The organism is Rheinheimera maricola (assembly GCF_016918075.2).
Lineage (GTDB): Bacteria > Pseudomonadota > Gammaproteobacteria > Enterobacterales > Alteromonadaceae > Alishewanella > Alishewanella maricola_A.
In genome coordinates, this window is sequence record NZ_JAERPS020000007.1 from 1 (window position 1) to 57,193 (window position 57,193).

Annotated in this window: 56 protein-coding genes (1 of these 56 cut by a window edge); 23 read left to right on the forward strand and 33 right to left on the reverse strand. The window is 49.6% G+C overall.

What is annotated here, in order from left to right:
* Nucleotides 1-162 precede the first annotated feature (162 nt).
* Nucleotides 163-2,070 carry a methyl-accepting chemotaxis protein gene (locus I4W93_RS17115; protein ID WP_205312243.1) on the forward strand — a complete coding sequence of 636 codons (1,908 nt, stop codon included), beginning with the start codon at nt 163-165 and terminating at the stop codon, nt 2,068-2,070.
* Between the two features lie 4 nt (nt 2,071-2,074).
* On the opposite strand, the gene greB is transcribed toward I4W93_RS17115, so the two are convergent.
* Complete coding sequence (gene greB / locus I4W93_RS17120; RefSeq protein ID WP_205312242.1) at nt 2,075-2,557, reverse strand: transcription elongation factor GreB; 483 nt, start codon at nt 2,555-2,557, stop codon at nt 2,075-2,077.
* A gap of 257 nt (nt 2,558-2,814) precedes the next feature.
* Between greB and I4W93_RS17125 the strand changes: the two genes are divergently transcribed.
* The 3 genes from I4W93_RS17125 (at nt 2,815) to envZ (ending at nt 5,145) form a co-directional block, all read left to right on the forward strand.
* Complete coding sequence (locus I4W93_RS17125) at nt 2,815-3,021, forward strand: hypothetical protein (RefSeq protein ID WP_205312241.1); 207 nt, start codon at nt 2,815-2,817, stop codon at nt 3,019-3,021.
* 93 nt (nt 3,022-3,114) lie between these two features.
* On the forward strand, nt 3,115-3,840 hold the full coding sequence (ompR, locus tag I4W93_RS17130; RefSeq protein ID WP_205312240.1) for an osmolarity response regulator transcription factor OmpR: 726 nt from the start codon (nt 3,115-3,117) through the stop codon (nt 3,838-3,840).
* On the forward strand, nt 3,841-5,145 hold the full coding sequence (envZ, locus tag I4W93_RS17135; protein ID WP_205312239.1) for a two-component system sensor histidine kinase EnvZ: 1,305 nt from the start codon (nt 3,841-3,843) through the stop codon (nt 5,143-5,145).
* Nucleotides 5,146-5,186: 41 nt separating this feature from the next.
* Here envZ and I4W93_RS17140 read toward each other — a convergent pair whose 3' ends face one another.
* The 8 genes from I4W93_RS17140 to I4W93_RS17175 all read right to left on the reverse strand — a co-directional run bounded on the left by I4W93_RS17140 (nt 5,187) and on the right by I4W93_RS17175 (nt 13,703).
* Nucleotides 5,187-5,753 carry a serine protease external chaperone gene (locus tag I4W93_RS17140; RefSeq protein ID WP_224673524.1) on the reverse strand — a complete coding sequence of 189 codons (567 nt, stop codon included), beginning with the start codon at nt 5,751-5,753 and terminating at the stop codon, nt 5,187-5,189.
* A gap of 18 nt (nt 5,754-5,771) precedes the next feature.
* Nucleotides 5,772-8,027, reverse strand: a complete 2,256-nt coding sequence (locus I4W93_RS17145; protein ID WP_224673525.1) for a S8 family serine peptidase — start codon at nt 8,025-8,027, stop codon at nt 5,772-5,774.
* 235 nt (nt 8,028-8,262) lie between these two features.
* Nucleotides 8,263-9,126: a hypothetical protein gene (locus tag I4W93_RS17150; RefSeq protein WP_205312238.1), complete on the reverse strand. Its 864-nt coding sequence runs from the start codon at nt 9,124-9,126 to the stop codon at nt 8,263-8,265.
* 3 nt (nt 9,127-9,129) lie between these two features.
* Complete coding sequence (locus I4W93_RS17155; RefSeq protein WP_205312237.1) at nt 9,130-9,978, reverse strand: DUF6999 family protein; 849 nt, start codon at nt 9,976-9,978, stop codon at nt 9,130-9,132.
* On the reverse strand, nt 9,971-10,654 hold the full coding sequence (locus I4W93_RS17160) for an iron-containing redox enzyme family protein (protein ID WP_205312236.1): 684 nt from the start codon (nt 10,652-10,654) through the stop codon (nt 9,971-9,973). Before I4W93_RS17160 ends, I4W93_RS17155 begins: the two co-directional genes overlap by 8 nt.
* Nucleotides 10,651-11,757 carry a beta-ketoacyl-ACP synthase III gene (locus I4W93_RS17165; RefSeq protein WP_205312235.1) on the reverse strand — a complete coding sequence of 369 codons (1,107 nt, stop codon included), beginning with the start codon at nt 11,755-11,757 and terminating at the stop codon, nt 10,651-10,653. The genes I4W93_RS17160 and I4W93_RS17165 overlap by 4 nt, the downstream gene beginning before the upstream one ends.
* Nucleotides 11,754-12,326 (reverse strand): diguanylate cyclase, encoded by a 573-nt coding sequence (locus I4W93_RS17170; RefSeq protein ID WP_205312234.1) that lies wholly within the window; start codon nt 12,324-12,326, stop codon nt 11,754-11,756. The genes I4W93_RS17165 and I4W93_RS17170 overlap by 4 nt, the downstream gene beginning before the upstream one ends.
* A 60-nt stretch (nt 12,327-12,386) precedes the next feature.
* Nucleotides 12,387-13,703, reverse strand: coding sequence for an APC family permease (locus tag I4W93_RS17175; RefSeq protein WP_205312233.1), 1,317 nt, complete (start codon nt 13,701-13,703; stop codon nt 12,387-12,389).
* A 157-nt stretch (nt 13,704-13,860) separates the two neighbouring features.
* Here I4W93_RS17175 and I4W93_RS17180 point away from each other — a divergent pair, with 157 nt between their 5' ends.
* From I4W93_RS17180 to I4W93_RS17210, 7 genes are all read left to right on the forward strand, one after another.
* Nucleotides 13,861-14,208, forward strand: a complete 348-nt coding sequence (locus I4W93_RS17180; RefSeq protein ID WP_224673526.1) for a CsbD family protein — start codon at nt 13,861-13,863, stop codon at nt 14,206-14,208.
* A gap of 74 nt (nt 14,209-14,282) precedes the next feature.
* Nucleotides 14,283-15,122 (forward strand): BON domain-containing protein, encoded by an 840-nt coding sequence (locus I4W93_RS17185; protein ID WP_205312232.1) that lies wholly within the window; start codon nt 14,283-14,285, stop codon nt 15,120-15,122.
* A gap of 90 nt (nt 15,123-15,212) precedes the next feature.
* Nucleotides 15,213-15,935 carry a GGDEF domain-containing protein gene (locus tag I4W93_RS17190; protein ID WP_205312231.1) on the forward strand — a complete coding sequence of 241 codons (723 nt, stop codon included), beginning with the start codon at nt 15,213-15,215 and terminating at the stop codon, nt 15,933-15,935.
* A gap of 106 nt (nt 15,936-16,041) precedes the next feature.
* Nucleotides 16,042-16,470, forward strand: coding sequence for a DUF4398 domain-containing protein (locus I4W93_RS17195; RefSeq protein WP_205312230.1), 429 nt, complete (start codon nt 16,042-16,044; stop codon nt 16,468-16,470).
* The gene (locus I4W93_RS17200) at nt 16,467-17,429 is read left to right on the forward strand and encodes an OmpA family protein (protein WP_205312229.1); all 963 of its coding nucleotides are present in this window, start codon (nt 16,467-16,469) and stop codon (nt 17,427-17,429) included. The genes I4W93_RS17195 and I4W93_RS17200 overlap by 4 nt, the downstream gene beginning before the upstream one ends.
* Nucleotides 17,430-17,535: 106 nt before the next feature.
* Complete coding sequence (locus I4W93_RS17205) at nt 17,536-18,288, forward strand: hypothetical protein (protein ID WP_205312228.1); 753 nt, start codon at nt 17,536-17,538, stop codon at nt 18,286-18,288.
* Nucleotide 18,289: 1 nt separating this feature from the next.
* Complete coding sequence (locus I4W93_RS17210; RefSeq protein WP_205312227.1) at nt 18,290-18,610, forward strand: hypothetical protein; 321 nt, start codon at nt 18,290-18,292, stop codon at nt 18,608-18,610.
* Here I4W93_RS17210 and I4W93_RS17215 read toward each other — a convergent pair.
* The 4 genes from I4W93_RS17215 to I4W93_RS17230 form a co-directional block, all read right to left on the reverse strand.
* A complete protein-coding gene (locus tag I4W93_RS17215; RefSeq protein ID WP_369408128.1) occupies nt 18,579-18,947 on the reverse strand; it encodes a Crp/Fnr family transcriptional regulator in 369 nt (122 codons plus the stop codon). The two genes, I4W93_RS17210 and I4W93_RS17215, sit on opposite strands and share 32 nt — an antisense overlap.
* The gene (locus I4W93_RS17220) at nt 18,948-19,346 is read right to left on the reverse strand and encodes a Crp/Fnr family transcriptional regulator (RefSeq protein ID WP_205312225.1); all 399 of its coding nucleotides are present in this window, start codon (nt 19,344-19,346) and stop codon (nt 18,948-18,950) included.
* 114 nt (nt 19,347-19,460) lie between these two features.
* The gene (locus I4W93_RS17225; protein ID WP_224673527.1) at nt 19,461-20,213 is read right to left on the reverse strand and encodes a Crp/Fnr family transcriptional regulator; all 753 of its coding nucleotides are present in this window, start codon (nt 20,211-20,213) and stop codon (nt 19,461-19,463) included.
* Nucleotides 20,214-20,304: 91 nt separating this feature from the next.
* The gene (locus I4W93_RS17230; protein ID WP_205312224.1) at nt 20,305-20,616 is read right to left on the reverse strand and encodes a BON domain-containing protein; all 312 of its coding nucleotides are present in this window, start codon (nt 20,614-20,616) and stop codon (nt 20,305-20,307) included.
* Between the two features lie 319 nt (nt 20,617-20,935).
* On the opposite strand from I4W93_RS17230, the gene I4W93_RS17235 reads away from it, so the two are divergent.
* Both I4W93_RS17235 and I4W93_RS17240 read left to right on the forward strand, forming a co-directional pair.
* Nucleotides 20,936-21,082: a lmo0937 family membrane protein gene (locus tag I4W93_RS17235; protein ID WP_205312223.1), complete on the forward strand. Its 147-nt coding sequence runs from the start codon at nt 20,936-20,938 to the stop codon at nt 21,080-21,082.
* Nucleotides 21,083-21,096: 14 nt separating this feature from the next.
* Nucleotides 21,097-21,756: a diguanylate cyclase domain-containing protein gene (locus tag I4W93_RS17240; RefSeq protein WP_205312222.1), complete on the forward strand. Its 660-nt coding sequence runs from the start codon at nt 21,097-21,099 to the stop codon at nt 21,754-21,756.
* On the opposite strand, the gene I4W93_RS17245 is transcribed toward I4W93_RS17240, so the two are convergent.
* The gene (locus I4W93_RS17245) at nt 21,753-22,001 is read right to left on the reverse strand and encodes a GNAT family N-acetyltransferase (protein WP_205312221.1); all 249 of its coding nucleotides are present in this window, start codon (nt 21,999-22,001) and stop codon (nt 21,753-21,755) included. The genes I4W93_RS17240 and I4W93_RS17245 overlap by 4 nt on opposite strands.
* Complete coding sequence (locus I4W93_RS17250; RefSeq protein ID WP_205312220.1) at nt 21,998-22,264, reverse strand: hypothetical protein; 267 nt, start codon at nt 22,262-22,264, stop codon at nt 21,998-22,000. The genes I4W93_RS17245 and I4W93_RS17250 overlap by 4 nt, the downstream gene beginning before the upstream one ends.
* A gap of 150 nt (nt 22,265-22,414) precedes the next feature.
* On the opposite strand from I4W93_RS17250, the gene I4W93_RS17255 reads away from it, so the two are divergent.
* Nucleotides 22,415-23,644 (forward strand): NRAMP family divalent metal transporter, encoded by a 1,230-nt coding sequence (locus tag I4W93_RS17255; protein ID WP_205312219.1) that lies wholly within the window; start codon nt 22,415-22,417, stop codon nt 23,642-23,644.
* Nucleotides 23,645-23,647: 3 nt separating this feature from the next.
* Here I4W93_RS17255 and I4W93_RS17260 read toward each other — a convergent pair whose 3' ends face one another.
* The 4 genes from I4W93_RS17260 to I4W93_RS17275 form a co-directional block, all read right to left on the reverse strand.
* Entirely contained in the window at nt 23,648-24,424 is a 777-nt protein-coding gene (locus tag I4W93_RS17260; protein WP_205312218.1) for a substrate-binding periplasmic protein, read from the reverse strand.
* 295 nt (nt 24,425-24,719) lie between these two features.
* Nucleotides 24,720-26,108: a hypothetical protein gene (locus I4W93_RS17265; RefSeq protein ID WP_205312217.1), complete on the reverse strand. Its 1,389-nt coding sequence runs from the start codon at nt 26,106-26,108 to the stop codon at nt 24,720-24,722.
* Between the two features lie 126 nt (nt 26,109-26,234).
* Nucleotides 26,235-26,726, reverse strand: a complete 492-nt coding sequence (gene ilvN, locus I4W93_RS17270) for an acetolactate synthase small subunit (protein WP_205312216.1) — start codon at nt 26,724-26,726, stop codon at nt 26,235-26,237.
* A gap of 1 nt (nt 26,727) precedes the next feature.
* Nucleotides 26,728-28,485 (reverse strand): acetolactate synthase 3 large subunit, encoded by a 1,758-nt coding sequence (locus I4W93_RS17275; RefSeq protein ID WP_205312215.1) that lies wholly within the window; start codon nt 28,483-28,485, stop codon nt 26,728-26,730.
* A 363-nt stretch (nt 28,486-28,848) separates the two neighbouring features.
* Here I4W93_RS17275 and I4W93_RS17280 point away from each other — a divergent pair, with 363 nt between their 5' ends.
* The gene (locus I4W93_RS17280; protein WP_205312214.1) at nt 28,849-29,694 is read left to right on the forward strand and encodes a tetratricopeptide repeat protein; all 846 of its coding nucleotides are present in this window, start codon (nt 28,849-28,851) and stop codon (nt 29,692-29,694) included.
* 16 nt (nt 29,695-29,710) lie between these two features.
* Here the strand turns inward: I4W93_RS17280 and I4W93_RS17285 are convergent, their stop codons facing one another.
* Complete coding sequence (locus tag I4W93_RS17285; RefSeq protein ID WP_205312213.1) at nt 29,711-30,097, reverse strand: response regulator; 387 nt, start codon at nt 30,095-30,097, stop codon at nt 29,711-29,713.
* A complete protein-coding gene (locus I4W93_RS17290; RefSeq protein ID WP_205312212.1) occupies nt 30,094-31,953 on the reverse strand; it encodes an ATP-binding protein in 1,860 nt (619 codons plus the stop codon). The genes I4W93_RS17285 and I4W93_RS17290 overlap by 4 nt, the downstream gene beginning before the upstream one ends.
* Before the next feature lie 74 nt (nt 31,954-32,027).
* On the opposite strand from I4W93_RS17290, the gene I4W93_RS17295 reads away from it, so the two are divergent.
* Nucleotides 32,028-33,230, forward strand: a complete 1,203-nt coding sequence (locus I4W93_RS17295) for a methyltransferase (RefSeq protein WP_205312211.1) — start codon at nt 32,028-32,030, stop codon at nt 33,228-33,230.
* Here I4W93_RS17295 and I4W93_RS17300 read toward each other — a convergent pair.
* The 4 genes from I4W93_RS17300 to speA form a co-directional block, all read right to left on the reverse strand.
* On the reverse strand, nt 33,213-34,427 hold the full coding sequence (locus I4W93_RS17300) for a mechanosensitive ion channel family protein (RefSeq protein WP_224673528.1): 1,215 nt from the start codon (nt 34,425-34,427) through the stop codon (nt 33,213-33,215). The two genes, I4W93_RS17295 and I4W93_RS17300, sit on opposite strands and share 18 nt — an antisense overlap.
* Nucleotides 34,421-35,350, reverse strand: a complete 930-nt coding sequence (yihG, locus tag I4W93_RS17305; RefSeq protein WP_205312210.1) for a 1-acylglycerol-3-phosphate O-acyltransferase, YihG family — start codon at nt 35,348-35,350, stop codon at nt 34,421-34,423. The genes I4W93_RS17300 and yihG (I4W93_RS17305) overlap by 7 nt, the downstream gene beginning before the upstream one ends.
* Complete coding sequence (gene yihG, locus I4W93_RS17310) at nt 35,350-36,243, reverse strand: 1-acylglycerol-3-phosphate O-acyltransferase, YihG family (RefSeq protein ID WP_205312209.1); 894 nt, start codon at nt 36,241-36,243, stop codon at nt 35,350-35,352. The genes yihG (I4W93_RS17305) and yihG (I4W93_RS17310) overlap by 1 nt, the downstream gene beginning before the upstream one ends.
* A 102-nt stretch (nt 36,244-36,345) precedes the next feature.
* Nucleotides 36,346-38,232 (reverse strand): biosynthetic arginine decarboxylase, encoded by a 1,887-nt coding sequence (speA, locus tag I4W93_RS17315; RefSeq protein WP_205312208.1) that lies wholly within the window; start codon nt 38,230-38,232, stop codon nt 36,346-36,348.
* 135 nt (nt 38,233-38,367) lie between these two features.
* Between speA and speE the strand changes: the two genes are divergently transcribed.
* The 3 genes from speE (at nt 38,368) to I4W93_RS17330 (ending at nt 42,565) form a co-directional block, all read left to right on the forward strand.
* A complete protein-coding gene (gene speE / locus I4W93_RS17320) occupies nt 38,368-39,222 on the forward strand; it encodes a polyamine aminopropyltransferase (RefSeq protein WP_205312207.1) in 855 nt (284 codons plus the stop codon).
* Nucleotides 39,223-39,347: 125 nt separating this feature from the next.
* Entirely contained in the window at nt 39,348-39,794 is a 447-nt protein-coding gene (locus I4W93_RS17325; protein WP_205312206.1) for a DUF4124 domain-containing protein, read from the forward strand.
* 191 nt (nt 39,795-39,985) lie between these two features.
* Complete coding sequence (locus I4W93_RS17330; protein ID WP_205312205.1) at nt 39,986-42,565, forward strand: TonB-dependent receptor; 2,580 nt, start codon at nt 39,986-39,988, stop codon at nt 42,563-42,565.
* 102 nt (nt 42,566-42,667) lie between these two features.
* On the opposite strand, the gene I4W93_RS17335 is transcribed toward I4W93_RS17330, so the two are convergent.
* The gene (locus tag I4W93_RS17335) at nt 42,668-43,306 is read right to left on the reverse strand and encodes a YiaD family glycine zipper/OmpA-like lipoprotein (protein ID WP_205312204.1); all 639 of its coding nucleotides are present in this window, start codon (nt 43,304-43,306) and stop codon (nt 42,668-42,670) included.
* Nucleotides 43,307-43,507: 201 nt separating this feature from the next.
* Between I4W93_RS17335 and I4W93_RS17340 the strand changes: the two genes are divergently transcribed.
* The 3 genes from I4W93_RS17340 to I4W93_RS17350 all read left to right on the forward strand — a co-directional run bounded on the left by I4W93_RS17340 (nt 43,508) and on the right by I4W93_RS17350 (nt 46,287).
* A complete protein-coding gene (locus I4W93_RS17340) occupies nt 43,508-44,026 on the forward strand; it encodes a DUF4124 domain-containing protein (RefSeq protein WP_205312203.1) in 519 nt (172 codons plus the stop codon).
* A 61-nt stretch (nt 44,027-44,087) separates the two neighbouring features.
* Nucleotides 44,088-45,194 carry a glutamate 5-kinase gene (gene proB / locus I4W93_RS17345; RefSeq protein ID WP_205312202.1) on the forward strand — a complete coding sequence of 369 codons (1,107 nt, stop codon included), beginning with the start codon at nt 44,088-44,090 and terminating at the stop codon, nt 45,192-45,194.
* 13 nt (nt 45,195-45,207) lie between these two features.
* Nucleotides 45,208-46,287, forward strand: a complete 1,080-nt coding sequence (locus I4W93_RS17350; RefSeq protein WP_205312201.1) for a glycerol-3-phosphate dehydrogenase/oxidase — start codon at nt 45,208-45,210, stop codon at nt 46,285-46,287.
* A 36-nt stretch (nt 46,288-46,323) separates the two neighbouring features.
* Here the strand turns inward: I4W93_RS17350 and argA are convergent, their stop codons facing one another.
* The 5 genes from argA to I4W93_RS17375 all read right to left on the reverse strand — a co-directional run bounded on the left by argA (nt 46,324) and on the right by I4W93_RS17375 (nt 52,306).
* Nucleotides 46,324-47,643, reverse strand: a complete 1,320-nt coding sequence (gene argA, locus I4W93_RS17355) for an amino-acid N-acetyltransferase (protein WP_205312200.1) — start codon at nt 47,641-47,643, stop codon at nt 46,324-46,326.
* A gap of 612 nt (nt 47,644-48,255) precedes the next feature.
* On the reverse strand, nt 48,256-49,716 hold the full coding sequence (locus I4W93_RS17360; protein ID WP_224673529.1) for a glycosyl hydrolase family 18 protein: 1,461 nt from the start codon (nt 49,714-49,716) through the stop codon (nt 48,256-48,258).
* Nucleotides 49,717-50,079: 363 nt separating this feature from the next.
* Nucleotides 50,080-51,228, reverse strand: a complete 1,149-nt coding sequence (locus I4W93_RS17365; protein ID WP_205312199.1) for a glutathionylspermidine synthase family protein — start codon at nt 51,226-51,228, stop codon at nt 50,080-50,082.
* Nucleotides 51,229-51,234: 6 nt separating this feature from the next.
* Complete coding sequence (locus I4W93_RS17370) at nt 51,235-51,882, reverse strand: DUF1190 domain-containing protein (protein ID WP_205312198.1); 648 nt, start codon at nt 51,880-51,882, stop codon at nt 51,235-51,237.
* Between the two features lie 10 nt (nt 51,883-51,892).
* Nucleotides 51,893-52,306: a DUF350 domain-containing protein gene (locus tag I4W93_RS17375; RefSeq protein ID WP_205312197.1), complete on the reverse strand. Its 414-nt coding sequence runs from the start codon at nt 52,304-52,306 to the stop codon at nt 51,893-51,895.
* Nucleotides 52,307-52,527: 221 nt separating this feature from the next.
* On the opposite strand from I4W93_RS17375, the gene I4W93_RS17380 reads away from it, so the two are divergent.
* Entirely contained in the window at nt 52,528-54,606 is a 2,079-nt protein-coding gene (locus I4W93_RS17380) for a M13 family metallopeptidase (protein WP_205312196.1), read from the forward strand.
* A gap of 103 nt (nt 54,607-54,709) precedes the next feature.
* On the opposite strand, the gene I4W93_RS17385 is transcribed toward I4W93_RS17380, so the two are convergent.
* Together I4W93_RS17385 and malQ are read right to left on the reverse strand one after the other, a co-directional pair.
* Entirely contained in the window at nt 54,710-55,567 is an 858-nt protein-coding gene (locus I4W93_RS17385) for a PEP-CTERM sorting domain-containing protein (protein WP_205312195.1), read from the reverse strand.
* 257 nt (nt 55,568-55,824) lie between these two features.
* Nucleotides 55,825-57,193: the 3' portion of a 4-alpha-glucanotransferase gene (malQ, locus tag I4W93_RS17390; protein WP_205312194.1), read on the reverse strand. Its footprint extends 770 nt past the window's final position; the window shows 1,369 of its 2,139 coding nt (coding positions 771-2,139); its start codon lies beyond the right edge, outside the window; the stop codon is at nt 55,825-55,827.

A 57,193-nucleotide genomic window follows, 5' to 3' on the forward strand; every position in this document is an offset into this window, starting at 1 on the left:
ATCTGACCCCAATTATTCTTCTAATTTCGATCTGACCCCAATTATCCTGAGGGATCCCCACGAATTTAGCCCCCTGCATTCAGGGTTGTAGAAAACGTTTTAGCCGTGGCGATATTTTCAGTATGATTGCATGGTTAACTTAGCTGTATGGGTGTACATGTAATGGGTAATTTCAAAAATTTAACGGTAAAGCAGCAGTTTGTATTGGCCTTGGTTGGTCTTATATTGCTTAGCTCGGCCCTTACGGGAGTGTTGGCGTATAACCAGTCCAGGCAGCTTGTGGTAACCCGTATGCTGCAGCATGAAATGCCCTCGGTTGTGCGTCAGGTTAGCTTGACGCTGGAAGGCCAAATTAACCAGATGACGGCGGCAACGCAGCAACTGGCTGAAAACCCCTACATATTGCGCTGGGCAGAGGCGGGTTACCCCGCTGATGAAGAAGCTTTGCTGTTAACGCAAATTCGTAATGTTAAGCAGCAACTTCAGCTTGATGCAGCATCCTGGGCCGACAGGCAAAGCGCCCGCTATTGGAACCAGGATGGTTTTTTACGCACCTTAAATCATGAACAAGACGGCTGGTTTTATGCGTTTCGAGATTCTAACCAGCCCACTAATGTAAGTTTGTTTACGGAACCGAACGGTATTACCCGCATGTTCGTAAACTATCAACAAGTGAATGGTCGGGGTTTGTCGGGTATTGCGTTGTCATTGCAGCAATTGGTAACGTTTTTACGTAATGTGCGTATTGCTGAAACCGGCTTGGTTTATATTGCTGATAGCGCAGGTAATGTCATTATTCACCCAGATGCGAAGCAAATTGGTGGCCAAACCTTACTGCAGCGCTATGGTGCTGACGTGGCGGGTAAGCTTATCAATAGCAAATCTTTGGTTACCGAAACCACCGAGCAGCAATTATTGGTGAGTGTTCCGGTGCAAGGCACCAGCTGGTCGGTGGTGGCTCAAGTGCCGTTACCAGAAGTGCTGGCGCCGGTAGAAACGCTGCGCAATACCTTATTGTTAGCTGGCCTTGCGGCTGTTGTGATTGCTGGCGTACTGGCCTGGATTTTGGCCAGTTCACTTACCCGTCGTTTGCACTCTGTTGCCGAAACATTGGTTAGCATTGGTGAGGGCGAAGGTGATTTACGTCAGCGCTTACCAGCCGACGGTGCGTTGGAAATGCGCCAGATAGGTAGCGGTTTTAATAATTTTGTCGATAAAATTCATCGGTTAGTTACGCAATTACATAACCAAAGCGAAGAGCTGCAAAGCTCAGCATCAAAGGTAGACACCAGCGCGGCCAAAAATAGTGATTTAGCCTCTGAGCAACGAGACCGTCTAAGCGGCATCGCCACGGCCATTGAACAGTTGTCTAATACCATTGGCGCGGTTGCCGCTAATGCCTCGCGTGCTGCAGATACGGCAGAACACACTAACCAAAATGCCAGCCGCGGCCTTGAGGTGATAGGTACTACCAGCGACAGCCTGCAAAAGCTTACTTTGCAGGTAGACAATATTGCCGCTGCAGTTGGTGCTTTAGCTGCTAACTCAGACAAAATTGGCTCTATTCTTAGTGTTATACGGGCTATTTCAGAGCAAACCAATTTGCTGGCACTTAATGCCGCTATTGAAGCTGCGCGCGCAGGAGAGCAAGGCCGGGGGTTTGCGGTGGTAGCTGACGAAGTGCGCCAGCTTGCACAGCGTGCGGCAAGTGCTACCGACGAAATTCAACAAATGATTGATCAACTGCAGTCCGAGTCGCAAAGTGCAGTACTTATTGCGCAGGACGGCAAACAAAAAGCCAGTGACAGTGCAAAATCTATGCAACTTGCTACGGCTGAACTGCAGCACATTGTCGATGGTATTAAGCAGTTAGATCAGTTAAACCGTGAGGTGGCAACCGCCACTGACGAGCAGGCCTCGGTGGTACAGCACCTGGGTGAAAGTGTGCATAGTGTGGCGCATCTTGTAGATGACAGCGCTGAGTCAGCCGCGTCACTGGCCGGGTTTAGCGTGCGTTTGCGTCAACTTTCTACTGAGCTAAATGGGCTGATTGACAAGTTCGTGGTGTAACCGCTTAGACGGTGGTATTTACATAGCTAATGCTATTGATAAACCACAATTTTGGCCCGGTTGGAGTAGGCACCAGCGCTTCGTCATCTACCGCTTTTTTCAGTAGCGCGCGTGCCATGGGTGAGTCGATAGAGATGTAATCTTTGCGGCCGTAAATTTCGTCCGGCCCGACAATGCGGAATTTAAGCTGTTCGCCTTGCTCGTTTTCAATCTCAACCCAGGCGCCAAAAAATACCCGACCGTCTTGTTGCGGTGAGTATTCCACTACTTTTACTGCTTCAATGCGCTTGCGCAGGAACCTTACCCTGGAATCAATTTGCCTGAGAACCCGCTTGTTCTCTTTATAATCAGCGTTTTCACTGCGATCGCCCAGACTGGCTGCCCAGGCTACTTTGGCAGTAATGTCGGGGCGTTTTTCACGCCACAAGTAGCTGAGCTCTTGCTGTAAGGCGGCCAGGCCTTCACGGGTGATTAAGTCTGTGCGCATGAATGGGGTAATTGTCTGATTATTTAATGTAGCGATGGTAACAGTGTTTAACGCTTAACCGCTATCTGCCCGCCATAAAATTGACGAAATTTTGTTTATACATTCTTTTTGTTGCGTTTAATGCACCTATAAAACAACAGCTTACAATTTTGTTTTGTGATTTTTGCATACTGTCATTTAGGTGTCACAAAAATATGCTAGCCAGCTGCAGTGGCCTTGGCTATAGTTGTTTTACGACGTAATAAGAGGCGAAGCGCATGAAAACCAAAGTAATAAGCGTATTAATGGCAGTAGCAGTAATGACGTTAGCAGGCTGTTCTACAGCGCCGGCAAACTATACCTATGTAGTTGACCCAGATTTGTCCGAGCAGGCTGACAATTTAACCCGCACCAGTGCCCATACCGGCCATGTGGTATGGTTGAACCCACCGATGAAGCGCGTGCCGGTAAGCGAACAAAAATAACCAGACAAACTTTGTAACATAAACAACCGCCATGGTTTTTCGCCGTGGCGGTTTTTTCGTTTATAGTGGAGCAAATCTTACGGAGGCTTCATTATGGCCAGTTCAGAAACGCCGAAAATTCTTGTTGTAGATGATGATATGCGCCTGCGCGCCTTGCTGGAACGATACCTGGTAGAGCAAGGCTATCTGGTGCGTGCTGTGGCTAATTATGAACAAATGCAGCGCATGATGGAGCGGGAAAATTTTCATCTGGTGGTGCTGGATTTAATGCTTCCGGGTGAGGATGGTTTATCTATTTGCCGTAAATTACGCCAGCAAGAAAATGAAATTCCTATCATTATGCTCACTGCCAAAGGCGACGAGGTTGACCGTATCATCGGCCTTGAAATGGGCGCCGACGATTACCTGCCAAAGCCATTTAACCCAAGAGAGCTGCTGGCGCGTATTCGCGCGGTAATGCGACGTAAAAGCAAAGAGCTGCCCGGCGCACCCAGCCAATCAGAGGCTACAGTAGAATTTGGTCCGTTTAAATTTAACCTAGCCACCCGTGAGATGCGCAAAGGCGACGAATTGTTACCATTAACCAGCGGCGAATATGCGGTTTTGAAGGTGCTGGTTAGCCACCCGCGTGAGCCGTTGTCACGCGATAAACTGATGAACCAGGCGCGCGGCCGCGATTACTCCGCCATGGAGCGCAGCATCGACGTACAAGTATCACGCTTGCGGCGCATGCTAGAGGATGACGCCGCTAACCCACGATATATCCAAACTGTCTGGGGCTTGGGTTATGTGTTTGTACCGGATGGTAGTGTAACCTAGATGCGTATATTGCCCCGCAGTGCCTTCGGCCAAACGGTGTTCTTGATTGGCTTATTGCTGCTTATTAACCAGCTGGTGTCCTATCTGTCTGTGGCGTTTTATGTGATTAAACCGACAACACAACAAATTAACCACTTAATTGCAAAACAGATCAGGGTTGTGTTTATCGATATTGGTCATGAGCAGCCAGTACTGTCTACTGAACTCACCGCTCGCTTTCATGAAGCTACCGGTATTGAAGTTTATACCGAGCAACAGGCCATGCAGCAAGGATTAGCCGACGCAAGCTACTACGGCTATTTCTCTGACCTAATGTCGCGTGAGCTCGGAGGCCCGGCAGAAGTGCGGGTGGCGCAAGGCGATGCCTATGCTTTTTGGGTTCGGCCACCACAGGCGCCGCAGTATTGGGTTAAGGTACCGCTGTCCGGGTTAGACGAAACCGACTTTTCGCCGTTGACATTTTATTTGCTGATGATTGGCGTATTAAGTGTGGGGGGCGGTTGGTTATTTGCCCGCCAGCTAAACCGGCCATTGAAAAGTTTGCAGCAAGCAGCGTTGCAGGTTGGCCGGGGTGAGTTTCCGCCACCACTGGCCGAGCATAAAGGCTCTACCGAAATTATTGCCGTGACCAAGGCATTTAACTATATGGCGCGCGGTATTCGCCAGCTAGAACAAGACCGAGCCTTGCTCATGGCGGGCGTATCACACGATTTGCGTACGCCCTTAACCCGTATCCGCTTAGCGTCTGAGATGATGCATGAGCAGGACAGTTGGATCCGCGATGGCATTATTAACGACATAGAAGATATGAATGCCATTATCGATCAATTTATTGATTATCTGCGACATCACAAAGAAGAAGCTGGCGAAAAAGAAAATCTTAATATACTGGTGAAAGAGCTGGTACAGGCAGAACATTTACAACAACGCCATATCGCGACCGATTTAGCGCCGAACTTACCCGACATCACTGTACGGCGCATTGCAATTAAGCGCTTACTAAATAATTTATTGGAAAACGCGCTGCGATATAGCGAAGGTGACATTGATATTTCTACCGGCTTCGAGCGCAATCGCAAAAGAGTGTATATACAAATTCGCGATCATGGCCCTGGCATTCCAGAGCATCAGATGAAAGCGATGTTTGAGCCCTTTACGCAGGGCGACATTGCACGCGGCAGTGGTGGTTCAGGCCTTGGCCTGGCAATTATAAAAAAGATTGTTGATATGCACCACGGTGATATTACGCTACACAATCATGCTTTTGGTGGCCTGGTGGTTACGGTTTATTTACCCCTTAAATAAAAAGCCCTGCGTTAGCAGGGCTTTTCACATCACCAACCAAGTTATTGGTTAGTGTATTTTGTTTCCATAATATCCAGTCGAGCTGTGCTAACCATACCTGAAGCCTTAATTTGCTCCAGTAAGGTAACCAACTCTGCATCATTTACCGGTTGTACTATATACACACCAGTACTGCTGGCTGAACGTACAATCTTCAGATCGAACTGTTGCAACAGATTGTTGATGCTGGTTCCAGGCTTAGCTAATACGCTAATATTGCCTGTTACTACGCCCATTTCACCGGTCATGTTGTTACGCACTACCGAATTACGGCGAAACTCCATCATTTTATCAACATCAGTGTTTGCAGCACGGCTGACCAGCGTCATATTGCCAATATCCTTGCGGCTGTTGCTACGGTCTGCTAATGACTGTGGCACAGCAATCAGGTCTGGCTGTAGCTGGTACATGCCGTATTTTCCTGCCTGGTTAGCGTCAACTGCCATACTGGGCTTTTCCATTACACGACTTTGCGTGTTTTGTTGCAGCTCACTTTTCAGATCCTGCGCGCAGGCAGTATTCATCACCAGGCAAAGGGTTGTTGCTAAAATAGATACTTTGTACTTCATAAATAATTCCCTTGACTGTTAATGACCAAATACCCGGATGGCTACGCCTTCCAGCACTGTGTCCTGCACGTTGTTTACATATCCTAGTGGCCAGATTGAGTTTGTCACAGGGTAATCTGAACCGTTGGTATCAACCACCCGAATAGTCCAGGTGCCTTTGGCACTTTCACCATAAAAGGCATTTGACAAAAATACGGAGTCTTTCAGGATATAGCCTTCGTTATAGCCAGTTGCGAAATCGAATGACGGATCTGCGATGGCCTGCTTAGAAGACAGTAATACGCTGGTAGTACCGCTAGGTGATGTTACTTCAATCGCAAGGTCGATACCGGCAGTTGTCTGGCTTGGGAACGAATCAGAGCGCAGTTCGGCGTTAGCCACGTCAAATGCAAATTGTACACCTTCTACAGTGATCTCATCTGCAATTTCAATGGTTTGTACCGCACCGTCTGCGTTGTTATCAGCTACAGTAGCCGTAAGTGGCGCCTCACCAGCCTGGCTACCTACACCGGTCCAATCGCTGAATACCTGCATTGGTAGAGGGTTGCTGTATATTCTGGCTAATGCCACAGCATCGCCTGCATTTACACGGCCAAAGCCATACAGGTTATTGTGCGAATAGCCAGCAGCATTTTCCACCCAACCCGGATGGGCTGTGAACTCGCCGTCACCAACTGGAAGTACAACAGCAGCGTTTTGCGGGTCAACCTTAGTACTGGTTCTTACCAGGATGTCTTTAATTTCACGGTAAGACAGGCTTGGGTTCGCACTATGAACCAAGGCAATAACACCGGCAGCATTAGGCGCAGCTGAAGACGTACCGTTAAAGGTACTGGTGTAGTTACAGCTTGGGTTTTCCGGGTGACCCGGGTAATTAAATGGTGTAAACGCGGCATCATACTCTGGCCAACCGCCAGCATCCACACTCGGGAAGCTACTATAACCGCGTAAGCAGGTCATTTGGTCGGTGGTCACCATTGCGGGTGCTAAGTCACCATATTCACCTGCTGGTGCAGAGAAAAGTACGTTGGCACCTGCTGTAGAGTAACTGGTGTGTTTACCGTTTGAGTTCACTGCCGCTATAGAAAAATAAAACGGCGTATTCTGTGAAGGCTCAAAGTTGCCGTTTAAGCATGTAAGGCCCAATGCTCTGGCAGGGTTACAGATACCGCCCGCCCAGCTGTTATTGCCTGGGCTAAGGAAGCTGTTGCCGCTTGACTTGGTATTTACCGCACCTAAACCTGAGCGCAGTGCCATGGCTGAATAGCTTTGTACTGCTTCTTCGAATAAATCATAAGAAATAACAGCAGGATAGCTGATGCCATAGCTACGGTTAAACACAGTTAAAGGTTCGCTTTCAGTAATACCACTACCCGGAATACCATGACTTAATGCACCGTTAAGATCAGACTGGGCATTCAGGTAGTTCATACCAATTAGCTTGGCATGCGGTGCTACACCGCGGCCGCCCATACCATTCCAGCCTTCAGCAGCAATTAAACCTGCCACACTGGTACCGTGGTCGCCGTAAAGGCTGGTAGAAGTTGGGTCGGTTACATTTAATGCACCAGGAACCATATTCAGTGAGCGATTTGGCAGAACATTTCCAGCCAAGTCTTCATGCGCAAGTTCCATGCCTGAATCGACGACTACGGCGATACTGCCGGTGCCTGTTACGTTTTGTTGGAAGGCGCGGACCACGTTCATGTCCTGGCCAGCAACCAGAATGTTCGGATCAACCCTGGCAGCAATCCAGGCGTCTGCTTGTGCTTCAGTAAAGCCAACATCGTTAATAAGAAACGCTTTAATACCGTCGACATTCAATGAATAAGCTTTTTGGCCGGTATTGTTCAGGTGCCACTGCTGGTAAGCTAATGGGTCTGATGCAGCTGGTGCAATGGATAATGAAGCCGTTGCGGTTGCTGTACCATCACTAACGGTGTAATTGACGTTAGTCGCGCCGTCTTTCAGTGGCAGAAAACTAAAACCGGTGCCCTGAACGCTTAGCAAACCATTTTGCAGGGTATACACGCCCTGGCTTGGTTGAATGGCTGTGCCGTTTTCTGAAATGGCAGTGATAATCAGCGTGTCATTATCTACGTCTGAGACACTAAAATTACCTTGATTATTTTTCCAGCTATAGGTTGTTTCTACTGCGACATTTTGCGCGACCGGGGCTGTGTTACTTTCGCCACTACTACCACCACATGCGGTGACAGATAATGCCACGGCAATCGCGACGCCGCTTAATCTGTACTTATTTGTGTTCAACATGTTCATCCTAATTCCCAGGCTATTATTTTAATACTGCCATCACGTAAATATACAAGTGTAAAAAAAGTGATGGGGTTTTAGAGCATATAGTCAATTGCAAGTCATTTAAAGCAATTTGTATTGCGCTATCGTTGTTTGATTATCAAATTTGTAAAGAAATGACTGCAGTTGCCTTCAACGCTGTATCCAGATTGCCAGTAAATGTTTTACAGATCAATAACGTAGTTTATTGAGTTTATTGTTGTGCTGAAGCCGCTGCCATCAATGTGACTAGTGTTGAAACGATGTTTTTATCTTGCCAGTACTGATTGTGCGATAACGGATTCCAGCTTGCTGCAAGCCAGCCCCAAACGCTGCTATTGGCATTGATCGCAATATCTTTTACCAGTGCAGCATAACCAGTTGATAAATCACCCAATGGCCAGCCTAATACATCGTCTTTGTCGTAGTAGTTATGCCAGATAAAATCGCTGTTGGGTTTGTTAAACGGAATAACCTGCTCCATAGCATGGGCAGCAACAAAAATGGGGATATTGCAGCCGGTAGTCAGTAAGGCTTGCAAACGATCGCCACGCAAAAATGCGATATCCTGCTCGGTTAACGGGCTATCGCCGCTGATGCCGGCCTGGTAGCGTTTTATATCCTGCCAGATACCTGCTGCGGGTTTTACACCAGCTCTGGCTTGCTGGGCATCCCATAAATAGCACGACAGCACATGGCAACCAAGCGAGTGGGCTAACAGTAGCAACTTACCATCGGCGGTTAACTGCTGTTTCGCCAGATACAATGCGCGGGCGATTTTCAGCTGGCTGTAATGATACAAACTGTGGGGCTGCTCTTTACGGTGTTCCAGCGCTGCGGCGTCGGCAAAGCCAAATAGCATAAAGCGGCGCAGTTTACTCCAGCGCAGGCGATGCCCCACCGCTTGCCACACCCGTTGCTCGTTATACAGCAACAAATCTTGATAAAACACCGTACCGCAATAAAGCTGTGTTGCATCTGCTGCCAGGCTTTTTTGCAGCTGAGTAAACAGCTTTTCAGCATAATCTGGTTGGGTTTCGCCCATGCCATGAATGGTAACCAGTGCGACGCTTTTCATAGTTCAAGCCTGCCGCTGTTGGCGATGCTGCTGCAGATAGGCATACAACTGCTCGGTAAAAAAGCCGTGCATTAAAAACCGCTGGCCTAAATTCCATGGCCCAACTAAGTAATGTGGAAACTTGTTATAAGCCATTTCGCGCAGGCTGTTATCGCCCAGCAAATCACCAATACGAATGGCGATGGACTGGTCCAGGTTAAAGCCGTTAATGGCATCGCGGTACTCTTCGCGGGTTAGCAGCAGGCAAAATAAACACATAAACAGCGCATGGGCGCTTTCAAAATCCAGCCATTGGCTGCGCTTTGCAGTTAATTGAAACTGCGCCATATCAATAGACTGCCAGTGTTGCCAGTTAAGCTGAGCAGGATCTATAGGCTGCTTTGGGTGATGCCAGCTGCCAAGCTCGGCAAATAAACGAAACAGCTGTTGGTCATGTTCAACAAAGCTGGCCTGTTGCATATCGGCAATACTTTTAGGGTAAAGCTGTACTGGTGTGAAAGCGCTATTGGGGCTATTGGCCGCCAAAAAATTCAGCACATTAGATTCGGTAGCATAGTGGCGCAAAATCAGTAAGTTGGCCTCTTTGCTCACAAAGTGAGTGCAAAACCAGCAAATCAGCTTTTGTAAAATGCTATGCGCACTAAATTGTGGCAACGGCAGGCGTTTAAACAACCAGGTAATATGCAGCAAAATGGCAAAAATAAACTGCAGCAATGGCCGCACGCCCCAGCGCAGCGGATTTTGTAAGTCTTTTAACCATAAATCCAGTGCCGCCTGTTCTATCGGCAGTGAGTTATCGTTAGCAATAGCTTTTAAGTAGGCGCTTGGGCCAGTACCTGTTTTACTACTCATGATCAACTTCCTCCAGTTGCAGGCAATACAGCCGGGCGGTTACGCGAGCGGTGCGAACTATGGCAGTAAGTTGTGCAGGGCTTTGGCACAAGCGGTCTATCAGCTGATACAGTTTTTGCATATGGTCGTCGTCGTTGGCGCCATGATAACGCATAAAGCGGGTGTAGCTGCCATCGCCGGCCGTCGTTTGGTCTATTTGTGCTGCCCAGTCGTTGGCCATTTTTTGCCCCAGGCCTTCAATGATCCACATGGCGCCAATTAAATCGACAGGGTTAGGCTGGCTGGCGCGGTACATTAAGAATCCGTGCAGTGCCTCGGTACCGATATTGCGCGGTGCCTGCTGAATGTCAGTTAAGTTGCCACCGGCAGCGACATAATCGCGCTCGAGCATTTCATAGTCGCGGTGCTCTTCGCGGGCGTGGCCAATAATAACTGAACGCACATCGCTGTAATCGCGATCAAAGCTTGAGGCACAGCGGCTGATCCAGCGCGAGCCTTCAATCACCTGTTGGCGCCAATTCAGCAGCAGTTGGCAATAATCAGCTTTGCTAAACTGGCCGCGGTCTAAGCGCTGCAACAGCGGCACCCGGCCCAGTTGGCGCTCAAATTCAAACCATACCCGCATTAAAGCTTGTAAACATTGTTGGCCCTGTGGGCTAAGTACGTGTTCTGTCATGCGTCCACCACGGTAAGTTGCATATAGGCATTATTAAAGCGGCCGCTTTCCGGCACCATACAAATAATGGTATCGCCGGTTTTATAGTGTTGGGTGCGGCGAAATTCGTCCAGCATAATAAAAATAGAGGCACAACCGGTATTGCCACGCGTGTACAGGTTGGAATACCACTTCGGCTCAGCAATGCCAACACCGGCGCGCTGCAGCATGTCGAAGATTTTGCCGCGAAAATAGTGTGATGAGTAATGACACAGTACGTGGTCTATTTTGTCAGGCTGAATGCGGCCCTCACTGATTAACCGCAGATAGCCATCTACGCCCAGCTTAACAATGTTTTCCAGCAGGCGCACATCCTGGCGGATCAACAAGGCACCAGCGGCTTCGGCCTCGGCATAGCTGGCGTAGTCCTGCCAGCTTTTGCTGTGGTCGCTTTCTGTTGGGTAACCCACGCTCATACATACCGGATAGGCATCTGCATGCGAGAAACTGCGGATCCAGTCAATACGAAAACACTGGCCGCGTGCTTGGGTTTCTAGTAGCAAGGCACCGGCGCCGTCAGAAAGCATCCAGCGCAGAAACTCGGCGTTAAAATCAAGCGTGCTACCGGCCGCTTCATAACGGCTGGCTTTAAATAAGCGCGAGGTAAGCTCGCTGGCCACCACTAGCGCATTGGGCTGCTCGCCGGCTTTAAGGTTGGTAAAGGCGGCTTTTAGCGCCATCATACTGCTGGAACAAATACCATGGCTGCTATGCAGCTCAATATCACTTAGGCCCAGCTCAGCCTGCAACATAGAGCCAAAACCCGGCAGTACGATATCGCCCTGGCTGGTGGCAGCACTTAGCATTTTAATCTGCCGTTTGCCTAAGAAGCTTTGGGTTAAACAGTGCTCGGCGGCTTTAGCCGCCATACCGGCGTTCGATATTGTGGTGTTATGCTGTGCATCAATAGCGTAATGCCGTGTTTGAATACCGTTAGATTGCAAAATGCGCCGCTTTAACCTGCTGGGCTTGCCATGCACCAAACCTAACAGGGGTTCCATTTGGTCATTGTTAATAGCCGGGCCGGGTAAAAAGTGGCCGCTACTGGTGATATACACGCTCATGCGCTCACCTGTGGTCGCTTTAATGCGGCGATTAAACAGCGCAGGTTTTCTTCCATATAAGGCAGCACACACACCAGTGCCATAAAGCCCAGATAATAAGGCAGGTAGGTATCACCGCCATGGGCGTAGGGCATGCGCTGAAAATAAAATTCGCCCTGCCAGTTAAAGCTAATCAGTTTAATAAACACCGGATAGTTAATCACAACGATTAACAGCAACATATACAACGGCAAGGTGGCCAGATAATTATGCGCGTGCATTTCCCACACACTGATGTGGCGCTTGGGTGCGGCGTAGTGCACGTCGTAATGCGCTACGGCTTCATGTGCCAGCCAGGCCGCAATGCAAATAAGCAAAATAAGCACATTGACCTGAAACAGTAGGCACAGCAAAATCGGCACGGCCATTTGCAGGCCCATTAATGAATGAACAAGCGACTCTTTTAAGCCTGAGGTATGTTCAATTTTGGTAGCGCGGTGGCAGCACCAGTCGACAAAGCCGGCAATACCCCACAGCGGTAAAAACACATACAACATTAACTGAATAAGTAACTGACTGGTTTGCAACACCCTACTCCTGTTGGTGCTAATACTGCAGCGTACTATAACGCAAGGTTAATATTTTGTAGATTATTTTCTTGGCCCAGCTTGCCAGCGAGCCAACAAATACAATGCTGTGCCAAGCAGCACGAATAACGCTGTGGCCAGTACTGACGACAGGCTAACTTGCAGCGCCAGCCAAACACAAGCGGCGATACCTAGTAGTGGAATAAGGTTACCCAGTGGCAGCACGAAGCTGTCGCAATTGGCCAATTTCGGCCGCAGTACTGGCACGGCTGCGCAGGTTAGGCCATACAGTAATAGGCGCGACACAACGGTGGCGGCAGCAAGCCATAAAAATGACCCATACAAGGCGAGCAATAGCGCCAATATGCCAAAAAACACGATCGAGTTAGCCGGCGTTAAAAAGCGTGGCTGCACTGCAGAAAACCAGCGTGGCAAGCTGCCATCTTCAGCCAGGGCAAAGCTGGCCCGTGGAGTAGAAAATATTGCCCCCAGCAGGTTGGCGGCTACTGATGCGACCACGCCGAGCATCAGTATAACAGCGCCAACAGGGCCAAATAACGCTGCGGCGACATCTAACAATGGGTTGGCAGAACTGGCTATATCGGCCACGGCGGCCACACTTACCAGCTGAATGCCGATATACAGTAAGGTTACCAGTAGTAAACCGAGTATTAAGGCCCGGGGCATATCGCGCGCCGGGTTTTTCGCTTCACCGGCCGGTACCACCACCGATTCAAAACCGACAAAAGCATAAATGAGTAGCAAGGTGGCAGCGCCGATATCGTATGGGCTGTTAAATACGTTTGCTGGGTTAAACGTTGGTAACAAGGTGCTGGCTGTAGTGCTAACACCAACAATAACCAGCAGCAATAATACGGCAAATTTAATCACGGTTAGCAGTGCCAGCGAACGTATTGCCCGCACCGATCCTACGACATTAATCAGCGTCAGGCCTGCAATAATCACAGCCAGTAATATCGCACGGTTTATACCGGCGGCTGCCGCCGGCCAAAAATAACCCAGGCTGTCGACCAATAGCACACTATTGGCGGCAAAAGACACCAGCCTTGCGATGTAATATAACCAGCCAGCCTGAAAACCGATAAAGGGGCCAAAGGCCGCGGTGCCATAGCGCACCGGGCCACCACTACCGCGAAAATAACTAGCCAGCTCTGCCATGCTTAGCAAAATGGGTAAAATTAACAGCGCACATAACAGATAGATTAACGGGCTGTACTCTCCAGCTAATTTCGCCGCCCCGCCCGGCAAACCAAAAATACCGGCACCAATTAAGCCGTTTACCACCAATAACCATAAGCCAAATAAGCCTAGGTGCCGTGGTAACGTGTTGTTATGTATGGTATTTGCTGTATCAGGCATTGTGACTGTCCGAGTTTGGTAAAGCCTTACTATAAAGTGAAACAGCGTTATAAGCACCTGTATGCGCGCTGACGCACCGACCGGGCTTGAATAAAGCGTTAGCCTGCTTTACCAGCCAGTGCAGCTCTGCAGTGGCGGCGTTGATAACGAGGTCTATATGAATAAGTACAGTGAGCAGTATCGTGGTGAAAATAGCGGCAAAGGCGATAATTCAGCTACAGGCTCAGCGCCGGTGGCTGGAGACAAAAAAGCAACTGCGGCGATTAAGCCGGCCGCTGGTACGAAAACCGTGCAGGTAACACCGACGATGGGCGTGAAAAATAAATGGCCACAACAGGTCAAAGCAGCGAAAACCCAATGGGGCAAACTCAGTGAAGCTGAAATACTGAAAAGTGACGGTAATCCGCAGCAACTCAGTGGTTTGGTGCAGCAGCGCTATGCCATTACGCGGGATGTGGCTGACAAGCAGGTTAAAAGCTTTCTGGATAAATGCGACCTGGCATAGTCAAAGTGAGCTGCCGGAGCTGAAACACTAAAAACTCCGGCGCGTTGTGCTGAATCCATACAAGGAAAACCAACATGAAAATATTTACCCGCAAGTTACTACTGGCTGCCGCGATAACGCTGGCGCTGGGTAGCACGGCTGTTGTTGCAGAAAACAGCATGGCAGCAAAAGAGCACACCGGACCGATAACTAACGCCCGGCAGGAAGCCCAAATTTGGACTACCTATGCGCTCAGCCCTTATCTTAGGGCCAATGACATTAGCGTTACTGTGCTGGATGGTAAAGCTACATTAACCGGCAATGTCGCCGAAGATGTGCACAAAGACCTGGCCGGCGCCATTGCAGAGGGCGTTAAGGGTATTGATGATGTTGACAACCAAATCAGTGTAGATGCTGATTATAAAGCACCGGACCGCAGCACCCGCGGTTATGGCGATGTAGTGGATGACGTGACGATTACCACCGCCATTAAATCGAAGTTGCTGTGGAGCAAGCACGCCGAAGGTATGGATACCAAGGTAGAGACTAACAACGGCAAAGTGGAGCTAAGCGGCACTGTTGCTACACAGCAAGCAAAAGAGCAGGCCGGAAAACTGGCGAAAAATACCAACGGCGTGCGCTCGGTAGATAACAAATTACGGGTGAGTGACAAAACGGCTGACGGCAAAAGCTACAAAAAAGCGGATGCACAAAAAAGCACTGCTATTGCTGATAGCTGGATAACCACTAAGGTGAAATCCACCTTTATGTATTCCAGTAATGTAGCCGGTGCCGATATATCGGTGAATACCGACAAAGGTGTTGTTACGCTGGCCGGTAAAGTAGACAGCGGCGTAGAACAGGCGCTGGCGATAGAACTGGCACAAAATATCCGTGGTGTAAAAAGTGTCTCGTCAAAGCAATTGATTTTCTAAGTTATTTTTACTGCGCCAATGTGCGGTTTCGCACATTGGCCGCAATGTTGACGCGCTAAGCTGAAGCTTTTCGCGTTTTGGGGTAATGTTATGAATGAACCTGTTGATTCTAATCCATATATGCTTCGCAACTCCGTGTTGAAACTACAGCTGGAAAGTCAGCAGGCAGAGCTGATAAGAGTTCACTGCGAAGTGATGTTGCAGCGCAGCATTTGGGGTCGGCAACAGCAGCAACTGCAGCAGGACAATCAGCTGTTGTTGTTCTCGCTGATCCAGGCGGGAGTATTGAATGTCACCACCCTGGCGCGGTTACAGCAACTTACCCAAGACAGCCAATGCGATGCGCTGACACAAACATTAAACCGCACAACAATGCTGGATCGCATCAGCCAGGCTATAAGCATGGCAAAGCGGCAACAGCATGGCTTCGCACTGCTGTTTCTCGATTTAAATAACTTTAAGCCAATTAATGATCAATACGGCCATGCCGCCGGTGATGCGGTTTTGCAACAGGTTAGCGCGCGGCTGCAAGCTGCAATCCGCGACAGTGATGCCGTTAGCCGCCACGGTGGTGATGAGTTTCTGTTGTTGCTGAACAATATCAAACACGCCAAAGATGCTGGTTTGTTTGCCGCCAAGCTTGCCGTGCAGCTGGCGCAGCCGTATCAGTTGGAGCAGGGCGTTGTGTCGTTGTCTGCCAGTATTGGTATTGCTTGCTATCCGGCTGACGCCGATACGGCCAAGGCGCTGATCTGTCATGCCGATGCAGCAATGTATAGGGCAAAACGGCAAAGCCAAGCCGACGTGGCTTAACGTCTGGCGTAGCTATGCGCGCCAGCGTACAGACAGCAAACGGATTACAGCTGATAGTGGAGTAGGGCGCACCTTTGCTGCTGCCGCGAACTCTCAGGAGCCACAGATGAAAACACCTAATTTCGAACAATGGTTTACCGTAAAGCCACTATGTGCTCCGACCATCGGCAAAGGTTGGTTAGTGCTGGCCGCTGCGACCATGCTAACGGCCTGTGCATCAGCGCCTGAGTCGCCGTCGTCGGAATTGCTGGCCGCAGAGCGTGCTATCGGTAATGCTGAGCGGGCTCAAGTGATCCGTTATACCAGCATTGAATTAAACACTGCGCGCACTGAACTGAACGCCGCGCGCAGTGCCGTAACAGCAAAAAATATGCCGCAGGCACAGCGTCTGGCGTTACAGGCACAGTTAATTGCGGAGCTAGCACTGGCAAGGGCTGAGTTACTTAAAGCACAAGCGGTAAACCAGGATATGCAGCAAAGCATTGATGCCTTGCAGCAGGAAGCACAGCGCAACCTTTCAGGAGTAAAACCATGAAACCTGTTACTTACGTTACTAACAACCTGCTGAGCCTGAGTTTGGCCACTGCGTTGCTGACGGGCTGCGCGGCAGCACCAAAAAGCCCGGATGGGGCCTCTAATGTGCGCCAGCAACTGACTCAGTTGCAGGCTGACGTACAGCTGGCAGTATTGGCTCCGCTGGCAATTAAAGATGCCGAACAGGCCGTGCTGCTGGCAGAGCAGCCAGAAAAAAACACAGCGCTGGCGGCGCACCGCGTGGTAATGGCAGAGCGCAAAGTAAGTATGGCCTCTACTCAGGCACAAACCCGACAGTTAGAGTTACAGCGTGATGCGCTAAGCCAAAAACGTGATGATGTGCGGTTGAGTGCGCGTACGCGTGAAGCCGCCAGTGCCAGAGCCGACGCCAGCAGTGCCCGCAGCGATGCCGAATTTGCGCGGTCTCAGGCCAGTGATGCCAGAGCGGATGCCAGCAGTGCACGGCTGGCAGAAAGTGCCGCCGCAGGACGCGAGACCGCAGCCTTATCTGCTGCTACTACTGCCCGGCAACAAGCGGCAGTATCTGCAGCAACAACGGCAGATTTGCGGGCGCAAATAGCCGAGTTGAATGCCCGGCCAACCGACCGCGGTTTGGTTGTTACGCTGGGTGATGTGTTATTCGACACTGGCAGAGCTAACCTGAAAAACGGCAGCAGTAATCACTTAAATAAATTGGCGCTGTTTTTAAATGCTTACCCCGAGCGCACTGCGCAAATTGAAGGCCACACGGATGATGTTGGTTCAGACGCTGCCAATATGCTGTTGTCGCAGCGTCGGGCAGATACCGTTAAAGCCTTTCTTGTTCAGCAGGGTATCGCCGCCAGCCGGCTTGATGCGTCAGGCAAAGGTGAAGCTCAGCCTCTGGTTGCTAATGTTGCGGCGGAAGCGCGGGCGCAGAACCGGCGGGTAGAGGTGATCATTGCCAATACTTTGGAATAAAACTTCAGCGCTATGCGCGCTGGCGCACCGACTGCGCCGTTCGTATTCGACACACTAGGTTACTACTGCGGCAATGTCGCCGCAGTCATTAAATCACGGAGCTTTTATGGAACAGCCTACAGACAGCCAGGCGATCGGCAATGCTTTTGCCCGCAAAGTTGACGCCGCCTCAGGCAGTATGCACCGCGCGATTGACAGTGCATCAGAAGCTGCATCACCGGCATTAAAACATATGACAACGGGTGCTCATAATTCGGTAGACAAGTTGGCCAATGGTATTAACCACGCGGCTGAATCTATATCGACAAAGAGCTCGCAGCTGCATCATCTGCAACAACAGCTGGCTGATACTACACGCACTCAGGTACGCAGTCATCCGTTGCTGTCTGTTGGGGTTGCGTTAGCCGGCGCAGTGGTGGGCATGATGCCAACTGACTCTGAGGATACCACACCCGCTACGGCGGGTGTTTCTTCAATAACGGCTGATGTCAGTGCTGAATTAGCAGTATGGTGGCAACAGGCCAGAGCACTGGCCTATGATCAACTGCAGTTGCTGACGCTGGAAGGCGAGCGGGTGGCGAACAGCATGGTGGCATTGCTGGTGTTTGGCTTGCTGGCTGGCTTACTGACGCTGACATTATGGTTTGCCGCGCTGGCGCAAATAATTATGTTAGCACAACACTACGGCGTGGCAACCGCACCGGCGCTGGCGCTGGCTATGGTGGCTAACCTGGCCGCTTTATGGTTAGTGTTGCGCCGCTGCGCGCACTACAGTGGCTTACTGCGTTTTCCCTCTACCATGCAAAGCTTGCAACTGGCTGCAGCTGAGCCAGATGCTGATAGCCAAAAGAAGGTGTAATATGCAGCATGATCAACAGATTGCTAAGCTGGTGGCGCAATTGCCCCGGCAACGCCAGCAGTTAGCCGGTCAAACCAGCGCAGTGACACAAGCGGTGTATCGTGGCCTGAGTTCACCTGCATCGTTGTCTGTGGCCGTTGTGGCGGGTGCTATGCTTAGTTGGCGCTGGTTTAAGCCAACGCCGAGCCCTGAGCAACACAATAAACATTGTGACGAAAGCGCAATAGCAAACAGTAAGTTATCTGCAGCACCAATCGGCAACCTGCTGCGGCAAAGTCTGTCTGGCGCATTTATGGCGTACCTTGTGCGCAACCTTGCCTGACTAATTGTTCAGCTGCAGACTGCTGCGGTTCACCGAGGACGCGCTGATAATCATCTAGCCCTGCCTGATAACACTCACAGGCAAGCTGCTTTAATGCATTGCGGTCTAAAATACTAATCATGCCTCTGCTATAACGGATAAATTGCTGTTGCTGCATAATGCCGGCAGCAACAGTAATACCACTGCGACGTACACCAAGCATATCGGCCAGAAACTGATGTGTCAGGTAAAACTGACTGCTATGGGCGCGATCATGGCTCATCAACAGCCAGCGTGCCAGCCGCGGGCTTAACTCGTGAAAGTGTGCACAGGCGGCACTTTGCGACAGCTGTGCCAGTTACACAAACAGGTATTGCTGCAGTACATGCTGCAAATGTGGGCATAGCAACAAAAATTGCCCTAAGTCGGCGACATCAATACGCCAGGCGGTACCCTTACCTTGTACTACGGCCTGCATCGGCGCTGTGGTCATGCCCAACGCCAGCGTAACTCCCAGCATGCCTTCGTTACCTATCAGTCCCATCTCCAGCGGCTTATGCCCCTCGAGTTTGGTAACCAACGAGATAAAACCACTAAGTGGAAAGTACAAATAGCGGTAACGCTGATTCGGCTCGCACAAAATATCGGCAAACTCGAGCTGCACCACATCGCAGTATTGCAACAAAATGTGGCGTTCTTTGCTGCTAAGTAACTGCAACAGATGATTGGTGATAAGTGGTACGGTCGACACAGACATAAGAGGAGCTCCCGACACTGGCATTGCCACTATGGCGCAAGACAGGTGCCGCGCAGCCTTGAACTGTCAGCATAGTGGCCTGCAGCAGCAGCGTCTGTGCGCTACAACACTGAGTTACATCGCCAGTTTACATAATGGCAGTAAGCGATCGGTTTCAGCTTTAACAACGTCGTAGCATTCGCAGCTTAGCTGTTCAAGTTTAGGCCGGTTGGTAACCACAATATGGCCGCGGCTGTAATCAATTACACCTTGTTTATGTAAGCGGCCGGCGGCTTCGGTTACGCCTTCGCGGCGCACGCCAAGCATATTGGCAATCAGCTCCTGAGTCATCACCAGGTGGTTATCTTTTAGCCTGTCTAATGACAACAGTAACCAGCGACATAATTGCTGGTCAATGCTGTGATGGCGGTTGCATACTGCGGTTTGCGCCATTTGGGTTATTAATGCCTGCGAGTAGCGCAGCATTAAATGCAGCAACTCACCGTGGCGGTTAAATTCGTCTTTCATCCGTTGGCCCAGAAGGCGGTAAGCAAAGCCGCTACTTTGTACTATGGCGCGGCTGGTGGTGCTTTCGCCGCCCATAAACAGCGATACCCCAATTAAACCGTCAAAACCGACTACTGAAATTTCAGCTGATGAACCGTTTTCCATCACATACAGCAAGGACACTATGCAATTGGTTGGAAAATACACATAACGCATCACATCGCCGGATTCATACAACACCTTACCCAGCGGCATTTCTACCAATTCCAGGTGCGGGAATAAACGCTGTTGCACTTCGGCTGACAGGGCATTGAGCAAATGGTTCTGCGTTGGTTGATGTTGCGTCGTAGACCTGCTTTGCAATGGTGCCGGCATTGACATTATGTTTGTCCTTTCCATGATATTGACAGTTTAACAGTATGGTTAAACAGACTGTTAACTCTGTGCGCTAGCGAACATAAAGCTCAAGGCGCTATTTTACCTGCATCGAATTTTTAACCGAGGTAACGCCGGTAATGCTGCGCGCCAAGCGCATGGCAGTATTTATATCGTCTTGTGAACTGACAAAACCACTTAGCTGCACGGCACCTTTATAGGTTTCGACATTAATTTCACTTACTTTGAGCGAGGCGGTATTTAAAATAGCCGCTTTAACCTTAGTGGTAATTACCGTGTCGTCGATATATTCACCGGTACCTTCGCGGGTGTTGGTGGCGCCGCAGCCCAGCAGCGTCAGGCTGAACAGACTAAGAAAAAATAACGCATAAATATTACGTGTTTTCATGGTTGAAACTCCGGTTAAATAATGAGCTTGTTAGTGCTGATGGTGTGCAGTGTGTTACTGAACCCGTTGACAGAGCTGAGCTTAAGCCTTTGTCGCCGGCAGCTCTGTGCGCCATCGCACCTTAACAAGGGGTTAGATTGGTGTGGAAACTTATTATGCGGCGGCAAAGCCGGGCCAACTGCCGCGTTAAGTGACGCTACTTTGCATAGGCCTGCTTATTCAAGCGGTTTTTTAATGCTGCTGTGTTGTATAGCGCACATACAACAGTATTACCCTGTCGCATAGTAAATGCCCTTATACCGTTATCAGGCAGAACCTTATGTTAGAAACCATCATTGTACTATTGGTTATTTTATGGGCACTGGGGTTGGTGTCTTCTTACACCATGGGCGGCTTTATTCATATATTGCTGGTCATTGCATTGGTGGTGGTGGCGGTGCGGTTAATCCGTGGCCGCAGAGTTTAACCGGGAGAGTGACGATGCAGAGTAAACCCGGCTTTATTAGTCATATTCACAGCCTGTTGCCGCAGGAGTTAAAAATACTCAGGCAACCGCGGCGCAGCTATGCTGAGTTGCAACGCGCACTGCAGCGGGCGGAGACCATTACCGAACGCACCTTATGTGAGCTGTTGGCGCTGCGGCAAAGCCAGCAGTTGGGTAATGAGGCGGATACGCCGGACTCGCAGCAGTTGCAACATCAGTTACGGTTTATGCTTAAGCAAGCAAAGCGTTGTAACAAAGGCTTTGCTCTACTGTTTGTGCAACTGGACCAATATAAGCATATCTGTGATAACTACGGCGCCCGGCTTGCTCAGCAGGTTAGTGAGCTGGTGTTGGCGCGGTTGATGGCGGTCGTACGTGATTGTGACAGCGTATGCCGGCAAACCAATGACAAATTTTTGCTTCTGATAAGCGATGTAACACGCGTTTATGATGCCGTATTGGTGGCAGAAAAAGTGATACAGAAACTGGCGGTATTAAACGGGCTTGTGCAGGAGCCGTTGGGGTTGTCGGTCAGTATCGGTATCAGCCGTTATCCGCAAGATGGCAACGACGCAACTATATTAATAGAACTCGCTGCCGCCGCTATGGCGCACGCACAAAACCGTGGCGGCAATCAGTTTTCTTTATTGCGTTAGCGCAAAAATTTCTGCACGTAGCTGCAGCTGGCATACAGTTGATACTGCTGGCTTTTGGCCCAGGCCAGGCCGTGGCGCACCAGCTTTTCTGCCAGGCCTTTGCCGCGAAAAGCTGGTGGTACAAAGGTATGGTGAAAATTAATATTATTGCTGTTTACCGTGTAGTCCAATACAGCCTCTGCGCCAGCCAGTTGCAACACAAAGCGTTGTTGTTCAGCTTGATGCAGAATTAGTGGCTCTGTCATACGTCATCTTCCAGCCAGGGGGTTGCCGGCAACAGCGCCAAATGCGCAGCATAACGGTCTAAATTAAAGCTTTGCTGATGTTCAATCACGTCTATCATTTCCGGCGCAAGGGCGCAGGCAATCAGTTCTATGGCCTCGTCACGGCTATTGCCGGTCATGCGCAGCCGCATTAGGGTTTCGGTAACTTGCTTTGGGTAATTGTCTGCCAGCTGGTTTTCGACTACTTCAAACAGCATGGCCTGATCGAGCTGTTCATCGCTCATGGTTGCCTCAGTTTTGCATGGGGGTGGCGCCAGTATGAAAGAATTCGCCGGCGTTGCCAATTGCTGCAGCAAAAAAGCGTTTAGCAGATAGTATTTCAGCAGGGCTTTGGCTAAGCTGAGGCCTAATAAAAACCAGACAGAACAATAACTATGCAACAACCAAGTTTGTGGCGTGGCCGCATGCAAGCGCTGGGGCCGGGTATTTTAATGGCGACAGCGGCCATCGGCGGCTCGCATCTGGTGGCCTCTACGCAGGCCGGCGCCTTATTTGGCTGGCAGCTGGCCTGGCTAATATTACTGGTGAATGTGCTTAAGTACCCTTTTTTCCGCTTTGGCGTCGAATACACCTTAACTCGCAAAGAAAGCCTGTTGGTAGGGTATCAGCGCAAAGGTCGCGGCTATTTTTACAGCTTTATTGTGTTAAATATTATTGCTGCCGTGGTGAATACCGCCGGCGTGCTGCTGCTTACCGCCAGCTTGTTGCAATACGCCTTGCCGGGCAATTTGTCAGTGACGTTATTATGCTGGCTCATTTTAGCGGCCTGCTTAGCCATTTTACTGCTGGGCCATTACAAGGCACTGGATAATGTCGCCAAGCTGATCATGATTTTGCTGACCATTACCACTGTAATTGCTGCTGTTATTGCCTGGAAAAATGGCGCTCAGGCGCCGGCAAGCTATGTCGGCCCATCACCCTGGACGTTGGCCAGTTTGGGCTTTTTGGTGGCGTTAATGGGCTGGATGCCGGCGCCGATAGAAATCTCTGCTATTAGTTCGCTGTGGATGAAGGCGAAGCAGCGCGATGTAACGATTACCCGGGCTCAGGGCTTATTCGATTTTAACGTCGGTTATTGGCTTACCGCTGCTTTGGCACTGGTGTTTTTATCCTTAGGCGCGCTGGTGCAATACGGCAGCGAGCAAGCCATAGCCCTGGCCGGTGGTGCCTTTGCCCAACAGCTAATGTACATGTATGCCAGCACCATCGGCGATTGGAGTGCGCCCTTAGTGGCGCTGATTGCGTTTTTATGTATGTTTGGCACTACCATTACTGTGCTGGATGGCTATGCCCGTACGTTACACGCTTCATTTGCGCAACTGGGCTGGATAAAGCATAAAGCGGCACTGAATTACTGGCTGCTGGCACAGGCCGGCTGCGGTATGGCGGTTATCTTGTTTTTTAAAGCCGCTCTGGCGCCGATGCTAACCTTTGCCATGACACTGGCTTTTTTAACCACGCCGGTATTTGCCTGGCTGAATTACAGCCTGATGCGCGGCGACGGCGCTATAGTGCTTAGCACGCCGCTGAAAATATTAAGCTGGGCTGGTCTGATTTATTTGAGCAGTTTTGCTCTGGTGTTTTTATGGTGGTTTGGTCGCTAACAGTTAAAAGGCAGGTAAAAAATGCTGGTCCAGATTGTACTTGGCCAGCAGTGCCAGCCACTCGGGATCATTTGGCATTGTGACCACCAGCTCATGCAACTCATGTTGCAACTCCAAATCCGCGCTGCTGAACATCAGGCTGCGGTTAATGCTTTCATGCGGCTCATCGGCAATATAAAACTGGGTTTTATCTTCGCCTTGCAAAAATATGTAATTCAATGTCGACAGGCTGATAATGGCAAAATCACCCCGGCCCAGGCGCAACATATCCAGCACATGCTCTTCCTGCAGGGTGTCTACCCGCATTAAATTGCCATTATTCAGTGCCTGCTCAATGCCAACATAACGATAACCTTGCACGCCTAAAAGGGTTTTGCCTTTCAACCCGACGGGGCTAACGTCAGATACGGCATTTTTTTTCAACGATATAAACACATCGCTGTCGCGCAATATCGGCTTGGAAAAGCGCATGCGATCACCAAGTTGTTTAAACCACACTGGCTGCACGCCTACAACCACGTGCGGAAACGGCCGTTGCAACATAGCGTCAAGCCGTTTGCGTGGTACAAACTCAGTTTTATACCAGTATTTAGTGCTGCGTTGGTTTAGGTAATGTGCCAGCTCAAAATACAGCCCTTGCTGAGTACCTAAATCGACGATAAAGGGGGCTTTCAGATGATAGGTAAGCAACAGCACTTCCTGTCGCTGCTGCGCCGCCGCCGTATGAACAAACAGGGCAGTAACAACAAAAACCAACATGCTAACGTGTTTAAGTGACATGGCTTAATCGGCTGCAAGCGCGAGATAACCTGACTATAGTGCAGCGCCAAAAAAGCTGCCAGCGTATTGTGCTGCTGACAGCTACTTTTCTAAAACGCCGGGGTTTTCACTACGGGCGTTGCCCGAAGCGCCGCTGGCATAATTGGCGTAGTACCCAGTGTCTTAATAAACGCGTCTAGCTTGTCGCTGGTGCAATCCAGCTGAATAGTGCAGCTAAAACTGCACTTCGCGGCTGGGTAGTGCAACTCGCGCCTTACGGTATTGGTTATATCCGCTGTTTTTGTGGTAGGAGATGTTAAAACCACTTCAGAACCAGGCTGTCGATGTTGTCGTTATCTGCAAAGGTGGCGTTAATTTCCAGCTGGTCATCGTAAACCACCAGCTGGCCTACGGTTTCAAAGGCGTCAGGGTGTTGCGCCATAAAGTGTTGCCGGGTTGTCGGCAATGAAAACAAGCTGAGTAAGTGCTGCAGCGCCTTTAAACTGGCGTCTTGTGTTAACAACGCCAGCTGCACTTCGCTGAGCCCATTATCAGAAAACACGGCTGCCAGCTCGGGCCGGTATAACTGTAAGCGTTTTTGCTGCTGGATGGTGCTGTAGTGTGGTACAGCTAATTGGCTAAACAGCTTTGCCCAGCCAGCGTGTTGCAATGGTGCAGCGGCAGGGTGCTGCGCCAAAGCGCCTAGTTGTTTCAGCGTGGGTAATTGTAGCGCAGGTAAAGATGCTGCGGCCGCATTCGCAACACTCACTTCTGCCAGCTTGATCTGTTGCTGTGCAGATTTAATATCAAAGTACTGGTTAAAACTGAGCCGTATTACCGTTTGCTGATGCTGCAACATAAACTCGGTGGCGCTAAGCTGTTGTAGTTGTGTTTGATAATGGGCTTTTATATCGTCTAGCAAGCTACGCTTACTGAACCTATCATCTAGCAGCCAATTTGCTAGTTTGGCATGTCGATCTGCAGAGAGTTGTTTCGTGAGTGGATAGGCCAGGGCCTCAGAAGTATGACCGGCTTTGATTAACTTATCGTCAGAAAATGTCAACCAAAGCTGATTACCGTAAGATAAAACGAAATCATTGTTTTCATGCAGATAAAAGCTGTCCGGTTGGCCAAACAGAGCCTCTGCCTGTTGACGACTACTACCAAGACGTATGCCGTGATAACCGGATGTAAAACCAATGTCGCCGTTGTCGATGCCAGTGTGTTGCTGTGCCATACGCGGTACTATCGTGGCACTTATCTGCATTTTAACGGGAGCTGTTTCCAATTGTCGCTTACCCTGTGCATTGTAGCGGGTCAGCTGCAGTGGCTTTGCGCTGTCTTCTACACACAGTTCAATAACGTCTGCCTCAAGTCGATAAAGAATTTCAGTCTCTAAACGCGATTGGGTAAAGGTTGCGCGATCCCTGGATAATTGTCCGGTTACTTTTTGCAAAATAACAGCATCACCTTTGCCTGCTGCTTTTTCGCGTAATTCAGACAAGGCGCTGGTTAAAACCTGTTCGTGTTTATGGTCGGCGTCACTCTCGGTGCTGCCGAGCCGGCTGACGGTGGAGATCTGTTGTGTAATCTTGTAATCACAGCGTGGATAAGCGTCCAGTATCGGCGGTAATGTTGTCGCCATAGCAGCAGTGGTTGCGAACAGTAAGCTAACAGCAGTACTGAGTGAGCTTATTTTTATCATTATTCACGTTTAGATATTCATAAATATGAACTCAGGTTAACGAAAATTTGCGGATAAACCAACACTGAAATGGCTGTTATAAATAAGCCCGCCGTAACAGCGGGCTTACGGTGTTGCGACGTCGTGTTACAGTGCTAACGTTTTTTCACCACGGGCAATGCCCGAAGCGCCGCTGCGCACCACTTCCAGAATTGGCGTAGTACCCAGTGCTTGAATAAAGGCGTCCAGTTTGTCGCTGGTACCCACCAACTGAATGGTGTAGGTAATTGGCGTCACATCAATTATTTGGCCGCGGAATATATCGGCGCAGCGTTTTACCTCTTCACGTTGGTTGCCGCTGGCCTTCACCTTTACCAACATAAGCTCGCGCTCTATGTGCGCCGCTTCGCTGATATCAGACACCTTAACCACTTCAATCAGCTTGTGCAGGTGCTTGCTGATTTGCTCTATAACCTGATCATTGCCATGCGTTACCAGAGTTAAACGAGACAAGGTTGGGTCGTCTGTGGGCGCCACGTTAAGAGAGTCAATGTTATAGCCGCGTTGTGCGAACAATCCGACTAAGCGGGCTAAAGCGCCGGATTCGTTTTCCAGCAGAACAGAAATAATATGCCGCATGTTAAGTCCTCTCTGTCTTGCTTAAAAACATATCATTCATCGCACCACCAGGTATTTGCATCGGGTAAACATGCTCTTTCGGGTCGATATGAATGTCTAAAAACACCAGCTGATCTTTCAGTGCAAAAGCACGTTCCAACGCCGGTTGTAGCTCTTCTGGCGTAGTAACGCGAATGCCGACGTGGCCATAGGCTTCGGCCAGTTTGACGAAGTCGGGTAGGGAATCCATGTACGAGCTGGCGTAGCGTGACTCGTAGTTCATGTCCTGCCACTGCTTTACCATGCCTAAATAGCCGTTATTCAGGTTAATAATTTTTACCCCCAGGCCATATTGCTTGCAGGTAGACAGCTCCTGAATATTCATCTGAATTGAGCCTTCGCCGGTGACACAGACTACGTCAGCATCAGGGTAGTTAAGCTTAACGCCCATGGCTGCCGGCAAGCCAAAACCCATGGTGCCCAAGCCGCCGGAGTTGATCCAGCGGTTGGGTTTGTTAAACGGATAATACTGTGCAGCAAACATTTGGTGCTGGCCAACGTCGCTGCATACAAAAGCGTCGCCTTTGGTAATTTTGCTCACCTGCTCAATAACGTACTGCGGTTTGAGTAGCGGCGCCGCACTGTCGTAGCGGCCGCCGTGTACGGCGCGCCACTGGTCTATTTGTTGCCACCATTGGCTTAGTGCCGCGCTGTCTAACTTTTTCTTTTTCTGTTTCAGCAATGCCAGCATATCGGTCAGTACCGGTTTTACCAGGCCGACAATGGGAATATGCGCGTTGACGGTTTTACTGATACTGGCCGGGTCGATATCAATATGAATAATGGTAGCGTCGGGGCAGAATTTTTTCGTGTTGTTAGTTACGCGGTCGTCAAACCTGGCACCCACCGCCAGAATAACATCGGCGTGATGCATAGTTTGGTTGGCTTCGTAGCTGCCGTGCATGCCCAGCATGCCGATAAACTGTTTATCGCCTGCCGGGTAAGCACCCAGACCCATCAGGGTGTTGGTTACCGGCAGATTCAACAGCTGCGCCAATTCGGTTAACTCACTGGACGCGTTGCCCATAATCACGCCGCCACCGGCATATAAAATCGGCTTTTTTGCCGCCAACAGTGCCGTAACGGCCTTTTTTATCTGACCACTGTGGCCTTGCTGCTTTGGCTGGTATGAGCGCAAGCTAATTTCCGTTGGGTAGTGATAAGGAAATTTTTGGTTTGGCATGGTCATATCTTTTGGGATATCCAACACCACCGGGCCTGGCCGGCCGCTTTGGGCGATATGAAACGCCTTTTTAATTAAGTATGGAATATCTTCCGGCCGGCGTACCGACATGTTGTGCTTACAAATTGGCCGCGAGATGCCCAGCATATCGGTTTCCTGAAACGCATCGCCGCCAATTAAATGGCTCATTACCTGGCCGGTAAGCACTACCATAGGGATCGAATCCATGTAGGCGGTAGCAATACCGGTAACGGCGTTGGTGGCACCAGGGCCAGAGGTTACCAGTACTACGCCGGCTTTGCCGCTGGCGCGGGCATAAGCATCGGCCATGTGGGTGGCGGCCTGTTCGTGACGCACCAGTACATGCTTAACTTTATTTTGTTGAAACAAGGCGTCGTAAATGTGCAGTACAGCACCGCCCGGGTATCCGTACAGATACTCCACGCCCTCATCGGCAAGGGCGCGAATTACCATAGCGGCGCCGGACAACATTTCTGTTGTTTTGGCTAAGTCGGCTGACTTGGTCTGGCTGGTCATGTTAGTTTCTCATAGTTTGCTGTGGCAACGGCTACACGCCACGGCTTTGCAGGCAAAGTCGCGGGTGAGTTATTTTTAAAACAGCCTTTTGGCTGCTTATTTTGTTTGCTACGTGGACTGGTTGAACAGGATAAGCTGTTAAACTCAAACTATGGCGCTTTGGTTTTTTGCTGCTGTGCAGTCGTTTTTAGTGCGCTGATTTAATTTACGTTATAGGCGGCCTGATGTCGATGCTTTTTTCCGGTAGTTTTGCCGCTTTTATCAGCATTCGTCAGGGTTGCAAAGGCGCAGTCATGCCCACATAGTACAACTATTACCACTGCACTATCGGGCATTTGCCGCTAACAGAGGACTTACCTTTTTATGCAACACGCTATCGTTGATGTTTCGTTAAATAATGCCCGTGAGGTTTTGGATGCCTCAATGCAAAAACTGGTGTTATTTCAGTTCTGGTCGGCACGCAGTGAAGGCTGTAAACAATTAAGCCCTTTATTGGAACGCATCGTCCAGCAATATCCGCAGCACTTGTTGCTGGCTCGGGTTGATTGCGACAAAGAGCAAGACTTGGCGATGCAGTTTGGTGTGCAATCTTTGCCAACGGTGATGCTGATTAAAGAGGGTAGGCCGGTAGATGGTTTTGCCGGGGTAGAAACCGAGCAGGTGATTCTGGATAAGTTGGCGCCATATTTGCCCAAGCCGGAGGATGAATTACTGGCGCAGGCAGAACAGTTGCTTGGTGTACAAGACTTTGCGGCGGCTTATCCATTGCTAAAAGATGCACTGGCATTGGCGCCTCAGCGCACCGAAATTAAGCTGTGGCTGGCTGATGCTGCTGTAAGTTTGGGCCAGTTGCCGCAGGCCGAAGCGTTGCTTAGCGAGATAAAGCTGGCAGAGCAAGATGCGCTATTCAAAGCCGTGGTGGCGAAATTGCAGCTGGCAAAAGAAGCTGCCGATACGCCAGAAATTCAGGCGCTGGAAGCGGCATTGGCCGCAACGCCGGACAACAATGAATTAAAAGAGCAATTGGCAGTGCAGTATCAGGCAGTGCAGCGCAGTGAAGAAGCTTTGGCATTGTTATTGGGTGTGTTGCAGCAAGATTTAAATTTTGGCAGCAGTAAAAAATTGTATCTGGACATTCTGGCGGCGCTGCCCAAAGGAGACAGCGTCGCCAGCTTATATCGACGTAAATTATACAGTCTGCTGTACTAGATTTGCCTGGCGTGTGCTAGCGCTGAAAGTCGAGCCAGATTTTACGGATCTGGTCCGACAGTGTCATTGGATCAAACGGCTTTATGACAACATCAACTGCACCCAGCGCTTTGTATGAGGCGACCTCATTGCTTTGCACTTTGGCTGTCATAAACACCGCAGGTATAGCCGACAAGTCATATTGCTGTTGTAAACGCTGTAATGTGGTAGGGCCGTCCATTCCCGGCATCATTACGTCTAACAATATCAGTTGCGGCGCAAAGTCTGGGTAGTCGTTAAGGGCTTGCTGGCCGCTACTGCAGGTATGCACAGTAAAACCCCCCACGGCTTCCAATGCAATTTTCGCGACTTGCTGAATGGAAGGGTCATCTTCGATATGCATTATTCGGTGTAATTCAGTCATAAGCTTACCTCGTTAAATTCGTTGTCGCTGACCAGCGGTAGTAAGATATAGAACTCACTGCCCTTACCCATTTCGGAATAAAAACCTATGTTGCCATGCATGCGGGTGACCAGCTGCTGGCTGATCGCTAACCCGAGGCCGGTTCCACCTTTGCTTTTACTGTCAGAGCTGTCGGCCTGTGAGAATTTGTTAAAAATAGCCGAGTTAAACTCATCGCTGATACCGCAACCACGGTCAATCACCCGGATCAGTGCCTGATTGTTTTGACGTTGTAGCCGAATATCTACCGTACTGTCGGCAGGCGAAAATTTAGCGGCGTTAGACAGCAAATTGGTCAGTACTTGTTGCAGCCGCATGCTATCGACATTGGCCCACAGATCATCTGTATCCGCCTGCAGCTGATATGTTACCTGATATTGCTGGCCATAACTTTGGTTATCCCGAACCGCAGCTTCAATCACCGGTAATAAAGGTTGTGGTTGGATATCAAACAACATTTTGCCCGCTATAAGCTTATCCATGTCTAGTAAATCGTTAATCAGCAGTTGCAACTTTTTAACATTTGCAAGTGCCAGCTCTGTCATTTTTACCGCCGGCTCTGGCAGCTCGCACAGTACCTGGCCGTGCAGCAAACCTATAGCACCGCTGATGGCAGTTAGTGGCGTACGCAGTTCATGGCTCACGGTGGAGACAAACTCATCTTTTAGCCGTTCAATTTTTTTGCGCTCGGTAATGTCACTGATAAAACCGTGCCATATAACACTGCCATCACTTTGCAGCTCTGGCACGGAGCGGCCAGTTACCCAAATTATTTCTCCGTCGGGATACTGCACTCTGTAATCCTGCTTCCATAAACATAGCTGTGCAGCTGACTGGTTAATACTGTCTTGCACTTGCTGTATATCGTCCGGATGAATTAGAGCAAAAACCGGTTCTGCACTTAGCTTGACCTGTTCGGGTGTCAGGTTGTAAATAGTGCCAATGCCGTCACTGCAATAGGGGAAGCATGCACTGCCATCCGGAGATAGTTTAAATTGAAATACCATGCCTGGCAGTTGGCTGGCGATTTTTTTTAGTCGTTCGGCAACTTCGATTTGCGCTTCAAGATAATGTCGCCGTTCAATAGTGCTGCCAATCCAGCGCGCCAGTAAACTAACAAAATCACGTTCTAACTGGCTAAATGGCAAGGTTTTTGTTTCGGCAGATGAAAAGCTGACTGTGCCAAAGGTGTCGCCATCAACGTGCACTGCTGCGCCAATATAACTTTGCAGCGCAAATGCCTCAAAGCAGGGATGCGCGGCAAACTCGCTGGCACTCATACGGTGCACCGCAAACACATCGTTCGCCGCCAGAGTTATGCTGCAATAAGTTTGTCCCAGGTCAAAATGGCTATCGTCTTGCAACAGGCCGGGCGGCGCGCTATGAACCAAGACCTGATAATTTTCGTCTTCAATCCGGCTTAAGATGGCAATGGGTAGCTGGAGGTAGTCTGCTGCAACCTTTAGTGCCTGGCGTAACTGCTCGCGCCAATCAGGGTTAAAGCTGGCGGCAATATTGTTCAACGTACTTAGCGCTTGTTGATACTTCTGATTTTGTATACTTTCGCGTTGTTGTTTTTGTTCCTGCGACTGCTGTAGTTCTCGCATCAGGCGGCGGGTGACGCGTTGCATGTCAGACAATAATAACAATAACAGCAGCTCGCTAACTAAAAAGGCCAAAGCCCATTTTTGCAGCACACTGGTTGTTTGTTGCTGTTGGTAATCTTGCCAGCCCAGCCAACCGAATAGTACCAGCAGCAGTACACTGCCAAACCAGGTAATAAAATTGCTGGTACTGCTAACGCGTTGAATTATCATAGCGGCCTTAATCTATGCGACAGTGTTACTATAAAGCACAAGCGCAAGCCTGGCAAAACGATGGGCAGTTATTTATGGCTAACAGTTTACAGATGTCGTTTCAGCAGCTTAGCAAAGTATTGTTACAATATCGTCACTATTGGCAGTTACTGCCGTTTAGCTGTGATCGCCTGCCGTGGCCGGATGATGAACTGCACCGGCGTATAATGGCATTAGATGAGCTGCAAGTAAGCCAAATTGATCAATGTGTAAGCCTGCAACAGCAGCACTTTGCTGAATGCTTTCCGGCATTGTTTTCCCTTCCCGATGTGATAACGGCTACACAGAGCCGTGAGATAACGGCATTGCCCTTTTGGCTGTCGAATGGCATTGCGGGACGCAAGCTGCAGCAAATTGATGCCTTGTGTCAACATTGGCCAGCCAGCCAACTGCCCGTGGTGGAGTGGTGTGCCGGTAAGGGCCATTTAGGGCGAAGTTTGGCGTACCGCTTTGGTCAGGCGGTTACCAGTATCGAATGGCAGCCTGATTTGTGCCAGCAAGGTGAGGAAATGGCAGCCAAGTATGAACTGGCGCAGCAATTTATGTGTGCCGATGTGCTGGCCGCACCGCTGCAGCATGTGTTGCATGAGCAGCAACACTTGGTTGCGCTGCATGCCTGTGGTCAGCTGCATATTACGCTGTTACAGCAAGCGGTGGCTGCTGGGTGCCAGCAATTGCATTTGGTGCCGTGTTGTTATCATTTAATACCGCATACACCCTATCAACCATTATCCACTGAAGGTATGCAGCATGACTTGCTGTTAAATAAAGACGATTTAAAACTGGTGGTACAGGGCCAGGTTACTGCTGGCGCTCGTATCGAGAAACTGCGACTTACAGAAGTGCTATGGCGGCTGGCATATGATGAACTGCGCATTGAACTGAGTGGGCAAGTACAGTATCGGCCATTGCCGTCTGTAGCTAAGCATTGGTTTAGCGCCGATTTTGCTGATTTTGCCCGTTGGGCTGCAGCGCAACACCAACTAAGCTTGCCAGCAAAGCCTGACTGGGCCAGGTATTTACAACAGGCAGAACATCGTGCCGCCTTGGTGCGGCGTATTGATCTGGTAAGGCATTTATTCCGCCGGCCGCTGGAGCTTTGGCTAGCACTGGATAAAGCGCTGTATCTGCAGCAGCATGGTTATCAGGTTAGCCTCAGTGAGTTGTGCGCACATAACGTCACCCCTCGAAATGTGTTATTGCACGCCAAGAAACCTGCGCTAACTTTGCCGCGTTAGCTCCTGTCGCGAGCTGATACGCTGAAATGCGGCTAAATCAAATACCGGTAGAATGGCAAACAGCTTATCAAAAATGTCTGCCTGAATCGCTTCATAGTTAAGCCAGACTTTATCGGCACTAAAACAATAAATTTCAATCGGTAAACCCACTTCAGTCGACTGCAGTTGCCGCACCATTAATGTCATGCCCTGGTTAATACTTGGATGCTGGCACAAGACCCAGCGCACATAGCAACGAAACAATGCGATATTAGTAATGTCTTCACTGTCGAGCAGTTCGACAACCTCGGACTGCTGAAAAAAGCGTTGCAGTCGTTGTCGTTGTTGCAGCTGCTCCAGCTCATTGGCTTTAATAAAACGGATGGTACCAATATCAATATTGATGGCACGTTTAATACGCCTGCCGCCGGATTGCTGCATGCCGCGCCAGTTTTTAAAGGAGTCAGAAATCAGTGCGTAAGTGGGAATCGTTGTAATGGTGTTGTCCCAGTTTCGCACTTTAACTGTAGTCAGTGCTATTTCAACAACATCGCCATCAGCGCCGTATTTTGGCATTTCAATCCAGTCACCGACATTGACCATGTTGTTGACCGCGATTTGAATACTGGCAACAAAGCCCAGAATGGCATCCTTAAACACCAGTAACAACACCGCAGTTAATGCACCCAGACCACTGAGTAACAACGTAGGTGATTTATTTAACACTGTGCTGACAATCAGAATGCTAAATACGATAAAAGTAAGCAATTTAAGTAGTTGCGAAATACCCTGATACGGAATAGTGGGGTTAGGTGCCAAATAGGAATAGCTTTTCGCAATCAAGGTAACCGCAGCCGCGATGGCCAGGCCAATAAACAAATAGAGATACAGCCAAACAATGACGGCGACTATAGCGGCTAGGGTGTCGGAATGATTAAACAACAGTGGCGATATTGCCTGCAGCACTAAAGCGGGTACCAGGTGTGCCATATGGCTGGCTAGTTTACGCCGCTCGCGCGCGGTTTCGTCGGTTAAACGGCCATCGAGTTTATCCAGTAGTTGCGCCAGGATCGGCCTTAACCAGGCCCGGGCCAGAAAAAAGCAGGCGGCGACGATCAGTACTGCGATGAGCAGATTGCAACCCAGCATAAATGTTGGCTGCCATGCCTCAGGTAGCTGAAGGCTTTGTGCCAGACGGGTAAGGGTGTCTGTTAACATGGTAACTGCTCCGTATTACGTGCAATAGCGTCGGCCTGAAGATAGCGGCCGATTAACACATCTTTATGTTGCCAACGTTGATTCAGCCAGGCTTGAAAACGCTGGCGAAATTGTTCGTCATTAAAATAATCACCAATCACCTGTTGATCCACCGGCAATACTTCAACCTGCACTACCACGCGTTTTAACCTACCCATTAACATGTCCAGCGCCGCATGGTCAGGGTTGTCCGGGTACAGCAGGGTAAAGTCTAAAATGGCGTTAAACTGCTCGCCCATACTGGCAAGCGTAAAAGCAATGCCGCCGGCTTTTGGTGGCAGTAAGTAGTTGAATGGACTGGTTTTGCCGAGTCTTTTTTGCTCGGTGCATCGGGTGCCTTCAACAAAATTGATAATGGTGGTGGGTACGGTTTTAAATTTCTGGCATGAGGCGCGGGTGGTCGTAATATCCTTACCCTTTAGTTCCGGTCTCTTCGCCAGTTGCGCGGCGCTGTAGCGTTTCATAAATGGCATATCCAGTGCCCAACAGGCCGTGCCTAAAAAAGGTAGCCATTTCAGTTGGTCTTTTAAAAAGAACTTCGGCTCAGGAATGCGACTATGCGCTACAGTACTGACGACCGGGATATCCAGCCAGCTTTTGTGGTTGGAGATCAGCAGATACCAGCGGGCTTCGTCCAGCTGCTGCGCACCGCTAATTTGCCAATCAACACGATTAAACAGATTAATCAGTGCAGTGTTGATGCGGGTCCAGCCGCGATAACAGCCTTTACCGGCGAAGCCTGTCAGACGGTGCACTGGCTTAAAAGGCAGTAGTAGTTTAATGATACCCAGCGGTGTTACCAGTAATCCCCACAGCGCTAAATTAAACGCGAAGGCACTGAAACTAAAAGGAAATAACAACCAGCCAGGTAAAAAACTTAACATTACTGCTTAACTCCGTGTTTCAGCGCAGACAGCTGCTGATCTTTTTGCTGCCACAATTGGTTTATCCATTGCTGGAAGCGCTCGCGATATTGCAAATCGTTGTAATCGCCGAGTAAATCTGGCGTGATGGGTAATACGCTGATCTGCACTTTTATATCACGAACCTTACCGGAGATGTAATCCCAGAATGTTGGGATGCCAGCCGGATAGTAAATAGTGATATCGAGAATTTTATGCAGTTGCTCACCCATGGCACCCAGTACAAAGGCCGCGCCACCGGCTTTAGGTTTTAACAAGTTGTGATAGGGGGACTGCTGCTTATCGTGTTTCAGTGGCGTAAAGCGGGTGCCTTCAACAAAGTTCATGATAGCCGCCGGTTTAAAACGAAACTTAGCACAGGCTTTGCGTGTGGTTTCGATGTCTTTGCCTTGCAACTGCGGGTTGCGTTGCAAAAAGGCTTTGCTGTAGCGTTTCATAAAAGGAAAGTCCAGTGCCCACCAGCACAGGCCGATAACCGGGACATACAGCAGCTCTTTTTTAAGGAAGAATTTGATAAAGGGAATTTTGCGGTTAAACACCTTTTGCAGTACCAGAATATCGGCCCAGGATTGATGATTAGCCAATACCAGGTACCAGTCTTTGCGCGATAGCGTTTCCAGGCCTGACACCTGCCAGCTGATGCGGGTAAAAACACGGGTGGTAAAGTTGTTCACGCTGATCCAGGATACCGCGCAGGCATCCAATAAATACGTCATCCAGCTTTGCCAACGCGCAAACGGTGGCAGCTTTAAAATGGCAAGCAGCATTACCGGCACAAACCAAAACAGTGTATTAACAATGTATAACAGCAAAGAAATTGCGCCGATAAGTGGGCGCGGTAAAAAATGTAACATAAACAGTACCTGGTATCTGTTGCCAGTGATGTTATAGCCCGGCAAAAATAATAACAGCAGGCGAGCCTGCTGTTAACACATCCGATCAGCTAGCAGTTTACCTTAATCTTCAAAATAGGTGTAACCATAAACACCAGCTTTCAGCTCATCCAGCATTTCATCCTTTTTACTGTCGGTCATGTCTAACTTGGCCAGTTGACGCGTGTAAGACGCTATCAGCTTATTGGCATCAAATTGCACATAGCGCAGTACATCGGCGACAGTATCACCTTTGATAATATTGGTTAGTTTGTAGCTACCATCATCGGTTAATTCAACATGCACCGAGTCGGTATCGCCAAACAGGTTGTGCAGGTCGCCCAAAATTTCCTGATAGGCACCTACCATAAACATCCCCAGCAGGTACTGTTCGTCTTCTTTATACAGCGGCAGTGGTAAGCTCGACTCGATACCATTGCCATCGGCATAGCTTTTTAACTGGCCGTCAGAATCACAGGTAATGTCCTGAATAATGGCACGATGGTTTAGTGGCTCATTCATCCGCTCCAGTGGCATCACCGGAAACAACTGGTCAATACCCCAAGCATCGGGCATTGACTGAAACAAGGAAAAGTTAACGAATAACTTGTCAGCCAGCTTCTCGTTCAATTCGTCATGAATGGAACGGTGTGAGCGCGCTGTCATGTCCAGATTGGCTTTTACCCGGTTAATAGTGGCAAAGTAAATTTGCTCCAGTAATGACCAGTCTTTTAGTGTCAACAAACCATGTACGTACTGGGCATGGGCGTCAGTAAAATAATGCACGGCATCGTGATAGGCTTCTATGGCAGTGCGTGGTGTTACGTTTTGGTACGCTTCCCACAAGCCAAGAATGACCGTTGGTGAGTCTTCACTTGGCTCTGGTAGATTAACTAAGCCCGGAGCGCGCTCGATATCAATCGCATCGGTTACCAAAACCGCATGGTGCGCCGTCATAGCGCGGCCAGACTCGGTAATAATGTTCGGGTGTGGTAAGTCGTACTCATCACACACTTCTTTTAAACCATTAACCACATTACGCGCATATTCGTACATGGTGTAGTTCATCGAACAGGCCGAGCGTGACTTAGACCCCTCGTAATCCACACCCAAACCGCCGCCGACATCGACAGTTGTAATAGGCACACCTAAAGTGCGTAGCTCAGCATAGTGGCGCGCACATTCGCGAATTGCGTTATGAATATCGCGGATATTGGCAATTTGCGAGCCGATATGGAAATGGACCAGCTGTAATAACTCCAGTTTGCCGGCCTCGCGCAGAACATCAATAGCTTGTAATACCTGAGTCGCGGTTAGGCCAAACTTACCTTTCTCGCCGCCGGTGTTTTGCCATTTACCTTTACCGACCGAGTTTAAGCGAATGCGGATACCGATGCGTGGCGCAGCGGCTAAATTGTCAATCTCGCGCAGCAGGGTTTTCAGTTCAGACAGTTTCTCTACTACCACATACACGGTATGGCCCATCATCTGGCCAATAGTCGCCAATCGCAAAAATTCGCTGTCTTTATAACCGTTACAGACAATTTGCAGTGGCTGATCGGTAACACCCAAAATCGCCATCAGCTCCGGCTTACTGCCGGCTTCCAGGCCTACTTTGCCGCTGTCGTGGCTTATAAGCCGTTTCACTACCGAGAATTGCTGGTTTACCTTAATAGGGTAAACCGCAGTGTACTTGCCCTGATAATCTTTTTCTGCCTTGGCGCGCTGGAACGACTTTATCAGCGTGTCAACGCGATGCTGCAAAATATCAGTAAAGCGCACCAGCACCGGCAGGGTTAAGCCTTCCTCTTTAAAACGTGCAGTAAGCTCAGGAAAACTGATGCCTTGTTTACTATGGTCCTGGTCCGGATAGGCAACCAGATCGCCGTCAGTATTAACATCAAAATATCCTTCACTCCATACCGCTACGTTGTAAATAGAGCGTGCTTTTTCAGTACCCCAGTCGGCCATTGTCGTTCCTTTAAAATTAAGTTGTGCATAGTTTAAAGCCAATGCCGTAAAGCTGCAGCAAAAAACGTCGAAATATTTGTCCTTGGCGGCACAAGAAGGCAAAATATGCGGCTAATTTGTTTTGAGGGTAATACTATGTCTGGCGACAACACTTGGTTCACTGAAATTTTTGCTCCCAGCGGCAGTGCCTTTGGTTTGGCCATCACTAAAAAACTGGATGAAGTGCAATCGCCATTTCAGAAGATAGAAATGTTTGAAACCACTCACTTCGGTAATCTTATGGTTATTGACGGCGTTATTATGCTCAGTAGTCGTGACAATTTTCTATACCATGAAATGCTTAGCCATCCGGTGCTGTTTACCCACGGCAACCCCAAAAATGTGGTAATTATCGGCGGCGGTGACTGTGGCACTCTGCGTGAGGTGCTAAAACACCCAGGTGTAGAGAGCGTAACGCAAATTGATATTGATGAGCAGGTTACGCGCATGGCTGAGAAGTACTTCCCGGAGCTGTGCGCCGCTAACAATGACCCGCGCGCTACATTGAAATTTGACGACGGCATTAAGTTTATGCGTGAGGCCGCGCCGGAATCTGTAGACGTGATCATTGTTGATTCTACCGACCCTATTGGCCCAGGCGAGGGCTTATTTAACCGCGCGTTTTATGACAGTTGCCGCAAGGCACTGCGACATGGCGGTATTTTGGTGCAACAAAGTGAGTCACCACTTATACATATGCCTCTATTGAAAGAAATGCGCGGCGCCATGCTGGATGTGGGCTTTGACGCTCTGCAAACGCTGCTTTTTCCGCAAATGGTGTACCCGTCCGGTTGGTGGACTTGCACTCTGGCACGCAAAGGCGCCGCGTTTAACGGTTTTAGGGAAGCGGATGCCGCCGGCGCGTCATTCAGTACAGAGTATTACAATGTCGATGTGCATAAAGCGGCATCAGCCTGGCCAAATTTCATGAAGAAAGCGTTGTTAGCCTGATGTAACTATTGCCGGCAACAGCCTTAAGCTGATATCTTGTACAGACGCTGAAATAAATATCAGAGTTGTCTTGCCAAATTGGCAAGCTTTCTGTACATTTATTGTTCATATGCAGGAGCGAAAGAATGAAATATGCGTTGTTATTGTGCTTAGTGGCGTTTTCCAGCCAGGCTACAGTGTATAAATGCGAGCAAAACGGGGTGGTGGAGTTTAGCCAGTTTCCGTGTGCAAACAATGCAGAAACCATGGACATGCGACCAATTGGTACCGCAATGCTCGGCAGCAAAGGTGAGTATAAACAACAGGTCGATGCGTTAAAGCGCAAAGGTCGTTTTGTTGAGTTTCAGATAAGTAAGCTGGAACAGGAAAAACAGCAGCAAATTGATGAGCTGAAGTCTGAGCTATACAAATTACGGCGTAGCTACCCTAAAGCAGAAGAGTTGGTGACATTGCAGCAAAAGATTGATCGTACCGCACAGTTGTTCGACGAAAAAATTGCAACCGAGCGCTCCACACTGGCAAGCTTGCAACTGAAAACAGGCAATCTTGAGCGTCAGTACGCGCAAAACTAACTACTGGTAATTTTCGAATAAAACAAGCCCCGCAGATGCGGGGCTTTTTGTTTTCTGCTGCTTGTTACGTTCGTTAACAATTTATCATGAATATAACATACGTCGGCGGGTGTTAAATTTTAGGTTTTATGTTAAACCTTTTGTCGCTGCGCAAGCAGTTGATGATAAAACAAATAACAAAAAGGATGCATATGAAAAATTCATTTAAGTACTCTCTTTGTGCACTGGCAGTCGGGTCCTTGGGATATAGTAATGTTAGCGTCGCTCAGCAGAGTGAAGACCAAGCTGCGACGGTAGAGCGAATCGAGGTTACCGGATCACGTATTAAACGCAATGATCTGGAAGGTGCGGCGCCCATCGATATTATTAACCGGGACGATATTGCTAAGTCAGGTTTTTCAAATCTGCAGCAATTGCTGGAACGCAGCCCGGTAGCGGGTACCGGTACCTTTTCTACTCGTGGTAATAACCAGGACTCTACAGCTAACGGCGGTGCAGCTATTAGTTTGCGGGGCTTTGGTTCAGATGCAACTCTGGTATTAATTAACGGCCGCCGTGTTGCCGTAAGTGCGTTTGCTGAAAATATTGCTAACTCATTTGTTGATATCAACTCCATTCCGGTGGCAGCGATTGAACGAATTGAAATTCTGAAAGACGGCGCCTCTGCGGTATATGGTTCGGATGCCGTTGCAGGTGTGGTCAATATCATTCTGCGTAAAGATTTTGATGGTGCTGAGCTCAGTGTCAGTCACGGTGGCACTACAGGCCCCTCGTACGACGAAACTTCAGCTAGTCTGGTCTGGGGCACGGAGAGTGACGATGCCAATGCTACGCTGATACTGGATTACTTTAAAAATACGGTGATTACCGGCGCGGAGATGGGACGTTTTGGTACGGCGAACCAGTCCCCTTATGGTGGTCAGGATTTACGGTCGTCACGCGGCTTTCCGGGTAACTTCATTGTCAATGGTGAAACCCGCATCGACCCGGGCTGTCCTGCCGGCAGCGCTTTTGGCCAAAACTGTGTGTTTGACTATGGTCCTTTCGGTATGGTTATACCGGCGGCCGAGCGGGTTGGTGCCATTTTCCAAGCTAGCCAGCAGTTCTCAGATAGCGTGCAAGGTTATGTCGAATTATCTGTACAACACAACCGTTCTCAAGCATCAGGTGCGGCGACTCCGTTGGACGGTGATGCTGGCCTAACCGTGCCGGGCGCGCATCCAAATAATCCATTTGGTGTCGATATTGCTATCAATCGCTTTCGCACTGTGGATGCAGGTGCACGGGTATGGGACATTGAATCCGACTCGCTGCGCATGGTGGCGGGGCTTCGCGGCCAAATTGACCGTTGGGATTGGGATGTGTCTGCACAGAAAGGCCGCAGTGAGTCAATGCAAACCGGCAGCAAACAGCAAGGCTGGGTGCGAACAGACTTTCTGCAGCAACAAATTAATTTGGGGAATTATAACCCCTTTGGTGGCGCGTATAACTCGCCTGAAGTGATTGACGCTATTACCACTTCATTGGTTCGTCGCGGCGAATCTCATATCACCGCATATGATGCCAGCATTAGTGGTGAAGCTTTTGCATTGGGTGATCAGATGGTGTCACTGGCAGCTGGTGTCGAATATCGCGAAGAAGATGCTTTTGACCAGCCAGATGACCAATTTCAGCGTGGCCTGATATTTGGTACTGAATCAGTGTCGGCTCAGGCGCAGCGTGATCAGTATGCTGGTTATGTAGAGCTGCTTATTCCGCTTTCAGATGTGCTGGAGTTTACTGTTGCGGGCCGTTATGACCATTACAGTGATTTTGGCTCAACAACCAATCCGCAGTTAACCATGCAGTGGCGTCCGTTGGACAATTTCACGTTGCGGGCGTCTTTTGGACAAGGCTTCCGCGCGCCATCGCTGGCGCAAATTGGCTTGGGCCCATCACAAGAGTCAGTATTCTTTACCGACACGTTCCGTTGCCCCACGCCTGATGCCGGCAATCCAGCTTGTGCAGCAACAGACTACACTATTGTGTTTGTTGGTAGCGAAGGTCTGCAACCAGAGGAATCTGAAACCTTTAATCTGGGTGCGGTGTGGCAAGTTAATGATGAGTTTGATATTACCGCTGATATCTGGAGTATCACTCAGGACAACAAAATAGATAAAAACGATTATCAAAACGTTTATAACGCTGAGTGTAACAACCAGAACAGTACCCGCTGCGTTCGTTTAGCACCATTGCCCGGCCAGGCTTTGGGTGAGCTGTCGCGTTTATTCAACAGCTATGTCAATGTTAGCTCGCAAGAGGCTACAGGTTTAGATTTGTCGACTTCTTACCGTTTAACATTGCGGGATATGGGGTTAGTCAGGTTTAGCCTGGATTGGTCTTACATAAATAAGTTTGAGAAAAACGGTATTGACTATGCGGGTGAGTACAACTACCCACAACATCGTTGGTTGGCATCAGCTGACTGGAGCCATGGCGATTGGGGTGTTGTAACCAGCCTGAGCTACATTGGTGAGTTTGAAGATTATGCCGCGCCAAGTGATGTTGAATCGACAAAAACGCGTACGGTCAGCGCACAAATGTTGCTGGATGTTCAAGCGCGATACAATATCAATGATAAAACTCAGTTGGTACTTGGCATGAACAATGCGCTGGATGAAGATCCGCCATTCGTAATTGGTGACGGTGATGCCGATTTGTATGGTTATGCGTCGAAAGTGCACAACCCACGTGGGCAGTATATTTATGGTAAAGTTAGCTATCGCTTTTAATAGTGTTTAGCATACAAGGTTAAACCTAAAGTAATGCCGGTCAGTTTAACTGACCGGCATTTTTTAATTGCAGGATTTATCGGCTAATAAATGAATAACTACTTATTCAACAATGGGTTCGATATGAATTTCTACTCGACGGTTTAGCGTGCGGTTGGCATCTGAGGTATTAGGCACTATCGGATAATTTGGGCCGTAGCCTTGGGTTTCTACCCGGATAGCCTGCACATTCTGTGCAATAAGATATTGTTTTACACTTTCAGCTCGCGCCTGCGACAGGTTCATATTGTATTGATAAGGCCCGGTATCGTCGGTATGGCCTGCTATTACCAACATGGTTTTTTCATAATCACGCAATACTTTGGCAATATCATTAAATACCGGAAACAGGTTAGAACGAATATCAGAGCGGTTCACATCAAAAGTTAATTGCGCCGGAATATCTAACCGCAGCTTGTCACCCTCACGAATCACTTTCACACCGCTGCCGCTAAGCTCTTCGTTAAGTGCTTTTTCTTGTTTATCCATATAACTACCAACAGCGGCACCCGCCAAAGCACCGACAGCGGCACCAATAACCAAGCGCTTGTCTTTGTGGTTGCCGGTGGCTTTACCCGCTACAGCACCTACCACAGCACCAATAGCCGCGCCTTTTTGTGTGTTAGAAAACTCGTTGGAAGCACAACCTGCAACAACCACACTGGCCGATAAGAGAGAGATTAATAAAGTAGAACGACGCATAATAGACTCCGGTTTACGCAATGATGTTCAGCATAGTATGACCAGCTGAATTCGTGCTGAACTATAGCGGTAACGCCTGTGTTAGGTTGTTGCTATTTTGTATATTTTGCTATGTATGATTCACTTTTGCTGGTTTTTTAAGTATTGTATCGGAGTTTTGTCTGCAATCCGTTTGACGGTGATGGGCTAAGGAATTAAATAATGATAAAAATGATGCGCTTATTTGTTTTACTCGCCGCAGTGCTGCTGACTCCGCAGGTGTTCGCCGACGTATATAAATGTACTGACAGCGATGGTGAAGTGGTGTTTCAAGGTGAACCTTGCCGTAGTGGCGAAGAAGTGAAAATGGATATTCGTTTTGCTAAACAACAAACCAACGATGTCGGGCAGCTGATTTCTGGCAGTTGGTGTGAAATTGGCACATCAGGAGTGTCTGAAGGCACAATCATGCAAGATAGTGCAATGCGTAAAACCTGGATTTTCAGTGAGCGGCAGATGGTGCAGCACATCAGCCAGGGACAACGTAAAGATACCTTCAAGTATGCCATTCGTCAGGCGCCAGGTTCTTTTGTTATCGATCATCCTGCTTTTGGTAGCGGCCAGGTAAGTTGGCAGGTGAAAAAATTGACTGACGAGCAACTGGTTATAGCCGCCTATGGTGGTTTTACGCATTTGTCGCCAGGTGATTGCGAGTTGAAGACGGCAAGCTCTGAAAATTAAATAGACATATAGACGCCCAAACCTTAAGCTGCTGCTTGTAACGCAGTATAAAGGTGTGTCTATGTTAAATTCTGTTTGGCGGCGCATTGTAATTAAAGTTGGCAGTGCGCTGATCTCTCCCGAAGCCAAAGGTTGCTCTACCCGCTATTTACTAGCGATTGGCCGTTTTATCAGTGAATGCCGCCAACAAGGTACAGAAGTGGTACTTGTTTCCTCTGGTAGTGTGGCTGCGGGCCGTTCGGCCATTGCCTTTGCCCATCAACCTTTACCCATCAATATTAAGCAGGCGATGGCAGCTGTCGGTCAAACGCAAATGATGGCTACCTGGAGTAACCTGTTTGATTTTCGTTGTGCGCAAATTTTACTGACACATGATGATTTAGCCGACCGGCGCCGTTACCTGAATATCGACAACACGTTGCGTACCTTGCTGGCAAACCAGGTGCTGCCTATCGTCAACGAAAACGACAGCGTAGCTACAGCAGAGCTTAAAGTGGGTGACAACGATAATCTAGCGGCAATGGTAGCAATATTGGTTGATGCCGATGCGTTGATTATTTGCTCCGACATTGACGGTTTATATAGCGCTAACCCCAGAACTACGCCGGATGCACGGTTTATTGCCCGGGTTGAGCAGATTGACACAGCAATATACGCTATGGCCGGAGGCAGCCATCACACTATTGGTACTGGCGGTATGCTGACTAAAATTCAGGCGGCAGAAAAAGCCACTAAGCTGGGTGTCGATACGCTGATCATCAATGGCCAGAACGCCGCCAGTTTTGACACGCTGCTGCGTGGTGAAACGGCCGGCACTTTGTTTGTGCGCCAGCAAGATAGGCTTAGTGCGAAAAAGCACTGGCTGCTGCACAGCCTGAAAAGTCAGGGTAGTATCACGCTGGACAGCGGTGCCGTGCAGGCACTGCTGCACAAAGGCGCCTCTTTACTGGCGAAGGGCGTAACGAACGTCAGCGGTCAGTTCGATAAAGGCGACGCCATCTGGCTGTGTGATCACGGCGGTAAGCAGCTGGCCAAAGGTATTTGTCAGTACAGCGCCACCGAGTTGCAGCTAATTAAAGGTTTACATAGTCAACAAATTGCCACTACGCTGGGTTTTTGCCCCAGTGAGGAAGTGGTGCACCGGGACGATATTGCGCTAACAAGCTAACGGCAGGTTGCGAATGAAAATTGCGGTAATTGGTGGTGGCATTAATGGCTTAAGCAGTGCCTGGCAATTGGCGTTGGCCGGACATGATGTCAGTTTATTTGAGCGCGACAGCTTGATGCAGGCTACCAGTGCTGCCTCATCAAAATTATTGCATGGCGGCTTGCGTTATTTGGAGCAGGGCGAGTTTCGTCTGGTACGCGAAGCATTGCAAGAACGGCGCTGGTGGCTGAAAAAAGCGCCGCAACTTACGCGGCGGTTACCCATCTTATATCCTTTCTATAACGATTCACGCCGCGCCCGCTGGCAGTTAAAAATAGGCTTGTGGTTGTACGATGCGTTTGCCGGGCGTAAAGGTATTGGCCGTCATCGCTGGCTAACGGCCGCGCAAGCGCTGCGTTGCTCTTCGCATTTAAATAGCGAGGGCCTACGCGGTGCTTATCTATTTTTTGACGGCCAGATGGATGACCAAAAACTGGGGCTGTGGATGGCGCTGCAGTGTCGTAAGGCGGGGGTGCAGTTGTTTGAACACAGCCCGGTGCAGCAAGTCAGCGCAGACGCCAAAGTGTTGCTGGCAGAAGGCTGGCAACAGTTTGATCGGGTGGTAAATGTGGCCGGGCCCTGGAGCCAACAATTACTTAAGCAGTCTGGCTTACCGCAGCAGCCATTGGATTTAGTGCGTGGTAGCCATTTATTGCTGCCGCCAATCAGCCGTTACGGCCATATGTTGGAAGTGCCTGGCGAGGCACGCATTGTCTTTGTGCTGCCTTATCAGGGCTCAACCTTATTAGGTACCACTGAGGTGCGCCAGCAATTGGCTGAGCCGATTCAGTGCTCAGCGGCAGAACGGGATTATCTGCTTGGCGTGTATAACCATTATTTTCAGCCTGCGGCGGGCAAAGACACTGTACTAGCCGATTTTGCTGGCGTGCGGCCTTTACTGGGCGGCAGCGCGAATGCCAGCAAAGCCAGTCGCGAATATCAGCTGACCTGGCAAGGCCAGCTGCTTACAGTATCCGGCGGTAAGTGGACCACAGCGCGGGCCTTGGGACAAAGTGTTGCGGCGCAGATTAGCCAATCAGTAACGAAAGGCTAAATCTGCAGCAGGATAAAATTAGCATGTCAGTGCATGCTACAAAGTAATAGCCAGAATTTTTGAGCGCCGTTGATAGTTATACAGCTGCTTTTTCTGCGCCGGTAAATCATCGACGGTCAGCAGTTCAAAGCCTTGCTCTAAAAACCAGTGAATACTGCGGGTAGTCAAGGCAAACAGCTTGCTGTACTTGTGTTGCCGTGCCTGTTGGATCACCGCTTTAAGTAAAATGCTGCCACGGTCAGCATCACGGTAGTCCGGATGCACAGCGAGGCAGGCAAATTCGCCAACATTATCATCCGGAAACGGATACAAGGCGGCGCAACCAATCACCAGGCCGTCGCGTTCAATTAAAGTGAACTGGCTAATTTCCATTTCCAGTTGTTCACGCGAGCGGCGTACCAGCAGGCCTTGCTGCTCCAGTGGCCGGATCAAATCCAGAATACCGCCGATATCAGAAATGGTTGCCTGGCGCAGTTTTTCGGCCGACTCGGTAACTATTTGCGTACCTATACCATCACGAGAAAACAGCTCTTGCAGTAAGGCGCCATCTTCGTCATAGCTGACTAAGTGGCAACGCGGAACGCCAGCGCGACAGGCGGTGATGGCGGCATGTAAAAACGCCTGGGTGCCGGGGCAGGCATCGGGTTGTTGCTCCAGCTGCAGCATAATTTTTTCGGCGGCATTGGGCATAAGCTCGGCAATTATGTCGCCATTTTCGCCGATAATTCCGCCAATTTCACTAAAGCCTATCATCTTGTCAGCCTTTAGTTTTACCGCCACCTGAGTGGCAATATCTTCGGCGGTTAAATTAAAGCTTTCACCGGTTACTGAGGCAGCTATCGGCCCCATCAGCACTATACCGTTGTTATCCAACTGGCGACGAATACCGGCAGCATCAATACGGCGCACGCGGCCGCTATGATGATAATCGATGCCCTCGTCCACACCCAGTGGCTGGGCAATCACAAAATTGCCGCTAACCACGTTAATTTGCGCGCCCTGCATCGGCGTATTGCTTAAACTCATCGACAAACGTGCGGTGATATCCAACTGCAGCGCACCGGCCACCTGCTTAATTAATTTGAACGAGTCATCATCGGTTACCCGCACGCGGTTATGGTAGGTGGGTTCCAGCCCGGCTTGTTGCAGCGCGGCATTAATTTGCGGCCTGGCGCCATACACCAGTACTACTTTGATACCCAGGCTGTTGAGCAGGGCAACATCATTAATAATGCTGCGAAAGCCACTTTGGCTAATCGCTTCGCCACCCAGCATCACCACAAAGGTTTTGCCGCGGTGTGCATTAACATAAGGTGCTGATTGGCGAAAACCGGAAACAAGTTCAGTAGTGCGCACGGGTAGTGGGCTTCCTTCTAATAAGACCATAGCTATATAGGACATAAAGATGGCAGCTGGATGACAAAAATGCCAATTTAAGCTATGCCAAAGCCGGCATTTTAGGATAAAAGTGGTTTTATATCCACTTTTATAGAATATTTATTCTTTGTCGTGATTGGCGGCTGCTGGTTGCTTGAGTTGGCGCGGCCGACTACCTATTGTAAAGCAGTTACATTACACTAACACTAGCTACGTCAAGGTAGCCGGGCAGGAACAGCAGATGAATCAGCTCCGTACGCAACAGCACCACAGCAAAAAAATTAAAGCGCCAGGCCGGCCCTGGTTTGCGTTAGCCTTTCTTGGTTTGTTTATGTTGGCAGGAGTGGCTGGCGGTATTGCTTTTTTTAGCGACGGCCAAATTGTAGCTGGCCTGGTGTTTAGCAGTATGTTTTGTGGCATATCCGGCTTGATGATGTATCTGTTGTTGCATGGTCATGACAAAACGTTGGCAGAGCAGGCTATGTTGCTGGGCCAGGCCCCAGTCGCTGGTATCGCTAGCAATAATAAAACCGGCTACCAGGCCATGCTCGGGATGGGGGCGATATTTTTTGTCATTGGTGTACCTATTAGTTATATGCCGCGCTCCCAGCCGCCGGTTATGCCATCACCGCCGGTGCCGTTAAACGGATTACCGCCGCTGGTGCCTGACACATTTTGCCAGCCACGACCGTACATAGCGGCACCCAGAGCGATCTTGCCGGCCGGTACACCACGGTTTAACAAATACTGCACCGCTTCGAGCGCACTAAAGCCGCTGATGGGCGAGTTTGGTGACGGATACAGGCCGGTTTGATGGCCTAATACGCCATTCCAGGCTCCGTAGTAGTCGTAGGTCATCAGGTTGATGTAATCCATGTACGGTGCGGCATCTTCCCAGTCCACTACACTGAGTTTCTCCACACCGCCCGACATCGCTGCCGCCAGCTCGTATTCGCGACCGGTTTCCACTTCAAGTGCATCCAGCGCAGCGCGCAGTTCCTGCACTAACGTGGCAAAACCGGCGCCATCCTGCGGACTACCCAATTCTGGTGTGGCACCGCCGCCGCCCGGGAATTCCCAGTCGATATCGATACCATCGAAGAAATCATAGGTGCGGATAAAGTCGATAATAGAATCAATAAACACCGCCCGTGCGGCGGGGTTTACGCCAACCTGATATAGCGGATCAGACAAGGTCCAGCCGCCGACAGAGGGCAGAATTTTGATATGCGGATGCGCTTGTTTCAGCCGGTACAGCTCGGCAAAAATTCCGCGGATGGGCTGATCCCACACATCGCCCGGATAGCCTTTTTCCAGCGCAGCGAATTTATCATGTACCACGACTGAGTAATCCGGCTTTCCAGCACACTGGCTGTTAAGTGCGGCATAACCTTGCGGGTTGGCGGCTTGTAATGACGGGTTGTCGCCACACAGCGGGATAAAACCATAGTAAATATGGGTCAGGTTTTGCGCTGGTATGTCGGCGGCGTGAAAGGCGCGGCCATAAATGCCCCATTCAACAAAATAAGCGCCGACTTTTTTGCCTGTGCTGTTGTTATAAGCGACGTTATTTTGCTTTAACGGATGCGGCCAGGCTGTCATGTCTAAATCGGTCCAGGGGTCGAAGCTGCCATCGCCGCCGTCGCCACCATCACCACCATCTCTGCCGCCAGTGCCGCTGATGTTCACAGTGGTAACACCACTTAGCGCACATTCTTCCGTGCTGCCGCTGACCTGACATAAGCTGACTTGCAGCTGATAGCTGCCTGGCTGGTTAAACGTCAGGCTGGTGCTGCCGGTTTGTGCATTCTGGCCATTTGGTGTCAGCGCACCCTCAAAGACAACGCTGTCATTTTTATGTAAATACCACTTGTTGCCGTTGCTGCCCCACCACATATCCCAACTGACAGGTACCTGTACGCTGCCGTTCTGTAGTTGATAATCTGCCGGCATCCAGCTGAGCACAGGTGCGTTCGGTGTAGCGGCCTGAATATTAGCCGCCAGTAATAGCAATGATATGCCACTACAGCTTTTAACTGTTTGTTTAAACATAACTTCCTCCAATGGTGTCGCTTATTTTTTTTCTTTTTATTCAGGAAGCGTTGCTTGAAACAGCTGTTTAGCAACGCATTGTTTTGCACATTTTATCCGTTGCCTGCCTGACGCTACTGCTCCGTGTCGTTTAGAAAATGAGCGGTTTTGACTATGGCAAAAATGACAGCGTTGTCAAAAAAATGAAGTAAGATTTCGATGATATTTTTATGATGAGTAATTAACTGGCTGAATTAACTGTAAAAATATAAAACCTAACCTGTCAGGAAATCTTACACATTATCGGGCCAAAAATACGGTTTTCGGGAAGGTTGTAAATGGATGCCACAGTGCTGTAATCATCAGCTGTGGCATCTTACTGGTTTAATCGAGGATAATATGCGGGATAAATCTTGAGCTGTCTTTGGTGATCAGGCTGTTGTCTTCGCGGATACAAATACCGGCGGCGCTGTCGCCAACCACCCAGCTGCCAATCAGCGTATAGTTATCGCCAAACTTTGGCAGCGGGGCCAGTTGCTGACGAATATAGCCACTGTCGTTATAGGGGCCGTCTTGCTGTAATGCTAAGCCATCCGCGGTAAGTAACTGAATATTGGCGCCTTCGCGCGATAACAGCGGCTTACGCAGCCAGCCGTTCTGCAGTGCGCTACCATCATCAAAAAACGCCGGTAGCAGGTTGGGGTGGCCCTGATACTTTTGCCACAGCAGCGGCAATATGCCTTTGTTCGACAGCAGGCATTTCCACAACGGTTCGATAAACTGCGTTTGGCTGGTTAAAATGGTGCCGGCAAACTCTTCCTGCAGCATAAACTCCCACGGATAAAGCTTAAACAAGCCTTGGATTGAGAAGCCGTCTAAATCGACCAGCTGGCCGTCGATATCACCCAGTTGCTCCAACTGAATATAGCGACAGTTCAAGCCAGCCTGCAGTGCGATGTCCATCAGGTAATCTACTGTGCCTTTATCTTCAATACTTTCGGTCACGCTGGCAAAGTAAAACGGCTGTGGCAGATTAAGCTCGCCAAAGGCTTGCTGCAGTTTGTCTTGCAGTGAATTGAACTGATCTGCACCCTGTGGCAGCTCGCCGCGCATTAACTGATCTTCTAGCCAAACCCACTGAAAAAAGCCGGTTTCGTACAAAGAGGTGGGCGTGTCGTAGTTTAGTTCTAACAGCTTGGCCGGGGCGCTGCCGTTATAGCTAAAATCCATCCTGCCGTACAAATGCGGCTCTTTCGCCCGCCAACTGGCCACTACCGCATCCCAGAACTGTGGGGGTATTGCCAGTTGCTGCAATTTTTGCTCGTCGCTAACAATATCGTCTACTAAGTCCAGCGCCATCTGGTGCAGCTCTTCAGTGGGCGCTTCCAAATCCTGCTCTATCTGCTGCAAGCTGAATTGATAATAGGCCGTTTCATCCCAATAGGGCTCGCCGTCAAAGGTATGAAAATTAAAGCCGACACTTTCGGCAAAAGCTTTCCAGCCGGGCCTGGGATTGCTGTTAACGCGTTTCATAATAACTTAACCACCTAAGCTACTGCTGCTGCGTTTGGCTGCCTGAGCACCAAAACCGCCACGGCGTGCCATAGTGGCCGGTTTGGGCTGTACCGCTGAAGGCTTAATACTGGTCGCGCCGGGCTGTGTTGCTACCGCTGTGTTAGTGGCGGTGCGAAACGTGCTGCGGTCATCGCGGGATTTATACAATGGCTGATTGGCTACCGGCGAACGGTTAGCTGCAGTTGGCTGCTGTTGCGCTGCACCGGCCATGCCGCCGCGGTTTAACATCTGGCCGGCCATAAAGCCCATCATCATCGGCATAAAAAAGCCGCTGCTTTGTTGGCTTTGCGGTTGGCTTTGTTCGCCGCCGTTTGCAGCTACAGTATTGTTTGCCGCTAATACCGGTGCGGTTTCACACTGGCCGCTACCAAAGTCGGTTTCACATTCTTGTTTGCTGGCATAGCGCGGGGCTACCTGTGGGTGCAAGGCTGCAGCCTCGGCAAAAGCCGCTTTACATTCTGCCGGCGGGTTGTAATAAGCGGCGCATTCGTCCGGCGAATTGAATACCTGTACTTCTACCGGTTTTTCACCACAACCGGCCAATATCATGCTGGCTGCGGGTACCATCATAATCAGGCGCGCAGTTTTGCTGCGCTTAAACGTTTTGCTCATACGGTACTCCTTAATAGCTCATACAGGCGGCGTTTAACATGCCGACAGTAACTGAACAGGCGGCGGAAAAAATGCCGGCGGCCAATTCACCCTGAGTAATACGTTGCGGTAGCTGCTTTAGTGCGGCGCTGCTGATAATAAACGTTAGCACCTGCACCATTAAAGCCACGCCGCCCCAGATGGCACAATCTAGCAGCGACATTGAATGGGTGATAGCGCTGGCCAATGGCCAGGCAAAACCGATAATGGCACCGGCAAAAGCAACAGCTGCAGCGGAATTGTTGGCGCGTATTAAACCAAACTCGTCATGGGGTGTAACCCAGGTGTACAGCCGAACGAAAACTAGCAAAAGAATAATGGCTAGAGCGAAATATGCCGCGAAGGCCGGTAAGCCGGCTAGTGAAGTTAACGCAGTATCTAACATGGTAAGTCCTGTAGTTGAAACATCTGGCGCCGATCGTGCGCAAAAACAGCGCGCAGTTCAAGTTAAATCGGCCAGAGCTTGGCGGTTATTTATCGCAGATTGCGCTGCGCTTAACCGTTAAGCGCTGGACAGCAGTGATCTGCGCTCTACACTGGCGAAGTATTACTTTGTTTAACCGCAACTATAACAACAAAAAAGTTTGACCTAACCAGGAACCTAAGATGAAAAAAATGACTACCGTGGCGCTGAGCATAGCGCTGGCACTAGGACTCGTTGCTTGCAGCGATAATACCGCTGCGAAAGCCGACAGCAGCGCAACCGCTGCAGCGGCAATTGCACAGCCTGCAGCATTAAGTTCGGGTATTGCGCTGGCCAATATGGACCGCAGCGTGGCACCACAACAAGATTTCTTCCGCTATGTTAATGGTAACTGGCTGGACAGTACCGAGATCCCGGCTGACAAAGCACGTTGGGGCAGTTTTGATGAACTGCGTGAGAACGCAGAAAAACAAGTACTGGCAATCGTACAAAAACTGGCGGCGCAGCAGCACGCAACTGGCTCAGACGAGCAGAAAATTGCTGATTTATATCAATCATTTCTTAATGAGCAACAGGCTGAAGAGTTGGGGTTAAGCCCGCTGCGTGGCGAATTGGCGGCTATTGATAATATTAACAATCACACAGAATTAACCACGCTGTGGGGCAACTGGCAGCGCTACCGTGTCGGTACGCCGGTGGCAGTGTATGTTGGCCAGGATCAGAAACAATCTGATCAGTACATTACCGGCGCTTCGCAATCTGGTCTGGGCCTGCCAGACAGGGATTATTACTTAAAAGATGATGAGCGCTCGGTGGAATTACTGGGTAAGTACCAGGCATTCATCGCTAAGCTGTGGACGCTGGCTGGCTTTGAAAATGCTGAGCAAGTCGCGGCTGATATCGTCGCATTAGAAAAGCAGATCGCTGCAGCGCATTGGAGCCGGGTACAAAACCGCGACCGTAACGCAACATATAACAAGGTGACTGTGACCGAGCTGGCGGCGTTAGCACCGGGTTTTGACTGGCAGGCTTTCCTGGCAGCGGCAGATTTGGGCAATAGTAATGAACTGGTAATACGCCAGCCCAGCTATTTTACAGCCTTTGCCAAACTACAGGCAGAAACCCCGGTTACGCAGTGGCAGCAGTATCTTAAATTTCATTTACTGCGCAGCAATGCCAATAACCTGAACAAAGCTTTTGTCGATGCCAGCTTTGATTTTTACGGTAAAACACTCAACGGCTTGGAAGAGCAGCGTAGTCGCGAGAAACGTGCCGTAAGCCTGGTGGATAATAACCTTGGCTTTATGGTGGGTAAAAAATACGTTGAGCAATATTTTAAACCAGAAGCCAAAGCGCGGATGGACCAGATGATTGAAAACCTGCGTGGCGCCTTCCGCCAGTCGATTGATGAACTGGAATGGATGAGCCCGGTAACGAAAAAGCAGGCGCAAATTAAGCTGGCGAAATTTAACACCAAAATTGGCTATCCGGATAAATGGCGTGATTACAGCTGTGTTGAAATTAATGCCAGCGATTTAATTGGCAACCTGCGCCGCAGCGCCGAGTGTGATTATCAGCGCACTATTGGCCGCCTCGGTCAACCGGTTGACCGCAGCGAATGGGGTATGACGCCGCAAACGGTTAATGCATATTACAGCTCAACCATGAACGAAATTGTATTTCCGGCTGCTATATTACAGCCGCCATTTTTTAACGTCGATGCTGATGACGCAGTTAACTACGGCGCAATTGGTGGTGTTATCGGCCATGAATTTACCCATGGCTTTGACGACCAGGGCCGCCGCTCTGATGGTGATGGCAACTTGCGAGACTGGTGGACAGAGCAAGATGCGGCACAGTTCCAGCAGCGAGCTCAGCTGATGGTTGATCAGTACAGCAGCTTTAACCCGATTGACGATTTACGCCTGCAGGGTGCACTGGGCTTGGGTGAAAACATCGCCGACTTAGGTGGATTAACGGTGTCGTACAAGGCGTATCAAACGTCTCTGAATGGTGCCGACGGTGCCGTGATTGATGGCTTTACCGCCGAGCAACGTTTCTTCAAGGGGTGGGCCCAAGTGTGGCGCATTAAATTCCGTGACGAAGCGCTGCGCCAGCAAGTGATCACCGGGCCACACTCACCAGGCATGTACCGCGTGCTGGGTACCTTGTCAAATATGCCGCAGTTTTATCAGGCCTATGACGTGAAACCAGGTGATGGCATGTACCGTGATGAAAAAGTACGGGTAAAAATCTGGTAATAGTGACATGACAGCTAATGTGCTGTGGCACATTCTGTTGTGAATAGAAAAACGCCCGTTTGAGTAACGGGCGTTTTTAATTGAGTACCATTTTCGGCTTTGATTATGCTTGGTTGCGCTTTTTGCGTGCCCAGCCCAAACCTAATAAACCCAAAGAAAACATAGCGATAGAGGCTGGCTCTGGTACGGTAACCACACCACCGTCTGTACCACCATCCGCTTGGCCTTCTGTTACTAATGTAACGGCATAGCTTTGATTGCCACCGGCAGTATTAATTACCTCATATCCTGGTGTGCTAACAGAAAAGCCCATATGTGATGAGGTTCCCCAGTTAGATAACCCTGCAGAGGTAAGACCTTCATTTACTGGGAAATTCTCCTGGCCAGCAACGATATTTACATTCTCTTCCTGGAAGTAGTTCAAATGGCCGTTTAATTCGTCATACAAAAATGAATTAACATTGTTCATCCAGGTTGAGCCAGTACCTTGCCAACCGTCAGCCAGTGCGACTATGCCCATGCCAGTGCCAGATGCCGCCCAGTTAACCGCATTAATGAAAAAACCTCTTGGGCCATTATCTATCGGGCCTGGGCTATTCAAATAATGAAAATCGGCATCTTGACCAGACAGGAAAGTACGGCTGCCGCGGGCATTGGTAATGTCATCACCAGCAGACAGTAACCGGCTCGGATCCATGCCAGATAGCCAGCTTGGAATAATAAACACATCATAGCTGCCAAAATCTGGGGCGGCTTCACCCAATTCCCAAATATCGACATTCCAATCCAATGAGCCATCGTTATTTGGATCGTAATCGCCAGCATTACTGGCTAAGGTGCCAGGTAGTGTATTGTAAAACGCGTTACCGCCGTACCACAGTACATCTATGACAGCTGCGGATGCATTCGTCGCAGTTAGTGCCGCGGCCAGACAAAACGTCTGGAGTAATTTCTTGTTCATTACAAGTTCCTTCTAAGAGTTTAGCAATTGCCAGTTGGCATTGTGCGGTGTTAAATAAGCACATTGCGCGCCAGCATTGATAGCTATGTAAAATCAATAGCTTGCTTGCGCATCTGTAATGGGGATGTAAAAAATAGTGACAAAATGTACCTGAAATGTATTTTAAAGCTTGCAAGGTAGGCTACAGCAGGTGCAGGTTAGCAAGGCATACCGGCTGGCATGCCTTGCTAAAAGTAAAACACAGGTAGGTAAGGGTGCTATTGCCGGGCGGCTTTAATCTCGGCTATTAGCGCAAGCACATCATCGCGCTGCAGGACCTCTTCGATATTTTCAACCAGCTTACGTCGCCAGTTCGGGTATTCGTAACTGGTGCCGGGGATATTCACCGGCGTGGCCATCAGCAGTAAATCTTCTAATTGAAATGCCAGTAATTTCGCTGGTTGTTGAGCTGTGAATAAATGGCTGGCACGCACTAATTGTGCAAAGTCACCGTCGCTGAGTTGCAGGCGTTGTGCCATCAGGCGCATTTCGTCGCTACGCAATTGATGCAGGTTGTCGGCAACCTGGGCACTGGGAAATAAATCCAGCTGGTGGCGTAGCGCCAAATCGTGCTGTTGCCAGTAGCCAACCAATGTCGGCATATCATGGGTGGTCACGGTGGCCAGTGCCAGCTCAGGATAGGTTTGTGCGGCGTAGTCGTAGCTGCTGGCTTTTTGCTCCAACATAAATACGCGGTATGACAACACCTGATACTGCGCCATTAAGTGGCTGATCTCTACCGGCACCGTGCCTAAATCTTCGCCAATGACCACACAGCTGTTGCGTTGACTTTCCAACGCCAGAATGGCGAATAAGTCGGCAGCCGGAAAGCGGATATAAGCACCAGCAGTGGCATCGCTGCCAATGGGGCAGCACCATAACCGCAGCAGTGCCATAACATGGTCTAGCCGCAGTGCGCCGGCATAGCGCATATTGGCTTGGATCAGCTCTATAAAAGGCCGGTAGGCTTTTTGTCGCAAGGTTTCTGGGTTGTAGGCCAGCAAGCCCCAATTCTGCCCTTTGGGCGCCATAATATCGGCCGGGGCGCCTACGCTTAGATCCAGTAAGTAATCTTCAGGTGCACCCCAGCTTTCAGCGCTGCTGCGGCTGGTTCCTACAGCAACATCACAGTACAAGCCAATCGCCATGCCATGCTGTTGGCACAAACGCTTCACTTCTGTCAGTTGCAGTTGCGCCTGCCATTGCAAATACAGTTGCTGATCTATCGCATCGGCATGGCTACGGGCAAACTCGGTGACAGCGTCAGAGTTAGGGTTACGCAACGGTAATGGAAAGTTTTGCCAGGCCGCCATGTTTGTATCTTGCGCAAACAGCTCACCTTGTAATACCTGATGAATAGCAAGCTGGCGCAGGCTGTCGCCGGCTTGTTTAACAAACTGTCTGAATGCCGCTGCGCGGGCAGTATTTTTTAGCAGATGCTGCTGTTTAAACTGCTGAAACAACAAGGTGGCTATCTGCTTTTTAACGGCAGCAACACCAATATAGTCAACGTCGGAACTGGCACGCAGCTGCTGTAAGCGCTGTTGAAAAGCGGCGGACTCTACCTGTTGCTGTGCTGTGTTGCAG

Coding starts and splice junctions, on each gene's coding strand:
- I4W93_RS17115 (WP_205312243.1), top strand. CDS start 163: ATGGGTAATTTCAAAAATTTAACGGTAAAGCAGCAGTTTGTATTGGCC.
- greB (WP_205312242.1), bottom strand. CDS start 2,557: ATGCGCACAGACTTAATCACCCGTGAAGGCCTGGCCGCCTTACAGCAA.
- I4W93_RS17125 (WP_205312241.1), top strand. CDS start 2,815: ATGAAAACCAAAGTAATAAGCGTATTAATGGCAGTAGCAGTAATGACG.
- ompR (WP_205312240.1), top strand. CDS start 3,115: ATGGCCAGTTCAGAAACGCCGAAAATTCTTGTTGTAGATGATGATATG.
- envZ (WP_205312239.1), top strand. CDS start 3,841: ATGCGTATATTGCCCCGCAGTGCCTTCGGCCAAACGGTGTTCTTGATT.
- I4W93_RS17140 (WP_224673524.1), bottom strand. CDS start 5,753: ATGAAGTACAAAGTATCTATTTTAGCAACAACCCTTTGCCTGGTGATG.
- I4W93_RS17145 (WP_224673525.1), bottom strand. CDS start 8,027: ATGTTGAACACAAATAAGTACAGATTAAGCGGCGTCGCGATTGCCGTG.
- I4W93_RS17150 (WP_205312238.1), bottom strand. CDS start 9,126: ATGAAAAGCGTCGCACTGGTTACCATTCATGGCATGGGCGAAACCCAA.
- I4W93_RS17155 (WP_205312237.1), bottom strand. CDS start 9,978: ATGAGTAGTAAAACAGGTACTGGCCCAAGCGCCTACTTAAAAGCTATT.
- I4W93_RS17160 (WP_205312236.1), bottom strand. CDS start 10,654: ATGACAGAACACGTACTTAGCCCACAGGGCCAACAATGTTTACAAGCT.
- I4W93_RS17165 (WP_205312235.1), bottom strand. CDS start 11,757: ATGAGCGTGTATATCACCAGTAGCGGCCACTTTTTACCCGGCCCGGCT.
- I4W93_RS17175 (WP_205312233.1), bottom strand. CDS start 13,703: ATGCCTGATACAGCAAATACCATACATAACAACACGTTACCACGGCAC.
- I4W93_RS17180 (WP_224673526.1), top strand. CDS start 13,861: ATGAATAAGTACAGTGAGCAGTATCGTGGTGAAAATAGCGGCAAAGGC.
- I4W93_RS17185 (WP_205312232.1), top strand. CDS start 14,283: ATGAAAATATTTACCCGCAAGTTACTACTGGCTGCCGCGATAACGCTG.
- I4W93_RS17190 (WP_205312231.1), top strand. CDS start 15,213: ATGAATGAACCTGTTGATTCTAATCCATATATGCTTCGCAACTCCGTG.
- I4W93_RS17195 (WP_205312230.1), top strand. CDS start 16,042: ATGAAAACACCTAATTTCGAACAATGGTTTACCGTAAAGCCACTATGT.
- I4W93_RS17200 (WP_205312229.1), top strand. CDS start 16,467: ATGAAACCTGTTACTTACGTTACTAACAACCTGCTGAGCCTGAGTTTG.
- I4W93_RS17205 (WP_205312228.1), top strand. CDS start 17,536: ATGGAACAGCCTACAGACAGCCAGGCGATCGGCAATGCTTTTGCCCGC.
- I4W93_RS17210 (WP_205312227.1), top strand. CDS start 18,290: ATGCAGCATGATCAACAGATTGCTAAGCTGGTGGCGCAATTGCCCCGG.
- I4W93_RS17220 (WP_205312225.1), bottom strand. CDS start 19,346: ATGTCTGTGTCGACCGTACCACTTATCACCAATCATCTGTTGCAGTTA.
- I4W93_RS17225 (WP_224673527.1), bottom strand. CDS start 20,213: ATGTCAATGCCGGCACCATTGCAAAGCAGGTCTACGACGCAACATCAA.
- I4W93_RS17230 (WP_205312224.1), bottom strand. CDS start 20,616: ATGAAAACACGTAATATTTATGCGTTATTTTTTCTTAGTCTGTTCAGC.
- I4W93_RS17235 (WP_205312223.1), top strand. CDS start 20,936: ATGTTAGAAACCATCATTGTACTATTGGTTATTTTATGGGCACTGGGG.
- I4W93_RS17240 (WP_205312222.1), top strand. CDS start 21,097: ATGCAGAGTAAACCCGGCTTTATTAGTCATATTCACAGCCTGTTGCCG.
- I4W93_RS17245 (WP_205312221.1), bottom strand. CDS start 22,001: ATGACAGAGCCACTAATTCTGCATCAAGCTGAACAACAACGCTTTGTG.
- I4W93_RS17250 (WP_205312220.1), bottom strand. CDS start 22,264: ATGAGCGATGAACAGCTCGATCAGGCCATGCTGTTTGAAGTAGTCGAA.
- I4W93_RS17255 (WP_205312219.1), top strand. CDS start 22,415: ATGCAACAACCAAGTTTGTGGCGTGGCCGCATGCAAGCGCTGGGGCCG.
- I4W93_RS17260 (WP_205312218.1), bottom strand. CDS start 24,424: ATGTCACTTAAACACGTTAGCATGTTGGTTTTTGTTGTTACTGCCCTG.
- I4W93_RS17265 (WP_205312217.1), bottom strand. CDS start 26,108: ATGATAAAAATAAGCTCACTCAGTACTGCTGTTAGCTTACTGTTCGCA.
- ilvN (WP_205312216.1), bottom strand. CDS start 26,726: ATGCGGCATATTATTTCTGTTCTGCTGGAAAACGAATCCGGCGCTTTA.
- I4W93_RS17275 (WP_205312215.1), bottom strand. CDS start 28,485: ATGACCAGCCAGACCAAGTCAGCCGACTTAGCCAAAACAACAGAAATG.
- I4W93_RS17280 (WP_205312214.1), top strand. CDS start 28,849: ATGCAACACGCTATCGTTGATGTTTCGTTAAATAATGCCCGTGAGGTT.
- I4W93_RS17285 (WP_205312213.1), bottom strand. CDS start 30,097: ATGACTGAATTACACCGAATAATGCATATCGAAGATGACCCTTCCATT.
- I4W93_RS17290 (WP_205312212.1), bottom strand. CDS start 31,953: ATGATAATTCAACGCGTTAGCAGTACCAGCAATTTTATTACCTGGTTT.
- I4W93_RS17295 (WP_205312211.1), top strand. CDS start 32,028: ATGGCTAACAGTTTACAGATGTCGTTTCAGCAGCTTAGCAAAGTATTG.
- I4W93_RS17300 (WP_224673528.1), bottom strand. CDS start 34,427: ATGTTAACAGACACCCTTACCCGTCTGGCACAAAGCCTTCAGCTACCT.
- yihG (WP_205312210.1), bottom strand. CDS start 35,350: ATGTTAAGTTTTTTACCTGGCTGGTTGTTATTTCCTTTTAGTTTCAGT.
- yihG (WP_205312209.1), bottom strand. CDS start 36,243: ATGTTACATTTTTTACCGCGCCCACTTATCGGCGCAATTTCTTTGCTG.
- speA (WP_205312208.1), bottom strand. CDS start 38,232: ATGGCCGACTGGGGTACTGAAAAAGCACGCTCTATTTACAACGTAGCG.
- speE (WP_205312207.1), top strand. CDS start 38,368: ATGTCTGGCGACAACACTTGGTTCACTGAAATTTTTGCTCCCAGCGGC.
- I4W93_RS17325 (WP_205312206.1), top strand. CDS start 39,348: ATGAAATATGCGTTGTTATTGTGCTTAGTGGCGTTTTCCAGCCAGGCT.
- I4W93_RS17330 (WP_205312205.1), top strand. CDS start 39,986: ATGAAAAATTCATTTAAGTACTCTCTTTGTGCACTGGCAGTCGGGTCC.
- I4W93_RS17335 (WP_205312204.1), bottom strand. CDS start 43,306: ATGCGTCGTTCTACTTTATTAATCTCTCTCTTATCGGCCAGTGTGGTT.
- I4W93_RS17340 (WP_205312203.1), top strand. CDS start 43,508: ATGATAAAAATGATGCGCTTATTTGTTTTACTCGCCGCAGTGCTGCTG.
- proB (WP_205312202.1), top strand. CDS start 44,088: ATGTTAAATTCTGTTTGGCGGCGCATTGTAATTAAAGTTGGCAGTGCG.
- I4W93_RS17350 (WP_205312201.1), top strand. CDS start 45,208: ATGAAAATTGCGGTAATTGGTGGTGGCATTAATGGCTTAAGCAGTGCC.
- I4W93_RS17360 (WP_224673529.1), bottom strand. CDS start 49,716: ATGTTTAAACAAACAGTTAAAAGCTGTAGTGGCATATCATTGCTATTA.
- I4W93_RS17365 (WP_205312199.1), bottom strand. CDS start 51,228: ATGAAACGCGTTAACAGCAATCCCAGGCCCGGCTGGAAAGCTTTTGCC.
- I4W93_RS17370 (WP_205312198.1), bottom strand. CDS start 51,882: ATGAGCAAAACGTTTAAGCGCAGCAAAACTGCGCGCCTGATTATGATG.
- I4W93_RS17375 (WP_205312197.1), bottom strand. CDS start 52,306: ATGTTAGATACTGCGTTAACTTCACTAGCCGGCTTACCGGCCTTCGCG.
- I4W93_RS17380 (WP_205312196.1), top strand. CDS start 52,528: ATGAAAAAAATGACTACCGTGGCGCTGAGCATAGCGCTGGCACTAGGA.
- I4W93_RS17385 (WP_205312195.1), bottom strand. CDS start 55,567: ATGAACAAGAAATTACTCCAGACGTTTTGTCTGGCCGCGGCACTAACT.